The organism is Thauera sp. WB-2, from assembly GCF_027594845.1.
Lineage (GTDB): Bacteria > Pseudomonadota > Gammaproteobacteria > Burkholderiales > Rhodocyclaceae > Thauera > Thauera mechernichensis.
In genome coordinates this window covers 2,337,827-2,393,807 of record NZ_CP088935.1, presented here as the reverse complement: position 1 = coordinate 2,393,807, position 55,981 = coordinate 2,337,827, and the positions used below count along the sequence as shown (strand labels likewise).

General features: G+C 63.3%; 55 protein-coding genes (2 of these 55 cut by a window edge). 25 read left to right on the top strand and 30 right to left on the bottom strand.

Going from position 1 to position 55,981, the window contains the following annotated elements:
* Window positions 1–575 carry the 5' portion of a tetratricopeptide repeat protein gene (locus LQF09_RS10980; RefSeq protein ID WP_270067968.1) on the bottom strand. 157 nt of this gene lie to the left of the window's left edge, so the window shows 575 of its 732 coding nt (coding positions 1–575); the start codon lies at window positions 573–575; its stop codon lies beyond the left edge, outside the window.
* A gap of 72 nt (window positions 576–647) precedes the next feature.
* Between LQF09_RS10980 and tnpA the strand changes: the two genes are divergently transcribed.
* Entirely contained in the window at window positions 648–956 is a 309-nt protein-coding gene (gene tnpA, locus LQF09_RS10975) for an IS66 family insertion sequence element accessory protein TnpA (protein WP_333482882.1), read from the top strand.
* The gene (gene tnpB / locus LQF09_RS10970) at window positions 956–1,255 is read left to right on the top strand and encodes an IS66 family insertion sequence element accessory protein TnpB (protein ID WP_270067966.1); all 300 of its coding nucleotides are present in this window, start codon (window positions 956–958) and stop codon (window positions 1,253–1,255) included. Before tnpA ends, tnpB begins: the two co-directional genes overlap by 1 nt.
* Window positions 1,256–1,383: 128 nt before the next feature.
* Here tnpB and istB read toward each other — a convergent pair whose 3' ends face one another.
* Both istB and istA read right to left on the bottom strand, forming a co-directional pair.
* The gene (gene istB / locus LQF09_RS10965) at window positions 1,384–2,136 is read right to left on the bottom strand and encodes an IS21-like element helper ATPase IstB (protein WP_002943443.1); all 753 of its coding nucleotides are present in this window, start codon (window positions 2,134–2,136) and stop codon (window positions 1,384–1,386) included.
* Entirely contained in the window at window positions 2,133–3,674 is a 1,542-nt protein-coding gene (gene istA, locus LQF09_RS10960) for an IS21 family transposase (RefSeq protein ID WP_096452981.1), read from the bottom strand. The genes istB and istA overlap by 4 nt, the downstream gene beginning before the upstream one ends.
* 724 nt (window positions 3,675–4,398) lie before the next feature.
* Here istA and LQF09_RS10955 point away from each other — a divergent pair.
* Window positions 4,399–5,049 carry a hypothetical protein gene (locus LQF09_RS10955; protein ID WP_002943440.1) on the top strand — a complete coding sequence of 217 codons (651 nt, stop codon included), beginning with the start codon at window positions 4,399–4,401 and terminating at the stop codon, window positions 5,047–5,049.
* A 233-nt stretch (window positions 5,050–5,282) separates the two neighbouring features.
* Here the strand turns inward: LQF09_RS10955 and LQF09_RS10950 are convergent, their stop codons facing one another.
* The 5 genes from LQF09_RS10950 to phnC all read right to left on the bottom strand — a co-directional run bounded on the left by LQF09_RS10950 (window position 5,283) and on the right by phnC (window position 10,405).
* Entirely contained in the window at window positions 5,283–6,368 is a 1,086-nt protein-coding gene (locus LQF09_RS10950) for an IS5 family transposase (RefSeq protein WP_270067965.1), read from the bottom strand.
* Window positions 6,369–6,829: 461 nt separating this feature from the next.
* Complete coding sequence (locus LQF09_RS10945) at window positions 6,830–7,888, bottom strand: NAD(P)-dependent oxidoreductase (RefSeq protein ID WP_270067964.1); 1,059 nt, start codon at window positions 7,886–7,888, stop codon at window positions 6,830–6,832.
* A complete protein-coding gene (gene phnE / locus LQF09_RS10940) occupies window positions 7,885–8,691 on the bottom strand; it encodes a phosphonate ABC transporter, permease protein PhnE (RefSeq protein ID WP_333482865.1) in 807 nt (268 codons plus the stop codon). The genes LQF09_RS10945 and phnE overlap by 4 nt, the downstream gene beginning before the upstream one ends.
* Window positions 8,688–9,554 (bottom strand): phosphate/phosphite/phosphonate ABC transporter substrate-binding protein, encoded by an 867-nt coding sequence (phnD, locus tag LQF09_RS10935; protein WP_270067963.1) that lies wholly within the window; start codon window positions 9,552–9,554, stop codon window positions 8,688–8,690. The genes phnE and phnD overlap by 4 nt, the downstream gene beginning before the upstream one ends.
* Window positions 9,551–10,405 (bottom strand): phosphonate ABC transporter ATP-binding protein, encoded by an 855-nt coding sequence (gene phnC, locus LQF09_RS10930; RefSeq protein ID WP_270067962.1) that lies wholly within the window; start codon window positions 10,403–10,405, stop codon window positions 9,551–9,553. Before phnC ends, phnD begins: the two co-directional genes overlap by 4 nt.
* 176 nt (window positions 10,406–10,581) lie before the next feature.
* Here phnC and LQF09_RS10925 point away from each other — a divergent pair, with 176 nt between their 5' ends.
* Window positions 10,582–11,394, top strand: a complete 813-nt coding sequence (locus LQF09_RS10925) for a LysR substrate-binding domain-containing protein (RefSeq protein WP_270067961.1) — start codon at window positions 10,582–10,584, stop codon at window positions 11,392–11,394.
* 281 nt (window positions 11,395–11,675) lie between these two features.
* On the opposite strand, the gene LQF09_RS10920 is transcribed toward LQF09_RS10925, so the two are convergent.
* Window positions 11,676–11,894, bottom strand: a complete 219-nt coding sequence (locus LQF09_RS10920) for a hypothetical protein (protein WP_270067960.1) — start codon at window positions 11,892–11,894, stop codon at window positions 11,676–11,678.
* 125 nt (window positions 11,895–12,019) lie between these two features.
* Between LQF09_RS10920 and LQF09_RS10915 the strand changes: the two genes are divergently transcribed.
* Window positions 12,020–13,342: an ISL3-like element ISIde1 family transposase gene (locus LQF09_RS10915; protein ID WP_270067959.1), complete on the top strand. Its 1,323-nt coding sequence runs from the start codon at window positions 12,020–12,022 to the stop codon at window positions 13,340–13,342.
* Here LQF09_RS10915 and LQF09_RS10910 read toward each other — a convergent pair.
* Window positions 13,330–14,166: a sulfite exporter TauE/SafE family protein gene (locus tag LQF09_RS10910; RefSeq protein WP_270067958.1), complete on the bottom strand. Its 837-nt coding sequence runs from the start codon at window positions 14,164–14,166 to the stop codon at window positions 13,330–13,332. The two genes, LQF09_RS10915 and LQF09_RS10910, sit on opposite strands and share 13 nt — an antisense overlap.
* Before the next feature lie 839 nt (window positions 14,167–15,005).
* On the opposite strand from LQF09_RS10910, the gene tnpC reads away from it, so the two are divergent.
* A complete protein-coding gene (gene tnpC / locus LQF09_RS10905) occupies window positions 15,006–16,622 on the top strand; it encodes an IS66 family transposase (RefSeq protein ID WP_270067957.1) in 1,617 nt (538 codons plus the stop codon).
* A 23-nt stretch (window positions 16,623–16,645) separates the two neighbouring features.
* On the opposite strand, the gene LQF09_RS10900 is transcribed toward tnpC, so the two are convergent.
* The 9 genes from LQF09_RS10900 to amrB all read right to left on the bottom strand — a co-directional run bounded on the left by LQF09_RS10900 (window position 16,646) and on the right by amrB (window position 27,791).
* Window positions 16,646–17,272 (bottom strand): M48 family metalloprotease, encoded by a 627-nt coding sequence (locus LQF09_RS10900; protein ID WP_270067956.1) that lies wholly within the window; start codon window positions 17,270–17,272, stop codon window positions 16,646–16,648.
* A gap of 59 nt (window positions 17,273–17,331) precedes the next feature.
* A complete protein-coding gene (gene corA / locus LQF09_RS10895) occupies window positions 17,332–18,297 on the bottom strand; it encodes a magnesium/cobalt transporter CorA (RefSeq protein WP_002928935.1) in 966 nt (321 codons plus the stop codon).
* Between the two features lie 21 nt (window positions 18,298–18,318).
* A complete protein-coding gene (locus LQF09_RS10890) occupies window positions 18,319–20,088 on the bottom strand; it encodes a putative bifunctional diguanylate cyclase/phosphodiesterase (RefSeq protein WP_270067955.1) in 1,770 nt (589 codons plus the stop codon).
* A 152-nt stretch (window positions 20,089–20,240) separates the two neighbouring features.
* The gene (gene mfd, locus LQF09_RS10885) at window positions 20,241–23,693 is read right to left on the bottom strand and encodes a transcription-repair coupling factor (RefSeq protein WP_270067954.1); all 3,453 of its coding nucleotides are present in this window, start codon (window positions 23,691–23,693) and stop codon (window positions 20,241–20,243) included.
* Between the two features lie 110 nt (window positions 23,694–23,803).
* Window positions 23,804–24,526, bottom strand: a complete 723-nt coding sequence (locus LQF09_RS10880; RefSeq protein ID WP_270067953.1) for a putative metalloprotease CJM1_0395 family protein — start codon at window positions 24,524–24,526, stop codon at window positions 23,804–23,806.
* A 31-nt stretch (window positions 24,527–24,557) separates the two neighbouring features.
* Window positions 24,558–25,214, bottom strand: a complete 657-nt coding sequence (locus LQF09_RS10875; protein ID WP_270067952.1) for a dienelactone hydrolase family protein — start codon at window positions 25,212–25,214, stop codon at window positions 24,558–24,560.
* Window positions 25,215–25,295: 81 nt separating this feature from the next.
* A complete protein-coding gene (amrS, locus tag LQF09_RS10870) occupies window positions 25,296–26,417 on the bottom strand; it encodes an AmmeMemoRadiSam system radical SAM enzyme (RefSeq protein ID WP_270067951.1) in 1,122 nt (373 codons plus the stop codon).
* The gene (gene amrA, locus LQF09_RS10865) at window positions 26,414–26,980 is read right to left on the bottom strand and encodes an AmmeMemoRadiSam system protein A (RefSeq protein WP_270067950.1); all 567 of its coding nucleotides are present in this window, start codon (window positions 26,978–26,980) and stop codon (window positions 26,414–26,416) included. The genes amrS and amrA overlap by 4 nt, the downstream gene beginning before the upstream one ends.
* A complete protein-coding gene (amrB, locus tag LQF09_RS10860; protein WP_002928950.1) occupies window positions 26,967–27,791 on the bottom strand; it encodes an AmmeMemoRadiSam system protein B in 825 nt (274 codons plus the stop codon). The genes amrA and amrB overlap by 14 nt, the downstream gene beginning before the upstream one ends.
* 85 nt (window positions 27,792–27,876) lie before the next feature.
* Between amrB and ispD the strand changes: the two genes are divergently transcribed.
* The 3 genes from ispD to thpR are packed head-to-tail and all read left to right on the top strand — an operon-like array spanning window position 27,877 to window position 29,644.
* Window positions 27,877–28,596 (top strand): 2-C-methyl-D-erythritol 4-phosphate cytidylyltransferase, encoded by a 720-nt coding sequence (ispD, locus tag LQF09_RS10855; protein WP_002937502.1) that lies wholly within the window; start codon window positions 27,877–27,879, stop codon window positions 28,594–28,596.
* Window positions 28,593–29,084: a 2-C-methyl-D-erythritol 2,4-cyclodiphosphate synthase gene (gene ispF / locus LQF09_RS10850; protein ID WP_002928960.1), complete on the top strand. Its 492-nt coding sequence runs from the start codon at window positions 28,593–28,595 to the stop codon at window positions 29,082–29,084. The genes ispD and ispF overlap by 4 nt, the downstream gene beginning before the upstream one ends.
* Window positions 29,085–29,134: 50 nt before the next feature.
* Window positions 29,135–29,644, top strand: a complete 510-nt coding sequence (gene thpR / locus LQF09_RS10845) for an RNA 2',3'-cyclic phosphodiesterase (RefSeq protein ID WP_270069879.1) — start codon at window positions 29,135–29,137, stop codon at window positions 29,642–29,644.
* Between the two features lie 214 nt (window positions 29,645–29,858).
* Here thpR and LQF09_RS10840 read toward each other — a convergent pair whose 3' ends face one another.
* From LQF09_RS10840 to LQF09_RS10830, 3 genes are all read right to left on the bottom strand, one after another.
* Window positions 29,859–30,299, bottom strand: a complete 441-nt coding sequence (locus LQF09_RS10840; protein ID WP_002928963.1) for a host attachment protein — start codon at window positions 30,297–30,299, stop codon at window positions 29,859–29,861.
* 216 nt (window positions 30,300–30,515) lie between these two features.
* Window positions 30,516–30,980, bottom strand: a complete 465-nt coding sequence (locus LQF09_RS10835) for a flavodoxin family protein (RefSeq protein ID WP_002928964.1) — start codon at window positions 30,978–30,980, stop codon at window positions 30,516–30,518.
* On the bottom strand, window positions 30,973–31,755 hold the full coding sequence (locus LQF09_RS10830) for a zinc-dependent peptidase (RefSeq protein ID WP_270067949.1): 783 nt from the start codon (window positions 31,753–31,755) through the stop codon (window positions 30,973–30,975). Before LQF09_RS10830 ends, LQF09_RS10835 begins: the two co-directional genes overlap by 8 nt.
* 140 nt (window positions 31,756–31,895) lie before the next feature.
* Here LQF09_RS10830 and LQF09_RS10825 point away from each other — a divergent pair, with 140 nt between their 5' ends.
* Complete coding sequence (locus LQF09_RS10825) at window positions 31,896–34,100, top strand: RelA/SpoT family protein (protein WP_002928966.1); 2,205 nt, start codon at window positions 31,896–31,898, stop codon at window positions 34,098–34,100.
* Window positions 34,101–34,105: 5 nt separating this feature from the next.
* On the opposite strand, the gene ppk1 is transcribed toward LQF09_RS10825, so the two are convergent.
* On the bottom strand, window positions 34,106–36,190 hold the full coding sequence (gene ppk1, locus LQF09_RS10820) for a polyphosphate kinase 1 (protein ID WP_002937497.1): 2,085 nt from the start codon (window positions 36,188–36,190) through the stop codon (window positions 34,106–34,108).
* Window positions 36,191–36,378: 188 nt separating this feature from the next.
* Between ppk1 and ppx the strand changes: the two genes are divergently transcribed.
* The 8 genes from ppx to LQF09_RS10780 all read left to right on the top strand — a co-directional run bounded on the left by ppx (window position 36,379) and on the right by LQF09_RS10780 (window position 44,905).
* The gene (ppx, locus tag LQF09_RS10815) at window positions 36,379–37,881 is read left to right on the top strand and encodes an exopolyphosphatase (protein WP_270067948.1); all 1,503 of its coding nucleotides are present in this window, start codon (window positions 36,379–36,381) and stop codon (window positions 37,879–37,881) included.
* Between the two features lie 6 nt (window positions 37,882–37,887).
* The gene (locus LQF09_RS10810; protein ID WP_002928973.1) at window positions 37,888–39,018 is read left to right on the top strand and encodes an MlaE family ABC transporter permease; all 1,131 of its coding nucleotides are present in this window, start codon (window positions 37,888–37,890) and stop codon (window positions 39,016–39,018) included.
* Window positions 39,015–39,809 carry an ABC transporter ATP-binding protein gene (locus LQF09_RS10805; RefSeq protein ID WP_270067947.1) on the top strand — a complete coding sequence of 265 codons (795 nt, stop codon included), beginning with the start codon at window positions 39,015–39,017 and terminating at the stop codon, window positions 39,807–39,809. Before LQF09_RS10810 ends, LQF09_RS10805 begins: the two co-directional genes overlap by 4 nt.
* 1 nt (window position 39,810) lies before the next feature.
* Window positions 39,811–40,752, top strand: a complete 942-nt coding sequence (locus LQF09_RS10800) for an MlaD family protein (RefSeq protein WP_270067946.1) — start codon at window positions 39,811–39,813, stop codon at window positions 40,750–40,752.
* A gap of 164 nt (window positions 40,753–40,916) precedes the next feature.
* Entirely contained in the window at window positions 40,917–41,447 is a 531-nt protein-coding gene (locus LQF09_RS10795) for an ABC-type transport auxiliary lipoprotein family protein (RefSeq protein ID WP_270067945.1), read from the top strand.
* A 56-nt stretch (window positions 41,448–41,503) separates the two neighbouring features.
* Window positions 41,504–43,156 (top strand): acyl-CoA synthetase, encoded by a 1,653-nt coding sequence (locus LQF09_RS10790; protein ID WP_270067944.1) that lies wholly within the window; start codon window positions 41,504–41,506, stop codon window positions 43,154–43,156.
* A 147-nt stretch (window positions 43,157–43,303) separates the two neighbouring features.
* Window positions 43,304–44,104 (top strand): enoyl-CoA hydratase, encoded by an 801-nt coding sequence (locus tag LQF09_RS10785; RefSeq protein ID WP_002928989.1) that lies wholly within the window; start codon window positions 43,304–43,306, stop codon window positions 44,102–44,104.
* Window positions 44,105–44,134: 30 nt separating this feature from the next.
* Window positions 44,135–44,905 carry a TatD family hydrolase gene (locus tag LQF09_RS10780; protein ID WP_002928992.1) on the top strand — a complete coding sequence of 257 codons (771 nt, stop codon included), beginning with the start codon at window positions 44,135–44,137 and terminating at the stop codon, window positions 44,903–44,905.
* Between the two features lie 26 nt (window positions 44,906–44,931).
* Here LQF09_RS10780 and LQF09_RS10775 read toward each other — a convergent pair whose 3' ends face one another.
* Window positions 44,932–45,522, bottom strand: a complete 591-nt coding sequence (locus tag LQF09_RS10775) for a TetR/AcrR family transcriptional regulator (RefSeq protein ID WP_002928995.1) — start codon at window positions 45,520–45,522, stop codon at window positions 44,932–44,934.
* Window positions 45,523–45,695: 173 nt separating this feature from the next.
* Here LQF09_RS10775 and LQF09_RS10770 point away from each other — a divergent pair, with 173 nt between their 5' ends.
* Genes LQF09_RS10770 through LQF09_RS10755 form a run of 4 tightly spaced genes read left to right on the top strand, consistent with a single transcriptional unit; the run spans window position 45,696 to window position 49,913 of the window.
* A complete protein-coding gene (locus tag LQF09_RS10770) occupies window positions 45,696–46,445 on the top strand; it encodes an electron transfer flavoprotein subunit beta/FixA family protein (RefSeq protein WP_002928997.1) in 750 nt (249 codons plus the stop codon).
* Window positions 46,446–46,447: 2 nt separating this feature from the next.
* Window positions 46,448–47,377: an electron transfer flavoprotein subunit alpha/FixB family protein gene (locus tag LQF09_RS10765; protein ID WP_002937489.1), complete on the top strand. Its 930-nt coding sequence runs from the start codon at window positions 46,448–46,450 to the stop codon at window positions 47,375–47,377.
* A 27-nt stretch (window positions 47,378–47,404) separates the two neighbouring features.
* The gene (locus LQF09_RS10760) at window positions 47,405–48,070 is read left to right on the top strand and encodes an energy-coupling factor ABC transporter permease (protein WP_270067943.1); all 666 of its coding nucleotides are present in this window, start codon (window positions 47,405–47,407) and stop codon (window positions 48,068–48,070) included.
* Window positions 48,071–48,116: 46 nt separating this feature from the next.
* The gene (locus tag LQF09_RS10755) at window positions 48,117–49,913 is read left to right on the top strand and encodes an acyl-CoA dehydrogenase (RefSeq protein WP_270067942.1); all 1,797 of its coding nucleotides are present in this window, start codon (window positions 48,117–48,119) and stop codon (window positions 49,911–49,913) included.
* Window positions 49,914–50,050: 137 nt separating this feature from the next.
* On the opposite strand, the gene LQF09_RS10750 is transcribed toward LQF09_RS10755, so the two are convergent.
* Genes LQF09_RS10750 through ompR form a run of 6 tightly spaced genes read right to left on the bottom strand, consistent with a single transcriptional unit; the run spans window position 50,051 to window position 54,231 of the window.
* Window positions 50,051–50,833, bottom strand: coding sequence for a peptidylprolyl isomerase (locus LQF09_RS10750; protein WP_270067941.1), 783 nt, complete (start codon window positions 50,831–50,833; stop codon window positions 50,051–50,053).
* A gap of 10 nt (window positions 50,834–50,843) precedes the next feature.
* Window positions 50,844–51,131, bottom strand: a complete 288-nt coding sequence (locus tag LQF09_RS10745; protein ID WP_002929004.1) for a BolA family protein — start codon at window positions 51,129–51,131, stop codon at window positions 50,844–50,846.
* Entirely contained in the window at window positions 51,128–51,427 is a 300-nt protein-coding gene (locus LQF09_RS10740) for a YciI family protein (protein WP_002929005.1), read from the bottom strand. The genes LQF09_RS10745 and LQF09_RS10740 overlap by 4 nt, the downstream gene beginning before the upstream one ends.
* Complete coding sequence (locus LQF09_RS10735; RefSeq protein ID WP_002937484.1) at window positions 51,427–52,035, bottom strand: septation protein A; 609 nt, start codon at window positions 52,033–52,035, stop codon at window positions 51,427–51,429. The genes LQF09_RS10740 and LQF09_RS10735 overlap by 1 nt, the downstream gene beginning before the upstream one ends.
* The gene (locus LQF09_RS10730) at window positions 52,032–53,462 is read right to left on the bottom strand and encodes a sensor histidine kinase (protein ID WP_002929007.1); all 1,431 of its coding nucleotides are present in this window, start codon (window positions 53,460–53,462) and stop codon (window positions 52,032–52,034) included. Before LQF09_RS10730 ends, LQF09_RS10735 begins: the two co-directional genes overlap by 4 nt.
* A gap of 7 nt (window positions 53,463–53,469) precedes the next feature.
* Entirely contained in the window at window positions 53,470–54,231 is a 762-nt protein-coding gene (ompR, locus tag LQF09_RS10725) for an osmolarity response regulator transcription factor OmpR (RefSeq protein ID WP_002929010.1), read from the bottom strand.
* Between the two features lie 335 nt (window positions 54,232–54,566).
* Between ompR and LQF09_RS10720 the strand changes: the two genes are divergently transcribed.
* From LQF09_RS10720 to rimI, 3 genes are all read left to right on the top strand, one after another.
* On the top strand, window positions 54,567–54,836 hold the full coding sequence (locus LQF09_RS10720) for a hypothetical protein (protein WP_002929012.1): 270 nt from the start codon (window positions 54,567–54,569) through the stop codon (window positions 54,834–54,836).
* A gap of 66 nt (window positions 54,837–54,902) precedes the next feature.
* Window positions 54,903–55,595, top strand: coding sequence for a tRNA (adenosine(37)-N6)-threonylcarbamoyltransferase complex dimerization subunit type 1 TsaB (gene tsaB, locus LQF09_RS10715; RefSeq protein WP_002937479.1), 693 nt, complete (start codon window positions 54,903–54,905; stop codon window positions 55,593–55,595).
* Window positions 55,596–55,598: 3 nt separating this feature from the next.
* Window positions 55,599–55,981, top strand: partial view of a ribosomal protein S18-alanine N-acetyltransferase gene (rimI, locus tag LQF09_RS10710; protein WP_270067940.1) — the 5' portion only. It continues 64 nt past the right edge of the window; 383 of the gene's 447 nt are visible here — the first part of the coding sequence; the start codon lies at window positions 55,599–55,601; the stop codon falls past the right edge of the window.

The following is a 55,981-nucleotide window of genomic DNA, read 5'->3' as shown; positions in this document are numbered from 1 at the left end:
TCGCCGGGCAGCAGGCGGTCGAAACGGTCAAGGTGCTCGAAGGCGCTGCCTGGATCGCGTTGCTGGAGCGCGAGCACCCCGGAGAGTTTGTGCGCCTGGGCCTCTTGCGGGTAGATCTCGCGGGCGACGCTGGCGTAGGTGCCGGCTCTGCCCGTCTCGCCCTGCGCCTGCAGGCACTGAGCCATGCGCAGGTTGCTGGCGTAGTCGCGCGGGGTCTTGGCGATTGCCGATTCGAACTCGACTTGGGCCACCGTGTATTGCTTGGCTGCCATCGCGGTTTCGCCGTTCTTGCAGGCGTTGATGGTGGGGCGGATGCGGCGCAGGCTGGCGGTGCTGTCCATGAAGCGTTCGCGCCGGGCGTCCTGGCTGTTGCTGATGCGGTACTGGTTGTCGGCGGCGGCCTGTGCGGCCTGCATGCGCTCGTGGCTCATCGGGTGGGTTGAGAACATGGTACGCAGCAGCGAGGGTGCAGCCGTTTCCTCATCAACGAGCAACTGGTGCAGGCGGACCATTCCGGTGGCCGGGTAGCCGGCCTTGACGAGGTAGTCCTGGCCCAGCGCATCGTAACCGGTCACTGAGCGGCGTTCTTTTTCCGCTCGCGCCCACGCGGAACAATCCCTCCCATGTTCATGAGGGAGGAGCCGGCAGTGACTAGGGCGACAGCGACCAACAACAAGTGGCGGCGGCGTAGCCGTCAGGAATGGCAAGCAGTCATCGCGCGGTTTGCCGAGAGTGGCCTGGGTATCGAGCCGTTCTGCACCCGCGAGGGGCTCAGCGAGTCGAGCTTCCGGCGCTGGCGTAGCCTGCTGGGCGAGCCCAGTACGCAGTCCGCCGCGCCGGCGATGGAGCGGATCGGCTTCGTCGACGCCGGCACGCTCAAACTCGGCGGCACGGGTCGCCTCGAGCTCCGACTCGATCTGGGCGAGGGCGTGATCCTTCACCTGTCGCGCGGCTGATGTTCTTCCCCGAAGGCGCGGTCCGGGTCCATGTTTATGGCCAGCCGGTCGACATGCGCAAATCCTTCGATGGCCTGTACGCGCTCACCCGCCAGGCGCTCGGCTGCGATCCGCTGTCGGGCGAGCTGTTCGTGTTCATCAACCGGCGCGGCACGCAGATGAAGGTGCTGTACTGGGACCGCACTGGGTTCTGCGTATGGGCCAAGCGCCTCGAGCAGGGGCGCTTCGTGTCGAACTGGACGCATGTGAGCACGCGTCAGACGGACTGGACCGGGCTTGCGTATTCCGATCGTTCGTGACCGGTCAGTCCAGTTCGACGTGATCACCAGTTCCGATTCGTACTGATCAGTCGTCCCGGTGCTCGTGAGCACCAGGACGGCACCGTGACCGCTAAGCTGACGTCACGCTCATCGTTCCAGCGACATGATCACGCGGGGGGCATCTTCCGCTTTGCCTGAAGCTTGCGCATGGATTCACCCTTGAGCGTAATCCGGTGCGCCTGATGCACCACGCGGTCAAGGATTGCGTCTGCCAAGGTCGGATCGGGGAAGAACCCATGCCACTGGTCTGTTGGGAACTGGCTTGTGATCAGCAAGGATCCGGTACGCATCCGCCGATCCACCACATCCAGCAACACCTGCGCAGCTTGCGAAGAAATCTCGCTCAGACCGAAGTCGTCGATGATAAGCAAACTCGGTTTAATCAGACCGGCCTTGAGCTTAGGCAACGAACCGTCATGGCTGGCAACTGCGATCTCTTGATAAAGATCGCTCGCCCGGAAGAACGTAGCGGGTAAACGCTGTCGGCAAGCCTGAGAACCGAAGGCACATGCAAGCCATGTCTTTCCGACCCCCGTTGCGCCAAGGACGATCAAGTTAAGCTGCTGTCGAATCCATTCGCAACTGGCCAGCGAGGCGATGAACCCTTTGTCGATATCTCGCGAAGCTCGGTAATCGGCGTCTTCGAGCGATGCGGATTCAGGGAATCCTGCACTCCGCACGAGCCGCTTCAATTTCTTCGAGTCACGTTCAGAGGCTTCATGCTCGACGAGCAACCCGAATCGGTCATCGAAAGAGAGTTGGTGAAGCTTCGGCTGCTGCAACTGGACCGAATACGCTTCGGCCATCGACGTCAATCGCAATTCACGTAGGCGGGAGATGGTTTGATGGACGCCGCTCATGTGTTTTCTCCAAAGTAGCTCGCACCCCGCACATTGTCGTGGGCTGGCCTCGGCGCCGTGCCGCTGACAGAGTGGGCGCGTTTGTCGGGTGCCTGCTTGAGAATGGAATCGAGGCTGCGCAATGCCGTAATGTTGAGCGATAGCGCATATGCACACGCCTCTTCGAAGCGTTGGTCGCCGTGGATACGAGCCAGATCGCGCATCCGCCGGGCTGCTTTCAGACCATTGACGGCATCGGATCGGTTTTCCAGGTGATGGCGAATCATTGCCGCCGAGCCTTCCCCTACCGACTCGGCCCATAGCATGAGTGCCCTCGGTTCGCCCTCAAGCACGCGGACATGCGCTATCGGACGATGCTCAGGCAACGTCTGGACTGTGCCTTCGCATTGTGCCAATGCGTGCAAGGCAACGCGCTGGCCGCGATGCATGACCTCGAGCATCGATCCGGTGTAACGCAGATCGACACGCTGTCCGCGCAACTCCGACGGCACGGAGTAGAAGCTCCGCGCATGTTCGACATGGTAATCGTCGCCAGCCCGCACCCCATATCGCCAATCGCATAACTCGAAGGGAATGGGCGGCAGGCGCTTCAAAGTCGAACGCTCGGTTTTCTCAAATCGTTCGATGCGGGAGCCTGACATCTTCTTGAAGGGATGAGCGTTCAGCGTTACCACGAGCCTCCTGAGGGCGTCATTCAGTTCATCGAGGCTAAAGAATGTTCGGTCGCGAAGTGCGAACAACACCCAACGCTGTGCGATCTGCACACCGACCTCGGCCTTCGCCTTGTCTTTCGCCTTCCTGACACGAGCTGGTAGTGCAGCGGTGTTGTAGTGCTGCAGGCACTCCCGGTAGGCCGGGTTGATAACGACGCGATCCTTCTCACGCCGCCAGACAGCCGCCTTCAGGTTGTCCGGCACAACCCAGGCCGGCACGCCCCCCATTGCCGCAAAGCAATCGACATGGCATCTCACCCAATCAGGGGTTTTCTGCGAGGCGACTGCCTGCAGGTAGGTCAGGTTCGAGTAGCCAAGCACGGCAACGAAGATTTGCGCATAGATCGAGGGACCGCCGCTTCGATCCCTGATCTCGACTGTACGGCCGGCGAAATCGACGAACAACTTCTCACCCGGGCGATGGGCCTGACGCATCACGATATGTTGTCGCTTCGCCCACGCCCGGTAACCGGCAGTGAATTGCGAGTAGGCGATTCCCTCCGGGCACTGACTGCGCCACTCCCGCCACAGCTGCTCGAGTGTGGCGTCGGGGCGCTGCATCTCGGCGTGCACCCAATCCCAATCTGGCGCTCTCTTGCGTTGCGCGATGCTCTTGTTGCCAGTACCCAGAACCGCGTACCAGGCGTCGTCATCCAATGAATGAAGATCGGCACCAAAGGTGTCGCTTTTTCTGAGAATTCGGCGCATTTCGCGCACGGTGTTTGCGGAAACACCAACTGACCGTGCGATGGCTCGGTTGGACTGTGAGGTATCGTAGAAGTGCAAACGCGCGATCTCGCGCTGTAGGTGGATAGGCAGACGCAAGGGGGTAACTCCTCATGGGATGGCACCGGCGGTGCTGACCGGGCCAGACAAAATCACCCCGTCCGCGCAAGTTCGTCGCATGATTGACGAACGTGAACGCGCAGCTCATACTGATCGGACAAGATCCCACTTGTACCGGCAGCGATGCTGGCGCGACGCCCGAGGCAGCCCCCTCGGGCGTTCGCGTCTACGAGGTGGAGAATCGAGTTAACTGGGAGAGATTCGTCCTCCTGCGGATGCGCCCATTCGGGTCGCAGAAAGCCAATCCGCGACATCCAGCGTCAAGGCAAACCACCCTCGGCGATTGGGTACAGTGAAGAGCGGCACCATTACTTGACCACGTCGCCGTGCCTGTCTAAGTGATGCAACGCTTCGATGTCCTAGTGCCGCCGCGAGGGGCTCGCCGCCCAGCAGAGGACCGTGAAGGCGCAGGAGTGTCTCGCGCAATTCCTTGCGCAAGTGGGCCAGTGCTTCGGTCTGTTCAGGCAGCGAGTTCATCGAATACCTCAATGCGTTTGTCACGCAGTGTTCGTGACTGTCCACATTTTCTCCACCCGAACCGATAATTCGATTTTCTGTACTCCAGATAAGCCTTGTGCACACAATCATCAGACCAAAGGGGCGCGGTCGCCCGACCACCCAGCCTGTCGATCGCCTTCGGACACGACTTTGGTTTCGCGCGCTGCGGGACATATCTGGCCTGTCGTCCGCATACGCCATTGAGATGGCGCTCGACGGGGACCGCGTCCGCAAACGCGACACAGACGTCGCTCGCCCCAGGAAGTGGGACGCTTACGAGAAAGGGACACGGGTCCCCAATGACCGGCCCGGACCGCGCAACGCTGTCGAGCAGGCGCAAGCCCGATTCCCGGGCACGTCGCGCTGGTTCCGTAGCCCGTTGTGGCGCTACCTGAAGAAGGAGCCGCTCGATGCAATGCAGTTTGAGGAGGCGCTACGCACCCTCGAACCGCCGGTTACGGCATTACTGTTTGAGGCGGAGCCGCGCGAACACGAGCAAGTGCCCCGTCAGCGTCCCTTTGACGATGAAAGTGCTCGACAACTCATCGCGCTCGGTAGCTTCGATGCGCTAGTTGCAGCTGTGCTGATGGCAGGTCTGTCGGAAGTCATCGCCTCGCCCGATCTTCGAGAACGGGCGTTGCACGTTTACGTTGGGATTCAGGCGAAGCTGCGAGAAACGCCCCTCTTGGAAGGCATCTATCCTGAGCTGTTCTCGCTGATCGACTCGCGTTGCAAGCACTGGATCTACTTAGCGCCCAATCAGCGAATGGATGTCGTGATCTTCTGGCAGGGAGTCGAGGCGGAGGATGAACAGAGGATCTTTGGCGACGTCGGTGAGGATGGGATTGACTATTAAAACGGCTATCAGTCCTGACTAGCAGGGTGTTGAAAATTGAACCGTCACCTTCGGTTTCCAGCTTGGCTGGGAAAAATAGACTCTGAAGAACCCCGGCGTGGTTTGGCATGAAGCACTTTCCAGCCGTCTTTCGAGCCGATTCCGCTACCGCAATTCAGCAGCGCTCCCGTCGCTGCAAAGACGTTGTTTCCTATCCCATGCCGCACTTCGAATGGCGCGCGAGCGCCAACGAATTACGACGCCAACAAATTGCCCAATCGCGTCAGGTTGTACGCGGCGAAATTGAGCAGCGCATGCGCGCGAATCTTGTCCAGGCCGCGCGCCATCAAACGGCGCAGCGTGCCGATGTCCTTCACCCAGCCGAAGGCTTCCTCGATCATCTTCCGCCGACGCAGACTGACCGCGTAGCCTTCGGTGGCCTTGACGCACTCCGGCACTGCACTGCCCTTGATCTTGGCGGCCACATGCGGGGCGATGCCCAGTGCCGTCAGGGCGCCCACGAATTCGGCCGTGTCGTAACCCCGATCCGCAGCCACGGTGGGTTTGCGACCCCAGCTCGCCGGCTTGACGCTGCGCTTGACCATCACCAGCGCGGCCTCACGTTCGGCGGTACCGGTGGCTGGGGTCGTGTGCACATCGACGATCAGTCCGTGCCGGTTCTCGGCCAGTGCATGCGTGGTGTAGCTCAGAAACGCCATGCCGGCGCCCTTGCTCGCCAACAAGGACTCGGGGTCGGTGCGCGAAACGTGCGTTGCGTTCGAGCGTTTCTTGCCCCGAAAATCGACCTCGGGGTTGCGCCCCTGATCCGGTCCGGATGGCTCATCCGAGCCGTCGCGCGCGGCCATGCTCTTGTGCGACGCCCACGCCCGCAGCAGCGAGCCGTCGACGCTGAAATGCTCATCGGACACCAATTCGGCCCATTCGGCGATCGCGACCACGCCGCCGAAGAACTCGCGCATCACGCTCTCCTTGAGCAGGCGCTCGCGGTTGGCCGAGAACGTCGAGTGATCCCAGATCGCCTCGTCCAGCGTCAGCCCGACGAACCAGCGGTACATCATGTTGAAGTCGATATGTTCGACCAGCGCGCGTTCCGAGCGGATCGAAAACAAGCATTGCAGCAGCGAGGCCCGCAGCAATCGTTCCGGCGCAATCGAGGGACGTCCGCCTTCGGCATAGAGCGCATCGAAATGCGTAGACATCGAACGCAAAACCAGATCGGCGAGCACCTTCACGCGACGCAGCGGATGGTCTCGGGGAATTCGATCCTCGAGATTGACGTAGCCGAACAGGGGGCTCTGTTTATGGTCGGTGCCGCGCATTGGAACAATTGGAGTGGAAATGCAGATCGTATTGTAACGTCCGGGAAAGCCTTGCCAGTGCTCGGATCTGGCTAAATCAACAACCTGCTAGCTGTTCGCGCCACTAAAAGTTCAACGGCAGCTTGCCGATTTGGCGAATTCACACTTCCGACCCAAACCGGGCATCCAGACTTCCCGCAAGCCGCCGCTCAGGCAAGGCGGCCTTCCGCAAGTTTCGCTGCCTGGAAGCAGCCGTTCGTGATCTTACACACCCGGCTATGAGCTGCCGCACACTGCTTCCACGATGCCGCCATCTGAACGACCGCTGCACTTGGAGATGTGCCGGATGAAAGAAGAGGCAGGTTTCGTTATCGCGAGGAAAGTCGGCGCTGACGGCACGGTGGGAGCTCTCCACCCCCCACTTGGCTGAGTTTAGAACCAGCTATCAGGAACGCCGACTACTTCCATCTGGACGCCGCAGGCTATCGACGCAATCCGTACCCACCTCTAGACGTATTCCACAGCACCGGATCATCCCCGCATCCGCGATGAAACTCCGGGCAATTGATGGCATCGGCAGGTTCATGCCCTTCCAGCACAGCGATGATGTTGTCTGCGGCACGGTGTTCTATGGCAAGGCGGACATCGCGCACCGCAGACCCTAGGTGCGGCGTCAGCAGTGTATTGGCTTGAGCGCATAAACGGACAGGCACCACCGCCGGCCGCTGCGCCAGACCCCAATCCTCGCAGGCGAACACATCGGCGGCATAGCCGCCAAGGCTGCCTGTCTCAAGGGCGGCGGCAATTGCCTCTTCATCGACTACAGAGCCACGACCAACGTTGATGATGAATTGCCCTGGTTTGCAATGCGCCAGCGCACGCGCATCGACCATATGAAATGAACTCGTGGTCAGGGGGGCTGCGACGAATACAAAATCCGCCACGGTAAGCGCCTCCTCAAGCACCAGAGACTCCAGCCCGGGCAGTTTCTGCACCGGATCAATGCCGACCAGACGTGCGCAACCGAAACCGGCAAGGCGCGCTATGATCGCCTGCCCGACACACCCGAGGCCGACAATGGCCACTGTTGCCCCCGCCAAGCCGGTACCGTACAGGCGTGGGCGCCAGCCTTGAAACTCTCCGCGGCGCACCTGCGCGTCGCCCGACACCATGTTACGCGCCAATGAAATGGCGAGGCCGACTGCCAACTCTGCGGTGGGCTCGGTCAGCAGATCCGGCACGATGCTTACCCACACGCCGGCTCGGGTACAGGCGTCCACATCGTAATTGTCGTAACCTTTCAAGGCACAGGCAAGCACACGCAAGCGCGGCGCTTTGGCCAACAGCCCGGCATCTACGCTGTCGGTCATGAAACCCATGATCGCGTCGGCGTCCTTCGCGCGCATGACAAGTTGCTGTTGCGTCCAGGGCTCGGTATCGTGGTTCATCTCGACAATGCCGACGCGCTGCAGTCGTGCCTGGACCTCGGCATGAATCGGATTGGTGACGAGAATTTTCGGCGCGGTGGAAGGTGTATTCATTTGAGTTTGTTTCGAAGGTGGGCGCCGATGCCATCGACCACAACGACGCAGGCAAGAATGGTAAGCAGGATGGCGGCAACTTGGTCGTACTGGATTAGACGCAACGCAGCCATCAGTTCGAAGCCGATACCTCCGGCGCCGACGATTCCGAGCACAGCGGAGGCCCGAAAGTGATATTCCCAGCGATAGATGGTGATGTCAGCCAGTTGCGGCAGAACCTGTGGCAACACCGCATGGGTAATTACCTGAAATTGTCCGGCGCCAGCCGCCCGCGCCGCTTCCAAAGGCTTGGGGTCCACGTGCTCGATCGCCTCGGCATAGAACTTCGCCACCATGCCGGTCGAATGGAGCGCCAGCGCCAGTACACCGGGCAATGCACCGAACCCCACTGCGGCAACGAAGAGAATGCCTAGGATGATCTCCGGCACTGAACGCATCGCTGCCAGCAGAATGCGAGCGACCCGGCTGGCCAACCAGTTGGGTCCGGTGTTGGGCGCCGCCAGCACCGCGAGCGGCAGCGATAGCAGCACCGCGAGCACCGTACCGGCAATTGACATTGCCAGCGTATCAAGCAGCGGACGCAACCAGTGACGCCAGCGCTCGAAGTCTGGCGGCACCATTTCCGAGCCTAGTTGCGCGATCGCCGGGCCAGCCTCCATGAAACGGGTGGCATCGAAGAATCCGGTGATCGCTAGGGCAACGATGCAGACAAGCAAGATACCCGCCACCAGTTGCGCGTGACGCCAAGCCTCGCGTCGGGCGGCATCGAGAATGACGCCGTAACGGGCAGAGGCTTCGTTCATTTCGACAAATCCATCTTGAGGATGGTCGCCATTTCGCGCAACACGTCGTAGGCCTTGTCATCGGTAGGGGCAAATCCCTCAACACGGAAGGCCTTGAGTACTTCCTTGTCCTTGACGTCGATGAAGGCATCACGAATCGCCTGCTTAAGTTGAGGCGCGAGGTTGCCCTGCATGGTTATCGGGTAGTTGGGGATCGACTCAGTCAGGTCGATCGTGATCACTTTCGCCGGGTCGATGATCTTGCGCTCGATCAGCGAGCGATAGATCGGCTCGGACAAGGCGCCGGCAGGTATTTGCCCGGCTTGCACCGCACGCGCCACCGCATCATGCGTGCCGAGGTGCACCACCTTGTAGTCCTTGTCGCCTTCCAGCCCCTTCTTGAGCAAATGCGCGCGCGGCGCGAGATGGCTCGATGTGGACGCCTGATCACCGAAGCCGAACGGCTTGCCGCGGATGTCATCAATGCGCTTCACCGGTCCATCCGCTGTGGCGATCAGTATGGCCTTATAGTTCGGCGCGCCCTTCTCGACACCAACCGCGAAGGGCTCGATCTCCTTCGCCCGCGACTTGGCAAGCACGTAGGAGAACGGCCCGAAATATGCCACCTCAATGCGGCCGAAACGCATCGCCTCGATCATCGACGAATAGTCGGTGGTGACGATGATCTCGATTTCCTTTTTCAGCTTGGCTTCGAGATGGCGCTTCAGCGGCTGTGCATTCTGGATCAGGGTCGCCGCGTTCTCATCGGGCAGCAGTGCGACGCGCAGTTTGGCGGGGTCAAGACCCTGAGCATTGGCGTAAAGAGGCAGAGTGATAGCGGCGGCAAGAGCGGTCAGTGCGGCAAGCAGGGTGCGGCGTTTCATGAGGGAACTCCTTCTGGTTGGCAATTGGGAAAGGGCGGCAGGGCGGCGGAACGAACTTTTTTCCCGGGCGGCGCTGAAGGGGTGCCGTACAGGCGTGCGACGACATCGTCGCTGAGTTGTCCGGGGGTGCCATCGAAGATCACCACACCACCGGAAAGGCCGAGGATGCGGTCGGCGAAGCGGCGCGCGAATTCGACCTGGTGCAGGCTCACCACGGCGGTGAGGCCGTCGCTTTTACAGATGTCGTGCATAAGTTCCAGCAGTCGCACAGCGGTAGCCGGGTCAAGGCTTGCCACTGGTTCGTCGGCAAGCAGGGTGCGCGGCGCCTGCACCAGCGCACGTGCCATGCCGACGCGTTGCTGTTGCCCTCCGGAAAGCTGATCAGCTCGTTTGAGCGCCTGATCGATTAGGCCGACACGGTCAATCGCGGCAAGCGCCAGTTCCTTTTCCTGCCGCGACCAGGGCAGCAAGGTCCGCAGCGAAGCGTGATAGCCGAGACGACCCATCAGCACATTGGCCAGCACTGACATGCGACCGATCAGATGGTGCTGTTGGAACACCATGCCGGTTTGCTGGCGATGTCTGCGCAGGATACGACGGTCGGCGATATCTTCATCTCCCCCGACAATCACGCGGCCGGCGCTCGGCCGCACCAGACCGTTAAGGCAACGCAGCAAGGTCGACTTGCCCGCTCCCGATGAACCGAGCAGGACGGTGAATTCACCTTCGCCGAAAGTACAGGATGTGCGCTGCAATGCCCGGACACCGCCGGAGTAAGTAACTTCCAGCGCCTCGGCGCACAACGCCGGGAGTACGGTCGCTGCGGATACGGCTTGAAATGGATGGTTCATGCTGGACTCCTGTTCGTCACCGCAACAATGCAGAGACGCAGCCAGTGTGTCCGGGCGATGTGACGCAGTTGTTAACCGAACCGTCACTTCCGGCAATTATGATATAGGCCATGTCTATGTACCTTTCGTCTTCCGCTGAACTGCGCGCCTTCGACGCTACCGCGCGTAGCGGCAGCATGTCGGCCGCCGCACGCCTGCTCGGCATTCGCCAGCCCACCGTATCGGCCCACATCGCAAGCTTGGAGCAGAGCTTCGGCGTCGAACTGTTCCAGCGTCACGGCCGCCGCATCCTGCTTACCGGCTTGGGTCGGTTGCTGCACGAGATCACACTGCCCATCTATCGTGGTGAGGAACGGGCAGTCGCCCTGCTGCTGGCCGCTCGTCAGGGCTACCAGGGCTTGCTCCAGATTGGCTCGATCGGCCCCCACAACGTCATGCCCATGGTCAAGCACTTTCGCGAACGGAACCCCGCCGTGCGGGTGGTGGTCGCGATGGGAGATTCGCGTGAGGTCGTCCATCGCGTGCTCGATCAGAAAGACGACATCGGCGTATTACTGCATGCCGTCGACGACGAGCGGGTGCATTGCCTGCCCTTCCGCAAGCAGCCACTGGTGGTATTCGCTCCCATCACGCATCCTCTCGCGCGTTGTGAGAAACTCACCGTGAGCGATCTGAACGGCATCGAATTCGTGCTGCGCGAAAATGGCTCGCGCACACGTCAGGTTTTCGAATCCGGCCTTGTTGCCGCGGGAGTCAAGGTCCGCTGCTCGGTTGAAATGGGTAGCCGCGAAGCGGTGCGCGAGGCCGTGGCGCAAGGCCTCGGCCTGGGCGTCGTCGCCAGCACGGCCTTCGTACCCGATTCACGCGTGGTCGAACTCAAGGTCGAGGGATTGAAAATGCACACCCACGTGCATGTGATCTGTTTGCGCGAGCGCAAGGAGGCGACGCTGATCAGACGGTTTCTGGAGCTCGTCGGCGAACTCAGGTAGATAGACGACCGCTGCACTCAGTTAGAAGCCGTTGTCCTTTAAAAAACGCAAATGACAGCTCAGGGTCGGGTTGCGACCGACAACTCCCCGGATTCGTCGCCGGAAAGCCGACGTTGAAGGTTCGCTACCCGAAAGCCGCCACTGGCTGGTGAGTCGTTTCGACCCATAGCGGCACAATCGAGAACGCATGCGAGATGTCTGTTATCAGTTATGAAGCGGACGTTATGGCAAGTCTTAACATCACGGACACGGAAGTGGCTGACTTATAAAAAGAAAACTGTTCATTTCTCGGTTTCCCAGTCAGCGATGTGACCAGAGTCTTCGGGCAAGAGGAAAGGCTCTGAAATCAATTGGACTGCTGGACGTTTGGCCAACTCCGACATACCCCAGAAGAATAATGCCGCCATCAGTGTCGTTCCTGACATGGACCAGATGAACTTCTCGGCGGAAGGGTTTCTTAGGTTAAAATAAGCTAACTGCCCGATATTCAGAATGACCACGCCTCGTAACATATACTCGGTATTAATCTTCTTGGCTCTATGCCGTTTCCAGTGGAAATTGACTTCTCAACAAACATGACCCTCGGTGGTACAACCGCCCGACACTGACGCCGACCTCGCGCCCGATGAACACCCAGATCGAAGCTCTCTTCACCACCGCACTTGGCCTGCAGCCGCCCTGGTACGTCGCCAAGGTCGAGCTCAACACAGCCAAGCGGCGGATCGACTTCGAGGTCGAGCACACCGGCGCTCGTGCTACGTGTCCGGCGTGTGGGGCCGAGCCCCAGTTGATCCACGACCGGGTCCGGCGTAGCTGGCGTCACCTGGATTTCTTTCAGTTCGAAGCGTGGCTGCATGCCGCGATTCCGCGCGTTCAGTGCAACGGCTGCGGCAAGACCACGCAGCTGCCGGTGCCGTGGGCGCGTGAGGGGAGCGGCTTTACCCTGCTGTTCGAGGCGCTGAGTCTGTCGCTGTGCCGAGAGATGCCGGTGCGCCAGGCGGCCAACCAGTTGCGGGTTGCCCCGAAGCGCCTGTGGCGCCGCGTGCGCCATTACGTCGAGGTGGCCCGTGCCAAAGACGACATGTCGTGCGTGCGCTACGTCGGGATCGACGAGACCAGCGTCAAGCGTGGTCACGAGTACATCACCGTCGTGCATGACCTTGAAGCCAAGCGCTTGCTGTTTGCCACCCCGGGGCGCGATCACGCTACGTTGCAGGTCTTTGCCCAGGACATGCGTGCGCACGGCGGCGATCCGCTGACCATTGAGCACGCGTGTATCGACATGAGCGCGGCCTACGCCAAGGGAGTCGACCAGTCGCTGCCCAATGCCCGGATCAGCTACGACCGCTTTCATGTCGTGGCGCTGGCCAACGCGGCGATGGACGAGGTGCGTCGCGAAGAGATGCGTAGCTCGGCGGCAGCGGTGCGCGAAGCGGTCGGCGCACAGAGCAAGAAGACGCTGCGTCAGCTGCTGTGGGGGATGCGCAAGAACCCGGTGAGCTGGACCCGTGCCCAGTTCGAGGCGATGCACTGGCTGCAACGCTCGAATCTGAAGAGCGCGCGTGCGTGGCGCCTGAAGCAGGCACTGCGGCTGGTCTATCGCGATGCAGCCGCGAGCAACAGCGAGGAGATCGCGCAAGGTGCCATGAGCAAATGGCTGAGCTGGGCGCGCCGCAGCCGCCTGGAGCCCTTCAAGCGGCTGGCCCTCACCCTGAAGGAGCACCTCGGCGGCGTCGTGCGCGGCATGCTCGACGGACGCAGCAACGCCTACGTTGAAGCGATGAACGGCCTGCTCCAACAGACGAAGACCGCCGCCCGAGGCTTCCGCAACATCGAGAACTTCATCGCCATGGCCTACCTGCGAATGTCCAAGCTCAAGCATCTACCGCAGAACCCCCTGGTGCCGGCCGTCGCCCGCGACTACGGGCGCTACCGTCATGTTTGTTGAGAAGTCAATTTCCACTGGAAACGGCATAGAGCCATCTTCTTCAGTACATGTGCCCCTAGTGGCGCCATAATCAGCACTACAGGTACGGCACAAAGCCAAGTCTGGACTTGATACTGAGTCAGCGCGTTTTCGTACAGTCCCCGACACGCAAAGCCCAGAATGCTGAGCGCAGCCATCATGATGACGCTGAACTCAGTGGCTATTTTTTCCTTCATTGTGTAATGAGTCACTAGCACTGTATAGAGAAGAATATCCGCACCAGTACCGAAAAGGCTTGTACACATCCCCCCAAGAAACACCATGGGAGCCGTAATCAAGTAATCCTTCCAATCTTTTTGGAGATATACGGGTTGTGACCCGCGATGGTTACTGAAGAGATAGATAATGGTGAAACTGGCAATCAGGCTCAGAAAGACGGCTTGAATAATCTGAACTTTTATTTCTTGCAACACATTCATCCCTACCACGAAACCCAAGAAAGAGATTGGAATCAACCAAAGTAGCGGTTTGAAAACTTCAAGCCTGGTGTTACGCCGTGTGAGTATGAAGATGCTTGCGCTAGTCATGCCAACGCTCTGAATCATCATGCTGAAATCGCGCGCGAGGACGCGGTCGATATTGAGAAAGATACTAAGCACCGGGAAGGCTACAGCACCTCCACCCTCGGGAGTCGAGCCAGCAACAAATGCGCCCACGACCATCGTAGCGGGGTAGTACCAGTGTTCTAATAAGAATGGGATGTTGTTGAATAGATTGAAAAGAACAATCCAGGCAGCAAAAACAGTGAGGAGCCAGAAGCGGAAGATTCGGCTTTGGAGAAACATAGTGGAGTGGCGTCGCTTGGATGGACAAGAATTCTAGCAGCAGACTGTCCCTTCTTCGATGTAAGTGCGCGCCCGATGCGGAAGGCGCCAGGCGACCCTAAATAATCTTGGGTTGGCAATCAAGCTATGACTTGCTTGGAATGACAGAGGTATGTCTGTTTCGCGGCAAGTAGTTGTCGGTGTTTTCCTATCGGCAGAAGTTCCGCTTATGGCCGGGTCCTGAAATTCTCGCGATCAATTTGATCGCCGAAAACCTGCCATTCGATTCCACCCGGCACGAGAAATTTTAATGTAACCGCCACGGGCAGCTGATGGCCGATACGACCCTTCCAGCATCCCGCCGGAAAGCAGCCGCCCGTCGCGTCGAAGGCTTTCTTCGGGCAGCCGCCGGGACACGATCAGATTTCGATCTGCTCAGAGATCTCCAAGGCATCGTCGACCTCGATACCGAGGTACCGGACTGTCGATTCCAGCCTATGCCCGAGAAGAGTTCCCACGATTCCCCGGAGCAGTCGCCGAGCAAGTCACATCAAGGGGGGTGCGATGTGGTAACGCTGCTTCGGGCTACGCCCTTCGCAGCGTTACCACATCGCACATCAGGGATCAGACTATTTTGCCAAGAACTCAGCGAACCCAAGCGCACCCCTCAAAGCCGCTGATCATGACCATCAATCAGCGAGATCATGTCGTTGGACTGCTTGATCATGAAGAATGGAATCTGCAGGGCTCAAGCTGCTGCTCGAAGGCATCGAGCCGGTCCGCTACAAGCGCCGGTTCCGACTGTCCGCAAACGCCGTGCAACCCGCATGAATGCTGGGCTCTACGGTAAAATGTGCGCTATGTCCGCACCGCACTGCACCCCTGTTCCGACCCTTGCCGAGGCCGCCCAGTGGGCGCCCGAGCAGATCGTCGAACTGGCCCAGGCGAACATCGCCTTGCAGCGCGACATGGATGCGATGCGGCTTGAGTTTGCGGCGCTCAAGCATCAGCTCGAGTGGTTCCGCCGCCAGCTCTTCGGCCAGAAGAGCGAGAAACGCGTGGTTTCACCCGACCCGGCGCAGTTGCATCTGGGCGAGCTACCGATCCCCGACACGCAGCCCGATGTCCCCGGCAAGACCGTGGCGGGACACACCCGCCGTGCGTCGCGCACCGACTACGCACAGGACAAGGACGAATCGGCGCTGTTCTTCGACGAGACGCGCGTCCCGGTCGAGACCATCACGCTCGCCAACCCCGAGACCGAGGGGCTTGCCGCCGACCAGTTCGAGGTGATCGGCGAGAAGGTCAGCCATCGCCTGGCGCAGCGCCCGGGCAGCTACGTGATCCTCAAGTACGTGCGCCCGGTCATCAAGCGCCGCGACACGCAGACGATCCACTGCCCAGCGGCGCCCGTCGGGGTGATCGAGGGCAGCCGCGCCGACGTGAGTTTCCTGGTCGGGCTGCTGCTCGACAAGTTCGCCTGGCACCTGCCGCTGTACCGCCAGCATCAGCGCCTGGCTGACGCTGGCATCACGGTCAGCCGCGCCTGGCTCACGCAACTGGCTGCGCAGGCGGCCGCGCTGCTCACGCCGATCTACGAGGCGCAGCTCGCGTCGATCCGTGCCAGTCGCGTCAAGGCCATGGACGAAACCCCGATCAAGGCCGGCCGTGCCGGCCCGGGCAAGATGAAGGCCTGCTACTTCTGGCCGGTGTATGGCGAACTGCACGAGATCTGCTTCCCGTTCTTCGACAGCCGCGCCCACAGCAACGTCGAGAAGGTGCTCGGGCTCAAGCCCACCGAAGGGGGTGTGCTGCTCTCGGACGGCTACGGCGCCTACGAGACCTACGCGAGCAAGACCGGGCTCACGCACGCGCAGTGCTGGACGCACTGCCGGCGCGAATTCATCCACGCAGAAGCGGCCGAGCCAGCGCTGGCGGCCAAGGCGCTCGAGTTCATCGGCGCGCTCTACGCGGTCGAAGCGAAGATCCGCGACGACAAGCTCAAGGGCGAGGCCAAGCGCGAGTACCGGCTCGATCACGCCCGCCCGATCGTGGCGGCCTTCTTCACCTGGGTACAGGAGCGCCTGGACGCGCAGGGGCTGCTGCCGAGCAGCCCGCTGACCAAGGCGCTGATCTACGCGCACAAGCGACGGGCGGCACTGGAAGTGTTCCTGGCCGACCCGGATGTGCCGATCGATACCAACCACCTCGAACGGGCGCTAAGGCCGATTCCGCTGGGTCGCAAAAACTGGATGTTCAGCTGGACCGAGCTCGGCGCCCAGCACGTTGGCGTCGTCCAGAGCCTGATTGCGACCTGTCGGCTGCATGAGCTCGATCCCTACGACTATTTCGTCGACGTACTGCAGCGCGTCGCCCAGCACCCGGCCGCCGACGTCGCGCAGCTCACGCCCAGACTGTGGAAGCAGCACTTCGGGAAAGCGCCGTTGCGCTCGGATATCTCAAGCCGCGCTGCGTAGCAACGACGCCGCTGGGTGAGCGCTTACAGCGCATCGGCTTCGCGTTCGTGTTCGCGCGAGTAGCTGGCGAGCAGGGCGCTGGCGCCGATCTGTCCGCCAATAGCCATCACCCCGCCCCAGTTGGAGTCCTGCGCCGCGACGTTGAGCCCGGCGAGCGCAGCTTGCGCGATCAGGCTCTGGCCCTGGCGTTGGGCGGCATGGCGGGCGTTGACGTGGCCAAGTTCGTGGCCCAGAAGTGCGGCGAGCTGGGCCTCGTCGTCGAGCTCGGCAAGGATGCCACGGGTGATGCCCATGGCGCCGCCGGGGAAAGTGTAGGCGTTGACGTAGTTGGCGTTGAGTACCCGATAGGAATAGGGCATCAGCGGACGGTGGGTCAACCCTCCCATGCGTTTGCCGAGTTCGGCCACGTAGCGGTTGACCGTTTCGTCCTGGATGGCGCCGAGGTCCTGGGAGAACTGGTGCGGCGCGACCTGGGCGTCGGCCAGTTTTTCCTGGGCCTCACTCATGCCGACCAGGATGGTCTTGCCGGTGACCGGCGATGCTGCGCAACCAGACAGCGCGGCCGTGCCGGCACCAAGCAGCCAGAGCGCCTGGCGTCGGGTGATGCGGTTGCGTTCAAGACTGCGAGCGAGGGCGTCGAAGCGGCTCATGACGTTTCGTCTGTCGAGGGGGGCGGGATTGGGTGGTCTGGCGCAGGTCCGGTCGCCGTCTATAGCCAGCCCGCCTTGCGGAAGCGCCACCACAGGAAGCTTGCGGCGCTGGCGATGACGCCCAGGCCGAAGAGGTAGCCGTACTCCCAAGTCAGTTCGGGCATGTGATTGAAGTTCATGCCCCAGATGCCGGCAAAGGCGGTGGCGACGGCAAAGATGCCCGCCCATGCGGCGAGGCGCTTGCTGATCTCGGTCTGGTCGATGGTAACCATGGAGAGGTTCACCTGGATGGCGGTGCCGATGGTGTCGCGGATGCCGTCGAGCGAGGCGTTGATGCGGGCGAGATGGTCATAGACGTCGCGGAAATAGTGTCGGCTCTTGGCGCAGACCTCGGGGACGCGGCCGCTGTGCAGTTTGCCGGCAGCTTCCATCAACGGCAGAACGGCATGGCGAAGCAGCGTCACCTTGCGCTTCAGGCGGTACAGGCGGCGGATGTTGGAGCGCGCCGCGCCGCGGGTGAAGATGCGTTCTTCCAGCGCCTCGACCTCGGTCTCGAGTTTTTCGATGAGCGGGAAGTAGCCATCCACCACGGCGTCCATGAGCGCGTAGAGCACATAGCCCGGGCCCTTGGCGAGCATCTTCGGCTCGCGCTCGCAGCGTGCGCGTACGCCGAGGAAGTCTCGTTCGTGGTTGTTGCGCACCGACAGGATGTAGTTCGCGCCGACGAAGACGTGCACTTCGCCCACCTGGAGCTTGCCTTCGCGCTCTTCGACGAGGTGCATGACAGCGAAGAGCTCATCCTCGTACTCCTCAACCTTGGGGCGTTGGTGGCGGTGGTTGGCATCCTCGATGGCGAGCTCGTGCAGGTCGAACTCGTCCTTCATCACCGCCAGTTCGTTGGCTGAGGGGTCCTTGAGTGCGACCCAGACGAAGGTGTCGGGTTGCTGCAAGGTGTCGCGGATGGCCTCGACCGGAATATCGGCGAGCTTGCGGCCGTGCTGGTAGGCGGTGCAGTTGATGAGCATCGTGTTGAGGCTGGGCGCAGTTCAGGCTGTGGCGATGCACTCAGCTTGCGAGGCGTCGATCGCCTTGGGGCCGGTGTCGGGAAGGAAGTGACCAGGGTGGTTGATATCCTGCAGGATCAGCATTTCCGCCTGGGTCGCGGTGACCGGGCGCGAATACATGAAGCCTTGTACGTGGCTCGCGCCAAGCGCGCGCAGTAAGGCCTCCTGCTCGATGCGCTCGACCCCTTCGCAGATGACCTCGAGTTTGAGCTGTTTGGCAAGGCTCAGGATGGTCTCGACAAAACTACGGTCAGTCGGCCGGGTGTCGATGTGCTCGATGAAGGAGCGGTCGATCTTCAGCGCATCGATCGGCAAGCGGTGCAGATAGGACAGGGACGAATAGCCGGTGCCGAAATCGTCGAGCAAGAGCTTCAAGCGGGAGCGTTTTAACGCTACGAAAAGCTCGATCGCCCGCTCGGCATCGTCCATCATCGCGCTCTCGGTGATCTCCAGCTTCAGATGGCGCGGGGCGAGACCGCTCTGACGCAGGCTCTGGCGGATGTCCTTGAGCAGGTTTGGATAGGCGATCTGGCGGGCGGCGAGGTTTACGCTGACGGTCAGTGCCGGTCGGCGAGGGTGGGTGTTTTGCCAGCGCTTCAGGTCGGTACAAGCCCGCTCCAGGATCCAGCGTCCGATCGGAACGATGAGGCCGCTTTCCTCGGCCAGCGGGATGAAGCGGGCGGGCGATATGAGGCCGCGTTCGGGGTGATTCCAGCGTGCCAGGGCCTCGAAGCCGACCAGCCGCCGGTCCCTGATCCGTACGAAAGGCTGGTAGTAAACCTCGATCTGGTTGCGTTCCAGGGCCCGCCGCAGATCGAGTTCGAGATCGAGCCGGTTGAACGCTTCCTCGTGCAGTTTGCGATCGAAGATGACATGAGCGCCGCCACCTTGAGTCTTTGCGCGCTTGAGGGCCATGCCCGCATCGCGCAGCATGGCATCGGCTTCGTCGTAGTCCGGTGTCGAGAGCGTCATGCCTGCCGACAGGCTCATAACGACCTCCTGCTCATGGAGCTCGAAGGGCAGGGTGCAATGTGCTTGCAGGCGCTTGATGACACGGATCGGCGAGGTTTCGTCACGGATATCCTCGAGCAGGATGCCGAACTCGTCGCCGCCGAGGCGCGCCACCATGTCGGTCGGTCGCGTCGAGCGGCGCAGCAAGTTGGCAAGCTCGACCAGCAGCAGATCGCCGATGCGGTTGCCGAGGCTATGGTTGATGACGCTGAAGCGGTCGATGCCACAATGGATGACGGCAAATCGCAGCTCCGGATTGCGCCGTGCGCGCTGAATGGCGTGACCGATGCGGTCGACGAAGAGCCCGCGATTGGGCAGCCCGGTGAGGCCGTCGATCAAGACTTCCGGAAGTCCGCCCGCGTCAGTGCGCAGACGTACACCTGTTTCATGCGCGGAGACATAGTAGAGGTGATGCTCGCGGTCCAGATTGACGTTCCAGGCCAGCCCCACGTAGTGGCCGTCCGCGTGGCGGCATCGGCATGAGAACCTCAGGGTGGTCTTGTCTTGGCCGAGTTGTGCGAGGCGGTCGCGCACGCTGTTGCGATCGTCGTCGTGTATGAATGCGGCAAAGGGGCGCCAGCGCAGCGCTGCTTGGCCGACACCGAGGACATCTTGCCAGGCCTCGCTCATCATCTGGACGTTCCAGTCTTCATCCAGGACCATCAGCAAGGTGCCGGGCAGCCTGAAGAAGGCGCTCTCTGTCGGGAAGGCTTGAGGTGGCTTGCGGTAAACCTTGATCATCGGGCGTGCCCAGGTTCGTAATGAGGCTGTAACGGCGGGATGTTAAGCGCTTCCTGTGGTGTCGGGCTAGTTGATGAGAGCGGGAAGAGGCGCAGCGATGACCGACACGCGCCGAGATGGCACTCGCCGCCGAGACGTCCGTGTCGGCCTCGCTACCCCGCCTTCACCGCATCGAGCAGGTCCTTTACGGCCTTCACCCTGTCCTTGAGATTGGGCAGGCTCACGCGGCGCACAAGCTTCTCGGGCCCGGCCATCTTGGTGCTGCGGTCCTTCTGGATCAGGAAGATGACCTTGACCGGGTCGATGGGGGCGTCCTTGGCGAACTGCACGCTGATCTGCGCGTCCGAGGCGTCGAGCTTGTTCACCCCGTAGTCTTTAACAAGCATGCGCAGGCGGTGGGTTTCGACGAGCGCTGCAGTTTGCGGCGGTACCTCGCCGAAACGGTCGATGAGTTCTTCCTGCAGCGCGCGCAGGTCTTCCTCCATCTCGCAGTTGGCCAGCCGCTTGTACAGCGTCAGGCGCTCCTGCACGTCGGGGCAGTAGTCAGTGGGCAGCAATGCGGGGGTGTGCAGGTTGATCTCGGACACGACCTCGAGCGGCTGCGACAGGTCGGGCTCCTTGCCGGCCTGGAGGTCCTTGACCGCGCGCTTGAGCATCTCGGTGTACAGGCTGAAGCCAACCTGCTGGATCTCGCCCGACTGATTCTCGCCCAGCACCTCGCCGGCGCCGCGGATCTCCAGGTCGTGCATGGCCAGGTAGAAGCCGGAGCCGAGATCCTCCATCATCGCAATCGCTTCGAGCCGCTTCTGTGCCTGCGCGGTGGGCTTTGCGCCGGGCATGGTCAGCAGGTAGGCGTAGGCCTGGTGGTGGCTGCGGCCGACACGGCCGCGCAACTGGTGCAGCTGCGCCAGTCCGAAGCGGTCGGCACGGTTGATGATGATGGTGTTGGCGGTGGGGATGTTGATACCGGTCTCGATGATGGTGGTGCACAGCAGCAGGTTGGCGCGCTGCTGGGTGAAGTCGCGCATCACGCGCTCGAGCTCGCGCTCGGGCAACTGGCCATGGCCGACGACGATGCGGGCCTCGGGCAGCAGCTCTTCGAGGTCGTTGCGCATGTTGTCGATGGTGTCGACCTCGTTGTGAAGGAAGTACACCTGGCCGCCGCGCTTGAACTCGCGCAGCACCGCCTCGCGGATCACGCCGCGGCTGGAAGGCTGGACGAAGGTCTTGATCGCCAGGCGCTTCTGCGGTGCGGTGGCGATCACCGAGAACTCGCGCAGGCCTTCCATCGCCAGGCCGAGCGTTCGCGGGATCGGCGTGGCGGTCAGCGTCAGGATGTCGACTTCGGAGCGTAGCTGTTTGAGCGACTCCTTCTGGCGCACACCGAAGCGGTGCTCCTCGTCGATGATCACCAGCCCCAGGCGTTTGAACACCACATCCTTCTGCAGCAGGCGATGCGTGCCGATGATGATGTCGACCTTGCCCTCCGACAGTTGCTGCAGGGCCTCGGCCTGCTCCTTGGCTGACTTGAAGCGCGACAGCTCGGCGATCCTGATCGGCCAGTCGGCGAAGCGGTCGGCGAAGGTCTGGTAATGCTGCTCGGCGAGCAGGGTGGTCGGACACAGCACCACCACCTGCTTGCCATCGGCCACGGCGATGAAGGCGGCACGCAGCGCGACCTCGGTTTTGCCAAAGCCGACGTCGCCGCACACCAGGCGGTCCATCGGCCGGCCGGACTTCATGTCGCCGACCACAGCGTCGATCGCGGCCTGCTGGTCGGGCGTGGTCTCGAAGCCGAAGCCTTCGGCAAAGGCTTCCAGGTCGTGCTGCTTGAAGTCGAAGCGGTGACCGGGACGTGCGGCGCGCTGGGCGTACAGGGCCAGCAGCTCGGCGGCAGTATCGCGCACCTGCATCGCCGCCTTCTTCTTGGCCTTCTCCCACTGGCCCGAGCCGAGGCGGTGAAGGTCGACTGCCTCGGGGTCGGCACCAGCGTAACGGGTGATGACATGCAGCTGCGACACCGGCACGTAGAGCTTGTCGCCACCGTTGTACTCCAGGTGCAGAAACTCGGTGTCGCCCTCACCCAGGTTCATGTGGATGAGCCCAAGGTAGCGGCCGATGCCGTGGGATACATGCACCACCGGGTCGCCGATCTTGAGTTCGGACAGGTCGCGCAGCCAACCTTCCATGGTCGCGGCCTTGCGCGCATCACGACGGACTCGGCTGCGCGCGGTGGCGGCATAGAGTTCGGTCTCGGTGAGCACCGCCAGCTTCGCCGCGGGCAGCACGAAGCCGCGCGCGAGCGGCGCAACGCCCAGCGCGAGGCGGGCATCGGTATCGAGGAAGGCGCCAAAGTCAGCGCTGGCCTCCGGCTTGACGCCGTACTCGCCGAAAAATTCGGCCATGGTCTCGCGTCGGCCAGGCGAGTCCGACAGCAGCAGCACGCGGCCGTCGAAGTTGTCGAGGAAGGCCTTGAGCTTGTGCAACGGGTCGGTGGCCTTGCGCTCGACAGCGACCTCGGGCGGCGGCAGGGCCAGTGCGCCGGCGGTGTCGGCGCAGGCTTCGACACCCATCGAGAGCTTCGGAAGGTTCTTCAGTGCGATGAAGAAGGCTTCGTCGCTCAGGAACAGTTGGTCGGGTGGCAGCACCGGACGAGTGCGGTCGCCCTTCAGAAGGTCGTAGCGCGAGCGCGTGTCTTTCCAGAACTCCGCGATCGCCGCCGGCACGTCGCGGTGCAGCAGCACCGGTGTGTCGGCAGGCAGGTAGTCGAGTAGGGTCGCGGTGTCGTCGAAAAACAGCGGCAGGTAGTACTCGATACCGGCAGGCGCAATGCCGTTGGAGACGTCCTTGTAGATCGACGCACGCGTCGGGTCGCCCTCGAAGGTCTCGCGGAAGCGGCTGCGAAAGCGCGTGCGGCCCTTGTCGTCGAGAGGAAACTCGCGCGCCGGCAGCAAGCGGATCTCCTTGGTCGGATACACCGTGCGCTGGGTGTCCGGGTCGAAGGTCTTGATGCTCTCGACCTCGTCGTCGAAGAGGTCGATGCGAAAGGGCAGCGGCGAGCCCATCGGGAACAGGTCGACCAGCCCGCCACGCACCGAGAACTCGCCCGGGCTCACCACCTGAGTGACATGCGCATAGCCGGCGAGCGCCATCTGTGCCTTGAACTGCTCGACATCGAGCTTCTCGCCCTGCTTGAGGAAGAAGGTGTAGGCGGCCAGGTAGGCCGGTGGCGCCATGCGATACAGCGCGGTCGAGGCTGGCACCAGCACGAGGTCGGTCTCGCCGCGGCTGATCGCGTACAGCGTCGAAAGGCGCTCGGAGATGAGATCCTGGTGCGGCGAGAAGTTGTCGTAGGGCAGGGTTTCCCAGTCGGGCAGCAGGTGCGCGCGCAGGCCAGGGGCGACCCAGGCGATCTCGTCCTGAAGGCGCTGGGCGTCGAGCGGGTTGGCGGTGATCACCACCAGCATGCGGCCGCGGCCGGCGAGCTGGGCGATGGCAAGCGCGTCGGCCGAGCCGGCCAGTGCGCCGGTCTCCAGCCGCGTGCCGGGCTTGGGAAGCACGAGCGTGGAAAGCGGGCGGAGCAGGGCGTCGAGGGATGTGGGCATGATGTTGTTGTTCGGTTGCTGCTTGAGGCGATTGGGGCGAGGCGGTGCCAGGAAACGCCAGCCATTGGCGCAGGCCGGCATTATCCCCGCAAAAATGCCTGTTGTTGTATTCAGGCCATCAGATCCAGTCCGGGCGGTCGTGCGGCCAGCGCCGACCCTGCCATGGTCTCGTAGGCCGAACGCGCCTGGCGCACGAGATAGGCGGACGGCGAGTCGGCCGCTGTTGCGGCGGCTGCGGCGGCTGCGGCGGCAGGCCTGCCGCCATCGACACCGTCGCCAGCCTCTTCAGGGGGGATTGCTTCGCGCTCGAAGACCTGGCGGGCAAGCTCCATACGAGCCTCCATGGCCATGCGGGTGGCCTGTGCCGCGACCTGTCGATCTTGTGGCGAGGGGTCGGCTGGGGCGAGTGCGGCGGCACGGATCTGCTCGGCCTTGGCAAGCGTCTCCTCGGGTGTCCGTCCGGGCGAGGTATCGATGCTGACCTCGCCGCCGACTGCATAACGCTGTCCGTCGGGGCCTGTCTGGTAGGTGTAGCTTGCGCCTCGTGTGACCAGGCCGGCGCCTGCGGCGACGTGGGCCATCTCGTGTGCCCTGACCTCGCGGTCGCGCTGCTGGAGTTGCTGGAGTAGGCGCTGTTCCTGATCGGTAAGCGCAGATTCATCACGTGCGTAAGCGCCGCCACCGCCCTCGAGCTCGGTCTGCGGGTCGTCTGGCGTCACCTCGGCTGCGGTCGAGCCCGCGGCTTGGCTTCGATCCTGGCGGGTGGTGGTGGGCGCCGGGTAAATGGCCTGAGTGGATGCCCAGGCGGCAACGCCGGCAGCGGGAATGGCCATGCTGCAGGAATGCCTTGATTGAAAACGCCTTCTATTCTAGTGCAGCACTTTCCGTGGTGCCCAGATGTTGCTCCAGCCAGGCGCAGGCCGCCCGTGCCTGCAGACGTTCGTCTTCGCGCTCGTCGGCACCATCCGGTAGAGCCAGCCAGTGGCGGGGGCCTTTGAGCAAGGCATAGGCTTTCTCGAGGATGGCGCTGTCCGGACTGCGTGGGGTGACGATGAAGCGTACCGGGCAGCGCAGTGCGCGCAGAGGCTCGGCGCCAGCGAGATCGGGGCGGCCGTTGAGGAAGACCAGGGCGGTGAAGCGGTCTGGGTCGCGTACCACGGCACGCACGGCGGCGGCGCAGCCGGTGTCCTGTGCGACCAGGCCGAGCCTGAGTGCCCCGATCGGCGGCTGATGGGCGATCCATTCCACTGTGCTCTGGATGCGCTCGCTCAGGCGGGGAATGTTGTAGGCGGCGTCCGGGTCGCGGTGGACTTCCTGGCGGGTGAGCAGGTCAAGCGTGACGGTGGCGAAGCCATGGCGATGCAGCTCGCCTTCGAGAGCGGACTCTGGCCCGTCGAGCGCAGGGTGTCCGGTGGAGTGCAGACGCAGCACCAGCCCGCGCACGTTGGGTGCGTGACAGAGCAGTCCTTCGAGCCAGGCGCCCTGTGCGGGAATACTGATGAGTGTCTTGCGTAGCTTCACGTCGATGCCATTGTGCAGGGTTCGGGCTGTGCTCGCGGTGGCGGGCTCGGCTAGGTGCTAGCGCGAGCACTGGCTCGGTGTTCAGGTCCGTTGAGGTCGATGCAGCGCCACTGGGATGCGACGTGCGCCGAAGGGCTTGCCGATGGCCGCTCCCACTGCGCCATATCGGCCGGCAAGCGCAGTGCCACAGCGGGGGCAGCATCCCGCGGTATCGAGCCGATAACTGCGGATCTCGTACCAGTCGCGCACGATCAGCGCTTCACCGCAGCCGGCACAGTAGCTGGTGTCGCCGTCGCTGTCATGGACGTTGCCGGTATAGACATGCTGCAGGCCGGTATCGCGTGCGATCCGGCGTGCCCTGCGCAGGGTGTCGAGTGGTGTTGCGGGCACGTCGGCCATCTTGAAGTCCGGGTGGAACGCGCTGAAGTGCAGCGGTACGTCAGCGCCCAGAGTGCTGCACACCCAGTGCGACAGCTTACGAATCTCGTCGTCGGTGTCGTTGCAACCGGGGATGAGCAGCGTGGTCAGCTCAAGCCATACCGTGGTCTCGCGCTTGAGCCAGGTAAGGGTGTCGAGAACCGGCTGAAGATGAGCACCACAGAGCTTGACGTAAAAGTCGTCGCTGAAGCCCTTGAGGTCGACATTGGCGGCATCCATGTGCGAGAAGAAATCATGCCGGGCACACTCGGAGATGTAGCCTGCCGTGACCGCGACCGTCTTCAGCCCGCGGGCGTGGCAGGCTTCGGCAACGTCGATGGCATACTCGGCGAATATGACCGGGTCGTTGTAGGTGAATGCAACGCTGTGGCAGCCCCAGCGCTGTGCGGTGGCGGCGATCTCGTCCGCCGAGGCAGCGTCCATCAGGGTGTCGAGGTCGCGTGACTTGCTGATGTCCCAGTTCTGACAGAACTTGCAAGCAAGGTTGCAGCCCGCGGTGCCAAAGGACAGCACGCTGCTGCCTGGGAAGAAATGGTTGAGCGGCTTCTTCTCGATCGGGTCGATGCAAAAGCCGGAACTTCTGCCGTAAGTGGTGAGCAACATCTCGTCGCCCGCACGCATGCGCACGAAACAGGCGCCGCGCTGATCGGGGTGCAGCTTGCAGAGGCGCGGGCAGAGGTCACACTGGTAGCGGCCGTCGTCGAGACGGTGCCAGTAGCGCGCCGGGTAGTGCGCACCGATGCTTGCACCCGCATTCGCGTTCATGTGTGCGCTCCCGTAGCTTCGCTCCACTTCTGCACGCGGTAGCGCGCAGCCATCAGGCCCGGCACTGGCCGGTCGGTAGGCAGGCCGGCCTTGTGCTTGAGTGCGGCGAGGAAGGCCTCAGGGGTGGGCAGCTGCGTCCAGACCTGGGGCAGGAAGGTGGCCGACCTGCAGCCGGAGAACAGGATCAGCCCGTCCTCGTGCGGACGCAACTGCGCGAGCAGCGCGGTTTCATCGGCGAAGTCGATGAACTCGGGTTCGCTCAGCACCGACACTTCAATGCATACGGTGTCGAGTTCGTCACCAGTAAGCGGCTGAAAGCGCGGGTCCTGCGTTGCGGCTGCGATGGCGTTGGCGATGACGTCCTCGCCGAGCGGACGGGAGCGCCTGAGGCTGCCGATGCAGCCTCGCAGGTCGCCATTCTCGGTGAGCGTCACGAAGCTGGCGCCGCGTTCGTGCAGGCGTTCGTCTTCGGGCAGGGAGGGGCGCGGGCCGCGACCGAGATTGTGGGCGATCGCCGTGCGGGCGAGGCGGAGGAGAATGGGACCGAATTCAGTGTCGTGCATGGCTTGGGGGGTCCGCTTCGCAGAAGGCAACGCTGGCGTAGCCCACGACGCTGGCACGATCGCCGGCCGTGTCACCGGAGTTGCGCAGGTCGAGCAGGCGGGCATGAAGATGATGGTTCTGTGCCGCGAGCAGCAGGCCGTTGATGGGTGTGGCGCCGCAGGCCTGCTCGTGGTCGAGGCCGGGACGCAGCGCCAGGATCTCCTCGATCGCGGCACGGTCGGACCATTGAGCCTCGTGGTAGCTCAGGTAGTGAGACAGGTCGGAGCTGACCAGGAGCAGCGTCTCCGGTCCACCCCATAGATCCTCGAGCAGATTCGCCACGGCTTGCGGGCGCGCATCGCCGACCAGGATAGGCACGATCTCGAAGCGTTCGAGCAGACTTTGCAGGAAAGGCAGCTGCACTTCCAGGCAATGCTCCAGCGCATGGGGGCGATCATCGACGACGATGTCGTCGCGCGCTTGCAGGCGCAACCAGTCGGCCCGCGCAAGAGGGACCTCGCCGAGCGGGGTGGCGAATGCCTGCGCTGCGGGCAGCGCAAAGCCGCGCACCGCAACTCGGTGAGTAGGGCCGAGCATGACGACGCGGCGGATACGGTCGCGCATCGGGGTGAGCTGGGCGTAAGCGGTCGCGGCAATCGGGCCGGAGTAGATGTAGCCGGCGTGCGGCACGATGATGGCCTTGGGCCAGCGCGCGTGCTCCATTGCTACGGCGGTGGACATCAACTCGGCGAGCTGCGTCCGCAGCACGCGTTCATCGCGTGGGTAAAACTGCCCGGCCACCGCGGCCGGGCGGATCGAAGCGAGTGCCATGGACGTGAGCCCCGGGGATGCCTGCGGCACAGGCGAACAATTAAATTATAGGCCTTCGCCACAGCCGCTGCAGGGCGCAGCTAGAATGCGCGCCATGCAGAAATCCCGCTCCCGCCATTATGCGATCGTGCCTGCGGCCGGCACGGGTTCGCGCATGGGCGCCGCCCAGCCCAAGCAGTATCTGCCTCTGCTCGGGCGGCCACTCATCCACCACGCGTTGTCCGTACTGTGCGCTGCACCCGAGATCGACGCCGTGTTCGTCGTGCTGTCGGTCGATGACCGCGAATGGGCGCGCCACGATTGGTCCGGCCTCGGCCCCAAGCTCAAGCCGCTGTTCTGTGGCGGTGCGACACGCGCCGACAGCGTGCTGGGCGGCCTGCGCGCGATCGCGCATGAAGCGGAGCAAAGCGACTGGGTGCTGGTGCATGATGCGGCGCGCCCGTGCCTTGCACCTTGGCATGTTGACAAGCTGACTCGCGAGCTTGCGCACGACGAGGTCGGTGGCCTGCTTGCCGTACCGGTGGCCGACACGCTAAAGCGCGCTGATCAGCATCGCCATGTCGTCGAGACCGTGGCGCGCGATAGCCTGTGGCAGGCGCAGACGCCGCAGATGTTCCGTTACGTGATGCTCAGACGGGCGCTGGAGGGAGCGCGTAACGTCACCGACGAGGCGAGCGCGATCGAGGCCGCGGGCCTGCGCCCCCGGTTGGTGCAGGGCGATGCGACCAACCTCAAGGTGACCTATCCGCTCGATCTTCATCTGGCTGAGTGGATTCTTCAGAACAGGGAGGGTGTGCAGCAATGAGTTTTCCGTTCCGTATCGGCCAGGGCTTCGATGTCCATGCCCTCGTTCCTGGGCGCGCATTGATTGTCGGTGGAGTGGATATCCCCTTTGATCGTGGCCTGCTCGGGCACTCGGATGCCGACGTGTTGCTGCATGCGCTGACTGATGCGCTGCTCGGCGCGGCAGGCCTCGGCGACATCGGCCGCCTGTTCCCGGACACGGACCCGGCCCACGCCGGGGCTGACAGCCGGGTGCTTCTGCGCGAAGCCTTTGCGCGTGTTCGCAGCGCAGGTTGGGAGGTCGTGAATGTGGATGCCACGTTGATCTGCAAGGCGCCGCGAATCCTGCCCCATGCGCCGGAGATGGTTGCGAATATTGCCGCAGACCTCGAGATCGACCCAGCGGCAATCAACATCAAGGGCAAAACGACCGAGAAACTGGGCTTTACCGGTCGCGGCGAAGGTATTGCGGCCCAGGTCGTAGCCATGCTGGCGCGCGTCCAGCCCTGACTGCGATGTGCGGGGGTAAAGCGCCGCCGGACGATCACGAACACTTGCGCGTGTTCTTCGCGTTATGGCCCGACGCTGCGACGGCTAACCGTCTTCATGCGCTGGCGCGCGCCTTTCAGCTGCTCTGCGGTGGGCGTGTGATGCGTCGTGACACGCTCCACCTCACGCTCGCCTTTCTGGGGGAGGTCCCGACTGTTGCGCTCGAGTCTGTGCTGCGGCTCGGACGGCAGATCAGGGGTGAAGCCTTCGCCCTGACTGTGGATGTGGCCGGAAGCTGGCATGGCAACCGCGTCGTGTGGGCTGCGCCATCGACCCCACCGGGTGCCTTGCAGGCGCTGGCGGCGCAACTTTGCACCGGTGTCCGTAATGCCGGCCTGGCGCTCGATGAGCGGACCTTCAATCCTCATGTGACCTTGCTTCGCAAGGCACATGACGCGCCACCATCAGGCCCTGTGGCGCCCGTGCACTGGCAGGTGGCGAGTTTCGCCTTGATGGCTTCCGAGCGCACGGCACAGGGCGCTTCGTATCGGACTTTGGCGCGCTGGCGGCTGCACCAATGAGAACGGGACGCAGAGCGTCCCGTTCTCATTGAAGGTGGCATATCAGCCCTTCCAGTGTCCCATTAGGGAGACACATCTTTCGCTTGGGTTCCTGCTTTCGATACGGAAACTACGATTTTCTCACCAGGATCAAATGCGTCCTCCTTTGTCTGCAGGCCTTCGGCCCTCGACGAGTGACAGATCGGGTACGGCGAAAGCGTGAAAACACCCTCCTTCAGAGAAAGATCGCGGAACCAAGACGTTCGCTGAGTTCGTTCTGCGTGGTCTTGGTGTAGTCCTTTTCAAAACGGTCGGTGACCATTTGCGCCGTGGGTGCATCGATGACGCTGTTGAGCATGCCCATGAAGGCCGGCGGAGCGACCAGGATCGCCCGCTTGAAGGCGTTCTTGGCCCTTCCCTGGTACAACTCCTGAGCGATCTCCTGTGCAAAGACCTTGGCTTCGTGCTGCTTGGGCAGCGTCTGGGGTTGCATCGAACCGCCTCCCGAACCGTTCGCGGCCATGGCGCCCGAGCGGTCGGTGACGAGTTCGGCATTCTTCTGACGGCTTTCCGGGTGGATCAGTTCCTTCACCAGTGTCAGGCCCTTGTTGGGCCCCAGGTTGGCATAGAGTTTGGCGAGACTGGCGTTGGCAACAAGAATCCAGGTTATGGCCATGAGACACCCTCCGTTGCTACTAAAAAGGGCGTTGCCTCGAGCACCGGGCCGGGCCCGAAGGGCATACGCGCTTTCAGCTTAGGACACGAAATCGGGGTCTGCCAAATGGAGTTGTTACCGTTTGATGAACGCGGCTTTCACTTCGCGAAAACGTCACCCTTGCCCGCTGGAATGGCGAACGTCATATCCGTGGCGGTGCGCCGTCAGGCGGCCGTTTCAGAACACGCCCATCGACAGGCCTGCGGCCATGGCTTCGCCGAGTTCCTCGGCGTCGGTGAGTGCCTGTGGTGTGATCGACTTGCGTACGATCAGCGCTTCGGCGACTTGCTTCCAGCCGTAGCCGTTGGCGATGCGCCCTATTTCGCGCACCGCGCCGGTGCCATCGTTGCCTGCGCTGACGAAGACGGCGTAAGGCAGACCGGTGAGCTTGCCTTCGCACGGGTAGTAGGTACGGTCGAAGAAATCCTTGAGTGCGCCGGACATGTAGCCGAAGTTCTCCGGGGTACCAAGCAACAGACCGTCGCAGCGGAGCAGATCTTCGGTGCCGGCGTCGAAGGCCCGCAACAGCATGGTATCGACCTCGGCGACCTGGCCTGCCCCGCGCAGCACGGCTTGCGCAAGCTGGCCGGTATTGCCGCTCTGGGTGTGATAGACGATCAGCAGGTGCTTGCGTTCAGTCATGCTGGCTTTGCCCAGCCGCGCGCTCGCCGGCCGCAGGGTCGAGCTGGTACAACTGCCTGAGCTGCTCATAGACCGCTGGGAAGCGCGTCTGCAACACACAAGGGGTTTCGAAGAAAGCCTCGGAAACCACGGCGAAGAACTCCCCCGGGCTGTCGGCACCATAGGGGTCGACGGCGCAAGGGCGACCAAGATCGACGTCTGCGCAGAAGTCTTCATAGGCCTTCGAGAAGGCGTCCGCCCAGACTGCGCGCGACATCCCGGGCCGCAGCTGGGGCAGGCCGTCAACGCCGCCGTTCTCCATGTCCAGCTTGTGGGCGAACTCGTGGATCACCACATTGATGCCGGCAGGCTGTTCGCCATGCTCGAACCAGGCGATCAGCACCGGCCCTCCTTCCCAGGCCTCGCCCAGGACCTCGTCGTCGTATTCGTGCAGGACGCCGGCATCGTCGAACTCACTGCGTGGGATGAGGATGTCGCCTGGATAAATGACGACACCCACCCAGTTGGCGTAGGCCTGAAGCCCGGTGTTGAGGATCGGCAGGCAGGCCTGCAGTGCGATCGCGAGCAAGGTATCGTCGTCCAGCTGCAGGCCATGGGCGCCGTGGAACTCCTTCGTCGCCAGAAAGTCGAGCGCGAGCGAGCGCAGGCGCTCGCGCTCTGCAGCGGGCAGGAAGGCGAGGAAGGGAAGGCGGGCCTCGACACGCGCCCACTGTGCGGGCTGGATGGCACGCTGTTTGTGTCGGAGTCCGAACAGGCTGCGGATGCGGTCGAGCATCGAAGTGTGTCTGCCGAGTGGGTCGGGCGCTTGTCGTGGTGCGCCGATGATGGCACAGCCGCGGCGCCGATTGAAAGGAAGGGGGCAGAGCGCTGCCGCTTCTGCATCTGCAGCCGGCCGATGTGGGATAATCCGACGCCATGGTTTCCGTCACTCACGCCATCGCCCCGGGCGACACCGCGGCTCCCCTCGACATGCTCGCCACCGGCCTGGATGAGGCTGGCCGCGGCCAGATCCAGTCTGCGCTCGACTGGATTGCCGACCTTTACGAAGACAAGGTGCTGGGCACCGGAGAATCCACCTGGACGCATGCGATCGGTGCGGCGCTGATCACCGCGTCGCTGCGCATGGATCTCGAGACGCGACTGGCTGCGCTGCTGTTTGCGGTGTGGGAGGAGCTCGAGGACCCGGTCGAGGAGGTCGGCGCCCGCTTCGGCAGTGAGGTTTCCGCCCTCGTCCGTGGGCTGCATCGCCTCAACGGCCTGCGCGTACTCACACGCATGACGGCAACCGCGTCAGCGCCCGAGATCCGCGCCCAGACCGAAGTGCTGCGCAAGATGCTGCTGGCCATGGTGGAGGACATCCGCGTGGTGATGGTGCGGCTCGCGTCGCGCACGCAGACGCTGCGCTACTACACCGAGCTGCCTGGCGAGGCGCGTGTGGACGTTGCCCGCGAGAGCCTCGACATTTACGCACCGCTCGCCAATCGCCTGGGCGTCTGGCAGATCAAGTGGGAACTCGAGGACCTTTCGTTCCGCTTCATCGAGCCCGACACCTACAAGCGCATCGCGAAGATGCTGGACGAACGCCGGGTCGAGCGCGAGCAGTTCATCCAGGACGCCATCGAGCGGCTCAAGCGCGAATTGTCTGCCGTTGGCATCGAGGCCGAGATTACCGGTCGAGCCAAGCACATCTACAGCATTTACAACAAGATGCGCAAGAAGCGGCTCGATTTCTCGCAGGTGTTCGACATCAGGGCGCTACGGGTGCTCGTGAATGACGTGCGCGACTGCTACACCGTGCTCGGTTTCGTCCACCAGATATGGCAACCGATTGCGCAGGAGTTCGACGACTACATCACCAAGCCCAAGGGCAACAATTATCAGTCGCTGCATACGGCGGTACTGGCCGGTGACGGGCGCGCGCTCGAGGTGCAGATTCGCACCCACGATATGCACAAGCACGCCGAACTGGGCGTTGCAGCCCATTGGCGATACAAGGAAGGGGCGCGCGACGGCGGCGACTACGACGAGAAGATTGCGCTGTTGCGGAACCTGTTGTCCTGGCGCGACGAGGTCACTGATTCCGCGCAATGGATGGAGCAGTTCAAACGCGCTTCGCTCGACGATACGCTGTATGTACTGACCCCCCAGGGCAAGGTGGTGGACCTGCCGCGTGGAGCGACCCCGATCGACTTCGCCTATCGACTGCATACCGACCTTGGCCACCGCTGCCGGGGTGCCAAGGTGGATGGCCACCTGGTGCCGCTCAACACGGCGCTCGAGAGCGGTCAGACCGTGGAAATCGTGTCGGCGCGCGAGGGCGGGCCGTCACGCGACTGGCTCGACGCCCGCCAGGCCTATGTGGCCACCTCGCGCGCGCGCTCCAAGATCAAGCAGTACTTCGCTCAGCTCGATGAAGAAGACTTGCTGGCGCGCGGCCGCAGTTTCGTGACCAAGGAGATGCAGCGCGATGGCCACGCCCAGGCCAACATCGACGGGCTGGCCGAGCGCATGGGCTTCAAGAACGCAGAGGCGCTCTTCCTGGCGGCAGGTCGGGGCGAGGTCGGACCGCGTGCAGTGCAGACCGCGCTGCGCGAGGGCACGGCACCTGTGGCTGCGCCCAGCGAGGAAGAAGCGTTCGTCGTCAGCCGCAGTCGCTCGGGCGACAACCAGGACAAGATCCTGATCGTCGGGGTCGGCAAGCTCATGACTTCGCTGTCACGCTGCTGCAAACCGGCCCCGCCCGATGCGATCGAGGGTTTCGTCACCCGCGGCCGGGGCATTTCGATCCATCGTGTCGATTGTCACGATTTCCAGCAACTTGCGGCCAAGCACCCCGAGCGCGTCATCGCCGCCGACTGGGGCGAGCGTGCAAACGATAGCCGTACGGCGCTCTATCAGGTGGATATCGTCGTCCAGGCAATCGACCGCCAGGGCTTGCTGCGCGACATCTCCGAAGTGCTGTCACGCGAGAAGCTCAACGTGATTGCCGTCAATACCCTGACCAAGAAGGGTACGGCCTACATGCGCTTCACGATGGAGGTGGGCGGCGTAAAGCAGATGCAGCGCGCGACCACCCTGATCCGTGAGGTGTCCGGGGTGATCGACGCGCAACGCAAGTAGGCCGCTCAGCTGCTGGCTGCGAGCTCATTGAGCAGGATGAGCTGGGCCGCACGGCGTACGCTGCGCGGATGCTTGCGCCGGTAGCTGCCGCTGGGCTGCATTTCCCAGGCCTGGCAATTGTCGCCGAGGTAGGGGCGCAGGCCTTCCTTCATCACGCGGCGCTTCAGGCGCGGGTCCAGCACCGGGAAGGCGATCTCGATGCGACGGAAGAAGTTGCGGTCCATCCAGTCGGCGCTGGACAGGTACACCAGGTCTTCGCCGTCGGCGTGGAAGTGGAAGATGCGGTGGTGCTCCAGGAAACGCCCGACGACCGAGCGCACGCGTATGTTCTCCGACAAGCCGGGCACGCCGGGGCGCAGCGCGCAGGGGCCACGGATGATCAGGTCCACCTCGACACCGGCTTGCGACGCTTCGTAGAGCGCCTCGATCGTTTCCGGCTCGAGCAGTGCGTTCATCTTGGTGATGATGCGTCCGCGCCGGCCGGCGCGGGCGATCTCGGCTTCTCGGCGAATCGCCGCCACCACGTTGGGTTGGAGCGAAAACGGTGCTTGCCAGAGGTGGCGCAGTTCCGTGGCGCGCCCAAGTCCGGTCAGCTGGGTAAAGACCGCTGCGACGTCCTCGCCGATCTCCTTGTTGCAGGTCATGAGGCCGAAGTCGGTATAGAAGCGGGTGGTGCGCGGATGGTAGTTGCCTGTGCCCAGATGTACGTAGTGGCGCAGACCGTCTTCCTCGCGTCGCACGACCATCAGCAGCTTGGCATGGGTCTTGTAGCCGAAGACGCCATACACCACATGGGCGCCGACTTCTTCGAGGCGGTTGGCCAAAGTGATGTTAGCCTCTTCGTCGAAGCGCGCCATGAGTTCGAGCACGACGGTGACTTCCTTGCCCTTTTGCGCCGCGCGCGCCAGGTGCTCCATGAGCACCGAATCCGTCCCGGTCCGGTACACCGTCATCTTGATCGCCAGCACCTGGGGGTCGTCAGCCGCAGCGCGCAGCATTTCAATGACCGGGGCGAAGCTCTGGAAAGGGTGATGGAGCAGGATGTCGCCGTTGCGGATCGCCGTGAAGATCTGGCGGCGCTTGTCGAGACCTCTCGGAAGGCCGGGCACGAAGGCCTGGTACTTGAGGTCAGCGCGCTCGACCCAGTCGGGCACCTGCATCAGGCGGACGAGGTTGACGATGCCGGGCGCGCGATAAAGATCGCTGGGCGTGAGATGAAAATGCTGCAGCAGGAAGCTGGCCATTTCATCCGAGCAGTTGTCGGCCACCTCAAGGCGCACCGCGTCGCCGAAATGACGCTGCTGGAGTTCGCCCTTGAGCGATGCGCGCAGATCCTTCACCTCTTCCTCATCCACGAACAGGTCGGAATTGCGGGTGACGCGGAACTGGTAGCAGCCGAGCACCTGCATGCCTGCAAACAACCTTGCAACGTGGGCATGCAGCACCGAGGACAGGAATACGAAGGTGTACTCCTGCGTTGAAATTTCTCGCGGCAGCCTGATCACGCGCGGCAGCGCACGCGGCGCCTGCACGATGGCGGCACCCGAGTCGCGGCCGAAGGCGTCGCGACCTTCGAGCTCGACCGCGAAGTTCAGGCTCTTGTTGAGCACACGCGGGAACGGGTGGGCAGGATCGAGACCGACCGGGGTCAGGACCGGCATCACCTCGCGCACGAAGTAGTCCTCGATCCAGTCACGCTGGGCCTCGGTCCATAGGCTGCGGCGCAGGAAAACTACGCCTTCGTTCTCGAGTGCGGGCAGGATGTCGTCGTTGAGCAGTTCGTACTGCTCGGAGATGATCTCGTGCACCTCGTCGCTGACGCGTGCGAGCAGGTCGGACGGCGTGATGCCGTCCTCGCCCGACTGTCGGCTGCCGATACGGATCTGTTCCTTGATGCCGGAGACGCGGATCTCGAAGAACTCATCGAGATTGCTCGACACGATGCACAGGAACCGCAGGCGTTCGAGCAGGGGAACGGTCGGGTCGGCCGCCTGCGCCAGGACGCGGCGCTGGAATTGCAGCAGGGACAGTTCGCGGTTGAGGAAATGATCGGCCGGGTACTGCATGGAGGTGCGATTGAACTGGGGCATGGGGCGTCCTGAACGAGATGCGGCATTCATGATTATGTGACACTTTCGTTGCGAGAACATGACAGCGCGCAGCCCTTGTGCGGCATGGTTTGCGCCATGTGTTGGGGCGAAACGAATGGCCCCTGATGCAACGCGGCGCGGTGCTAGAATCCGCACTTCCGGCGCCGGTGGCGTCAGTTTCCTAAAGCATGATGCAAGATCTCATCGCGGCAATCGACCTGGGTTCCAACAGTTTCCGGCTGCAGGTGGGCCGCATCGTCAATGACCAGATCTATCCGCTGGACGGCCTCAAGGAGGCCGTGCGCCTGGCCGCCGGCCTTTCTCCCGACAAGAAGCTTGATCTCGCTTCTCAGCAGCGTGGCGTCGCGGCGCTGCAACGCTTCCACGAGCGCCTGCGTGATTTTCCGCCTACCCGGGTGCGTGCGGTTGCCACCAACACCTTGCGCGTGGCGAAGAACGCGACCGATTTCCTCATCCGTGCCGAAGCGGCACTCGGCTTTCCGATCGAGGTGATCGCGGGCCGCGAGGAAGCGCGCCTGATCTATGTCGGGGTTGCGCATACCTTGCCCGACCCGCACAAGCAGCAGCTGGTCGTAGATATCGGTGGAGGTTCCACCGAGTTCATCATCGGCAAGAGCTTCGAGCCGGCCTTGCTCGAGTCGCGCTATATGGGCTGTGTCGGCTATAGCCTGCGTTTTTTCCCTGATGGCCAGATCGACAAGCGTGCGTTCCGCGAGGCCGAACTGGCAGCGCGGCGCGAATTGCAGACCATCTCCCAGACCTATCGCGACACCGGCTGGGAGGAGGCCGTGGGCTCAAGCGGTACCGCAAAGGCGCTGGTTGAGATCCTGGAGCAGAACGGCTTCTCTTCGGGGGGGATTACTCGCGACGGCCTCGAGCAGCTCAAGGCCGTGCTCTTGCGCGCAGGTCGCCTCGATGCGATCGACCTCGCAGGCCTCAAGGGCGACCGCCTGCCAGTGATCCTGGGCGGATTTGCCATCATGAGCGCTGTGTTCAAGGAGTTCGAGCTCGAGCACATGCTGTTCTCCGAGGGGGCCCTGCGTCTCGGCGTGCTGTATGACCTGCTTGGCCGTTACCACCACCATGACCTGCGCGACGCGACGATCAGCGCCTTCGTGCGTCGTTACGGCGTCGATCTGCGCCAGGCCCAGCAGGTGGCAGATACCGCCTGCCACCTGCTGGGCCAGCTCGAGCCGGCAATGACGGACCCAGAGCACCCGGACCGACGTTTCCTGCGCTGGGCCGCGCTGGTGCACGAAATCGGGATCTCGGTCGCGCACTCGAGCTATCACAAGCACAGCGCCTACATCGTGGCCAACGCCGACATGCCTGGTTTTTCGCGCATGGACCAGGTACGCCTGGCGCGCCTGGTGCTGGCGCACCGAGGCAAGCTCGAACGGGTGGCTTCAATCGATGCAGGCAGTTCGGACTGGATGCTGATCGCCTGCCTGCGCCTGGCCGTTGTCATCCATCGCGCACGCGACGCCCGTGGTCTGCCGCCGATCACCATGAAGCGGGAGGGCAGGGGGTTCTCGGTGACGGCAGCGCCGGGGTGGCTGCAGAAGCTGCCATTGACCGCGGCCGCGCTCAACGAGGAGCAGCGCCAATGGATGGGGCTTGGGCGCGGGCTTTACGTGCGCGCACTGAGCGTACGCGGCGCCACCGCATAAGCGCTCATGAGTCCCGGTGGCCAGGCAGAAGCGCGACAAGGCGGCAGCCTGGTGCTGACGCCCGCCTCGGCCCGGTTGAGCGGTGACTGGACCTTGCGTGCGCTGGGGCCGCAGTTGCCAGGACTGCGCCGGCAGTTGCGCATGGCGTCCGCCGATGCGGCCTGGAGTCTCGAAGCGGTCGAACGGCTGGACAGCTTTGGGGCGACCCTGCTTTGGCAGGCCTGGGGGCGGCGCTGGCCGACGCAACTCAGCCTGCGCCCGGCGCATCGTCAAACGCTGGAGCGCGTCGCACGCAGCGCGGAACGGCCGCTGCCGCAACTGTCGGCTTTCACGCCAATCGATGCGGTGGTGGCGCTCGGCGGTGCACTGATCGCGTTCCTGGCGCATGTGCGGGACTTCGTTGCTCTGCTCGGACAGATCTTCCTCGACCTGCTGCACGTCTTGCGCCACCCGCGCGACTGGCCTTGGCTCGAGATCTCCGCAAACGTGCACAAGGTCGGCGTCAAGGCCATGCCGGTGACTGCGCTGGTGGGCTTCCTGATCGGCGTTGTGTTGTCCTATCTGTCTTCACTCCAGCTCAAGGTGTTCGGCGCGGACGTGTTCATCGTCAATATCCTGGGCCTTGGGATCATTCGAGAACTGGGGCCGGTGCTGGTTTCGGTGCTCGTGGCGGGCCGCTCGGGGTCGGCGATGACCGCACAGTTGGGGGTGATGCGGGTGACCGAGGAGATCGATGCGCTTGCCGCCATGGGGGTGTCGTGCTCGCTGCGCCTGGTGTTGCCCAAGGTGATCGCGCTCGGCCTTGTGATGCCGCTGCTGGTACTGTGGACCTCGACCATTGCGCTGTTGGGGGGCTGGGTGTCGGCCTGGGTGGAGCTCGACCTGAGCTTGCGTTACTTCGTAGACGCGCTACCTGATGCCGTGCCGGTCGCGAATGTCTATATAGGCCTCTCCAAGGGCGCGGTGTTCGGTGTCTTGATCGCCCTTGTCGCCTGCCACTTCGGGCTGCGTGTAAAGCCCAATACCGAGAGCCTGTCGGCGAACACCACGGCTTCGGTTGTGACGGCGATCACGGCGGTAATCCTGGTTGACGCGCTGTTCGCAATCGCCACCAAGTCGATCGGGATCCCGGGATGAACCCGCCAGCAAGCTCGCCCGCCACAGTCGTCTCCCTGCGTGGAATTGCAACCCGCTTCGGTCGCAACGTTGTGCACGAAGAGCTGGATCTCGACGTGGCCCGAGGCGAGATCGTCGCCCTGGTGGGAGGCTCTGGCAGTGGCAAGACGACCTTGCTGCGCCACATCATAGGCCTGACCCGGCCCGCAGCCGGTACGGTGCAACTGTTCGGCGAACTGCTGCAAGCAGGCGACCGGAGCGCGCGGCTTGCGCGCCAGCGTCGGTTCGGGGTTCTGTTCCAACAGGGCGCATTGTTTTCGGCCTTCACGGTCGGCGAAAACATTGCCTTTCCGATGCGCGAGCTGGGCATCATGAGTGCTGCAGAGATCGACGATCTCGTCGCGCTCAAGCTCGCCATGGTGGAGATGGAGCCCGAGCATTCCGTGCTGATGCCGGCTGAGCTCTCCGGTGGCATGGTCAAGCGCGCCGCGCTCGCGCGTGCGTTGGCGCTCGAGCCTGAGCTGCTGCTGCTCGACGAGCCGACTGCAGGGCTCGATCCTGAGCGCAGCGCCTCATTCGTGCGCCTGATCCGGGCGCTGCATGGCGATCTGGGGCTGACCGTGGTGCTGATCACACACGATCTCGATACCCTGGCAGCGATGGCGAGCAAGGTTGCGGTACTTGCCGATCGGCGCATACTGAGCTATGCCCCGCTGGAGGAGACGCTGCGCGTGGATCACCCCTTCATCGAGCGCTTTTTCCGCGGTGCGCAAGGACAGCGGGCCTTGGCGCGCGCGACTGGAGCAAATTGACATGGAGAATCGTGCGCATGCACTGGCTGCCGGGCTGTTCGCGCTGATCCTCGGGGCAGGTATCGCATTGGCACTATGGTGGTTCTCCCAGGAGCGCGAACCGGTGCGCGAACTGGTGCTGGTTGCGCAAGGCGACATCAACGGCCTGGGGGCGCAGTCCAGGGTGCGCTTTCGCGGCTTGGCGGTAGGGGCGGTCAGCAGTGTTCATATAGACCCCGATGACTCGCGCAACGTGCTGGTGCACGTGCGCGTTACACGCGATCTGCCGCTGACGCGGGGAGCACGGGCAAGCTTGGGCACGCTCGGTGTTACCGGATTGGCGTATGTCCAGCTCGATGACCGCGGCGGTGAGCCACTGCCTTTGGTGGAGGCTTCCGGCTTGCCGCCACGCATCGAATTGCAGCCAGGGCTACTTGACGTGCTCGCCGAGCGCGCGCTCGAGATGGTCGGGCAGTTTCAACGGGTGAGCGAGCGCATGGCGGTCCTTCTTGATGATGACACGCTTGGTCGAGTGCGCGCCGCACTGTCCAGCATCGAGAGCGCTGCCTCTGGCTTCGACCGCAGCCTGGCCGAGATGCCGCAGACGCTGCAGAGTGTCCGCAGCGCCTTCACCCCGGCCAACCTGGCTGCGCTGTCCGGCCTGCTGGCAAGCCTTGAACGGACCAGTGCGGAAGTCGCACCTACGCTCGGCGAACTCCGCCAGCTTCTGCGTCGGCTGGATACCATGGCGGTACGCGTCGATCAGGCGGCGGTCGCGGCCAGCGACGGCTTGCTCGAAGGGACGCTGCCCCAACTCAACGAGCTGCTGCGCGACTTGAGTGCAACCTCGCGGCGGATCAGCAGATTGGTCGAGGAGGTCGACAGTACGCCGCAGGTGCTGCTGACGGGACGTCCCGCCACCGAGCCGGGGCCCGGAGAAGCGGGCTTTTCCAGCGGGCGTTGATTGGGAACAAGAACATGCGAGGGCCGGGCCTTGACGATGGGGATCTTGACTTGAGGTATGCAGCATTGTTTTCGTACATGGTGCCTGATGGTCGCTGTTGGCTTGCCGGCCTACTGCTGCTGGCGCTTGCCGGGTGTGGAGGATTCTCTTTGCAGCCGAGGCCGATGGCGCTCTACGAGCTTGGCCTCGGCGCGTCTGCCGCGGTCAGACCTGCGCTCGTGCCTGCGCGGATCGAGGTGGCGAGTCCCCCATGGCTCGAGACGACAGCAATGCAGTACCGCCTGGCCTGGAACGATCCGGGGCGTCGGCGTGCCTATGCCGAGAGCCGCTGGGTGTCGCCACCGGCAGCCATGCTGGGTCTGAACCTGCAGCGCGCGCTGCAGCCCGCGGCAGCACCAGGGCGTTGTCGCCTGCATGTCGATGTAGACGAGTTCATCCAGGAATTCGCGACCGCGGAGCGCAGCCATGCGCGCATAGTCCTGCGTGCTGCGCTCTATCCATCTCGCAGCGAGACAGCGGTCGCGATGCGCGAGTTCAGCGGGAGCGCCGATGCGTCGCGGGCAGATGCCAGCGCCGGCGCCGAGGCCTTACGCGTCGCCACCGACAGGGTGGTGGCCGAGATTGTCGCCTGGCTCGCGGCGCTTGACCGCGGCGAGGATGGAGCGTTGAATGCGGCAGGCCGCTGCAGCGCTTGAGTAACGGCAACCCGCGCCTGGCTGAGCAGGGCGGGGAACCACCATAAGGAGACGAGATGAGCGAGACGAGACTGTCGCCCTACGCACAAGGGCTTGAGAAGACCGTGGCGAACTACGTGCCGCTGACGCCGCTAACCTTCATCGAGCGCAGTGCCTACATTTATCCCGAGCGTGTCGCGGTCATCCACGGCGCGCGCCGCTACACCTGGCGCGAGAGCTATGTGCGCTGCCGCCGCCTGGCGTCGGCCCTGAAGCAATTGGGCATCGGTAAGGGCGACACCGTTGCTGCGATCCTCAACAACACCCCCGAGATGTTCGAATGCCATTTTGGCGTGCCGGCTTGTGGGGCGGTGCTCAATACGATCAACACCCGCCTGGACGCAGAGGCGGTCGCGTTCATCCTCAATCACGCTGAAGCGAGGGTGCTGATCACCGACCGCGAGTATTCGCGCATGGTGAAGAAGGCGGTGGAACTGGCCGGGCGGGCAGACCTGGTGGTGATCGATGTGGACGATCCGGAGTACACAGGGCCGGGCGAATGCCTCGGGCGCATGAACTATGAGGCACTGATTGCAGGCGGTAGCGCCGATTTCGTGTTCGAGCAGCCTGCAGACGAGTGGGACGCCATTTCGCTCAACTACACCTCGGGCACGACCGGCAACCCGAAGGGGGTGGTGTATCACCACCGCGGGGCCTACCTGAATGCGATGTCCAACATCGTGTCCTGGGGCATGCCGCCGCATGCGGTCTATCTGTGGACCCTGCCCATGTTCCACTGCAACGGCTGGTGCTTTGCATGGACGATGGCGGCCAACGCGGGCGTCAACGTGTGCCTGCGCCGAGTCGATCCGCGACTCATCTTCGACGCCATCCGCGAGCACGGTGTCACGCATTACTGCGGTGCGCCGATCGTGCACTCGATGCTTGCCAATGCGCCCGAGGAATGGCGCAAGGGCATCAACCACAAGGTGTCCGGCCTGGTGGCGGCAGCACCGCCGCCAGCTGCGGTGATCGAGGGGATGGCGAAGATCGGCTTCGACATCACCCATGTGTATGGGCTGACGGAAACCTACGGGCCTGCCGCAGTGTGCGCCAAGCACGATGAGTGGCGCGAACTGCCGCTGGCCGAGCAGGTGTCGCTCAATGGCCGGCAGGGCGTGCGCTACCACGCCCAGGAAGGAATCACGGTCATGGACCCAGCCACCATGGAGCCCGTGCCCTGGGATGGTGAAACGATGGGCGAGATCATGTTCCGCGGCAACCTGGTCATGAAGGGCTATCTCAAGAACCCCGATGCGACGGCGGAGTCGTTCCGCGGCGGCTGGTACCACACCGGCGATCTGGCGGTGATGCAGCCTGATGGCTACGTCAAGATCAAGGATCGCTCCAAGGACATCATCATCTCCGGTGGTGAGAACATCTCGTCGATCGAGGTCGAGGATGCGTTGTACAAGCACCCTGCGGTCATGGCTGCTGCGGTGGTGGCGCTGCCCGACGACAAATGGGGGGAAGTGCCGTGCGCCTTCGTGGAGCTTCGCGAAGGGGCGGAGGTGGCCGCCGACACGCTCGTTGCCCACTGCCGTGAACACCTCGCTGGCTTCAAGGTACCCAAGCGCATCATCTTCGGCGAGCTGCCCAAGACATCCACGGGCAAGATCCAGAAATTCGTGCTGCGCGACCAGGCGCGCTCGACGGCGTCCTTCGGGTAGCACAGGGGCGGGCACGGATGCAGAGCGCATCCATGCCCGCTCGCGTTTGACGATGGCCTTGGGACACAGTGCGCGGTAGTATTGGTGTACGTTGACGTTAACGTAAATAACGATGACTGTTCCCCATTCTGATTACGGAGGCGAGACATGAGCGCAGTACCCGTTCCCGATGACCAGCCGATGCTGTTGCGTGAAGACCGCAACGGCGTGACCACCCTCACGCTGAACCGGCCTGCGCAGTTCAACTCACTGTCGTTCGCGATGCTCGAGACCCTGATCGCGGCTGTGGATGAGATCGCGCGTGACGAGAGCGTTCGTGTTGTCGTTCTGGCGGGCGAGGGCAAGGCGTTCTGCGCCGGGCACGATCTCAAGGAGATGCGTGCCAATCACGCGCTCGAGTTCCAGCAACGCCTGTTTCGCCTGTGCGGCAAGTTCATGATGAAGCTGACCGAAATGCCGCAGCCCGTGATTGCCCGTGTCCATGGCATCGCTACCGCGGCAGGTTGCCAACTGGTGTCGATGTGCGACCTCGCGGTCGCGGCTGACGTGGCGCGCTTTGCCGTGAGTGGTATCAATGTGGGGCTGTTCTGCGCTACGCCGGGTGTCGGCCTGTCGCGCAACATGGGGCGCAAGGAGGCCTTCGAGATGCTGGTGACCGGGGACTTCATCGACGCTCGGGAGGCTCAGCGCCGCGGCCTGGTGAACCGTGTCGTCCCGATCGAGCAACTCGATGATGAGATTGCTGCCCTTGCTGCGTCGATCGTTGCCAAGTCGCCGGTTGCCATCCGCATGGGCAAGCAGCTGTTCTACAAGCAACTCGAAATGGGAATCGACGCCGCCTACCAGGTTGCGGCCGAGACGATGGCGTGCAACGCGATGTGCGAAGACGCTGCCGAGGGCATCGACGCCTTCATCGCCAAGCGCAAGCCAGCGTTCAAGGGGCGCTGACGCGAGCGGCCGCGCCGGGAACTGCCGCACATGCTCATCGACACCCATGTCCATCTCGACGCAGCGGAGTTCGACGGCGACCGCGAGGCGCTGATCTCACAGGCACGCGCCGCAGGGGTCGCAGGTTTCGTGGTGCCGGCCGTTGCCGCGGCTAACTTCGCCGCGGTCCGCGCGCTTGCAGGTGCGCGGACCGACACCTGCTGTGCGCTGGGTATTCACCCGCTTTACGTCATGCAGGCGCAGATGGCGGACCTTGATGTGCTGGACGACGAGTTGCAGCGCGGTGGGGTGGTCGCAGTCGGCGAGATCGGGCTGGACAACCATGTCACCGACGTCGATCCGGTCCGCCAGCACGAGTTCTTCGTCGCTCAGCTCAGACTGGCGCGTCGGCATGCCTTGCCAGTGATCCTTCATGTGCGTCGAGCGATCGACCCCATCCTTGCCCAGTTGCGCCGCTTCGAATTGCGTGGCGGTATTGCCCACGCCTTCAATGGTAGCCGTCAGCAGGCCGAGCAGTTCATTGCACTCGGCTTCAAACTGGGATTCGGGGGGGCAATGACCTTCGATGGTTCCACCCGTATCCGCGACCTGGCGCGTTGCCTGCCGCTCGATGTCATCGTGCTCGAGACCGATGCCCCGGATATCCCTCCGGCGTGGGGGCAGGGCAGCCGCAATCTGCCGTGCAACCTCAAACGCTATGCAGAAGTGCTTGCAGGATTACGCGGTATTGGGGTCGATGAGGTGGTGGCGGTTACGGGTCGCAACGCAAGCGCAGCGCTGGGCGGGTGGCAGCCTGGATGAGTCGCAGGCACGATTGCCCCGCGGGCTCAGGCACGCGGACTCGACGACCGGGCGATGAGATCTGCAATGTCGCGCTTCAGGCGTGGGATGTCGCTGTCGAACTTGTCGTAGATCATCAGCGAAACGCCAAATACGTACGCATAGAGCAGCATGCATCGGCTCGAAGCTTCTTCGAGTGGTACACCACAGGCGAGAAAGAGCTCGCGCGCACAGCGCAGGCGGACATCATCGACTTCGGCGACGATTGCGCTTGCCTCCGCGTCGCGACGCGCCCAGTCGCGCACTGCAAGCTCGATCATCATGCCGCGCCGGCTTCGATTCGCGCTGTACACGTCGATGACGTGGTAGATCTGCTCAAGCTCGCGCCCCGGCTGGGCTCGCGTCTGTTTGATGATGTCGCGGATGCGCCCTTCCTTCCAGTGCTGCAGAACACCGAGGAGCAGGTCGCGGCGATCGGTGAAGTGCCAGTAGAAGCTGCCCTTGGTGACCTTGAGGCGCTTGGCCAGGACTTCCACCCGCAGGCCGGCAATGCCTTCTTCGGCCAGGACTTCGATTGCGCCGACAATCCAGGCGTCGCGATCGAGCTGGGTGCGGGGTTTCTTTGCTATGGTTTCCATACGGCGTAGTATTGACGATTCTGCCTCCATACGCTACCGTATGCGCCATACCAATCCGTATGGCTTCTGTGCCGCAGTGCAGCAGTGCCTTCCGGTGAGGGCGGTGACATAATTCATGAGTCCCTGTACGCGGTGCAGGGACTCAATCAGTAATAACAGAGGAGCGCGGCAGAGTGAAGATTCTGGTACCCGTCAAACGCGTTGTCGATTACAACGTCAAGGTTCGCGTCAAGGCCGACGGCAGTGGTGTGGACATCGCCAACGTCAAGATGAGCATGAACCCCTTCGACGAGATCGCAGTGGAAGAAGCTGTGCGCCTGAAAGAGGCCGGTGTGGCCACCGAAGTCGTTGCGGTAAGTTGCGGCATCGGTGCTTGCCAGGAAACCTTGCGCGCGGCGATGGCTATCGGTGCCGATCGCGGCGTCCTGGTAGAGACAGACGTCGAGCTGCAGCCCCTGGCCGTTGCCAAGCTGCTCAAGGCGGTGTGCGACAAAGAGCAGCCTAACCTGGTGATCTGCGGCAAGCAGGCCATCGATGATGACGCCAACCAGACCGGCCAGATGCTTTCTGCGCTGATGGGCTGGCCGCAGGCAACGTTTGCGTCGAAGGTGGCGCTTGCCGACGGCAAGGCGGCGGTGACGCGCGAGATCGACGGCGGCCTCGAGACGCTGTCCGTCTCGCTGCCGGCGGTGGTGACCACCGATCTGCGCCTGAACGAGCCGCGCTACGCCACGCTGCCCAACATCATGAAGGCCAAGAAAAAGCCGCTCGACACCGTCAAGCCTGCCGATCTGGGCGTCGATGTTGCTCCGCGCCTGACCACCCTCAAGGTCTCCGAGCCGCCCAAGCGCAGTGCAGGTGAACGCGTGGCTGATGTTGCGCAGCTGGTCGACAAACTCAAGAACGTTGCGAAGGTGATCTGAACATGGCCATTCTCGTCATTGCTGAACACGACAATCAGTCCATCAAGGCCGCCACGCTCAACACCGTCACCGCAGCAGGCAAGCTCGGCGGCGACGTACACGTGCTTGTTGCAGGCGCCGGTTGCAGCGCCGCGGCAGAGGCGGCGGCCAAGGTCGCCGGCGTGGCCAAGGTGCTGGTGTGCGACGCGCCCCACTACGAGGCCCAGACCGCCGAGAACGTTGCCGAGTTGGTGAAGGGTCTGGCGCAGGGCTACAGTCACGTGCTTGCGCCCGCCACCTCGGCTGGCAAGAACATGCTGCCGCGCGTGGCCGCGCTGCTCGACGTCGCACAGATCAGCGATATCGTCGCTGTTGAGGCGCCCGACACCTTCGTCCGCCCGATCTACGCCGGCAATGCGCTGGCGACCGTCAAGAGTGCGGATGCCATCAAGTTGATTACCGTGCGCACCACAGCCTTCGATGCCGCAGGCGACGGCAATGCCGCGCCGGTCGAGGCGGTTGCCGCAGGCGCTGATCTGGGCACGACCGCGCTGGTTGGCCGCGAGATCACGAAGAGCGCGCGTCCCGAGCTCGGGGCGGCCAAGATCATCGTTTCCGGTGGTCGTGGTCTTGGCAGCGGTGACAACTACCACCAGTTGCTCGAACCGCTCGCCGACAAGCTCGGTGCGGCGCTGGGTGCATCGCGCGCGGCGGTCGACGCGGGCTATGTGCCGAACGACTACCAGGTCGGTCAGACTGGCAAGATCGTTGCGCCGCAGCTCTATATCGCCATCGGTATCTCGGGGGCGATCCAGCACCTGGCAGGCATGAAGGATTCCAAGGTGATCGTGGCGATCAACAAGGACCCCGAAGCGCCGATCTTCCAGGTTGCAGACTACGGTCTCGTGGGCGACCTGTTCCAGGTCGTGCCCGAGCTGACCGGCGCGGTCTGATCGGTCAGTACCGGCGCGGTCGCCAGCGTGAACCTTCCTGCATCGCTGTATTCCACGGCGTGGCATGGAGTGATGCTGGCGATCACGCTGGCGGCTTTATACGGTATCGCGCGCCGCGCTCCCTGGGCGCGGCTGCGTGACGGCAGTCAGGTCAATCTCTTGCTGGGTTTCGCCGTCGGCGTGATGCTGATGTGGAGCCTGAAGGCCGGGGTGCAACCCGGCTTGAACCTGCACATGCTGGGAGCGATGGCTGCAACGCTGGCGCTCGGTCCGTGGCTTGCCCTGGTGGCGCTCGCGCTGGCATTGACCGGTGTGACCTTGAATGGCGCCGTGGATTGGGTGGCATGGCCGCTCAACTTCGTGCTGATGGCCGTGGTGCCGGTAGGCCTCGCCTACGCGATTCAGCGTGCGATCGAGCGCTGGTTGCCGGCGCACTTCTTCGTGTTCGTATTCCTCACCAGCTTCGCGGGTGCCGCGCTGACGGTGATCTTGCAGGGAACGGTGAGCTCGCTCTCGTTGGTGCTTGCTGGCGCATACAGTGCCGGTTTCCTCCTTGGCGAGTATTTGCCGTTCTTCCTGCTGCTCGGTTTTTCTGAGGCCTGGATCAGCGGGGCAGTCATCACGCTGATGGTGGTCTATCGACCCGACTGGGTGGCGGCATTCGACGATCGCCGTTACCTGATCGGCAAGTAACAAATCCGTATCGGCTTAATACACCTTCCCTGGAGCGACGACCCTGATGAGCAACTACAACGCCCCTCTCCGTGACATGCAGTTCGTCATGAACGAACTCGCCGACCTCGATGCCATGATCCAACTGCCGGGCAACGAGGAAGTGTCTGCCGACCTCGTGGACGCAATTCTCGAGGAGGCCGACAAGTTTGCGTCCGGCGTGCTGGCCCCGCTGAACTGGACTGGTGACCAGGAGGGTGCCAAATGGAGCGACGGTGAAGTCGCGACCGCACCAGGCTGGAAGGACGCCTACAAGCAATTCACCGAATCTGGGTGGACTGCACTTCCTTGCGACCCCGAATACGGTGGTCAGGGCCTGCCCAAGCTGCTGGCGACTGGCGTGATGGAGATGTGGAAGTCGGCCAACATGGCCTTCTCGCTGTGCCCGATGCTGACCAGTGGTGCAATCGAGGCGCTCATGCTGCGCGGCACGGATGAGCAGAAGAGCATGTATCTGCCGAAGATGGTCTCCGGCGAATGGACCGGCACCATGAACCTGACGGAGCCGCAGGCCGGTTCCGACCTGGCCGCCGTGCGTACCAAGGCCGAGCCGCAGGGTGATGGCACCTACAAGATCTTCGGTCAGAAGATCTTCATCACTTATGGCGAGCACGACCTCACCGACAACATCATTCATCTCGTGCTGGCCCGCCTGCCGGATGCACCCGAAGGCGTGAAGGGCATCTCGCTGTTCGTGGTGCCGAAGTTCCTCGTCAATGCCGATGGCAGCCTGGGCGCACGCAACGACGTGCACTGCGTGTCGATCGAACACAAGCTCGGCATCCACGCAAGCCCGACCGCCGTGCTCGCCTTCGGCGACAAGGGCGGCGCGATCGGCACTCTGGTCGGCGAGCCGAACCGCGGCCTCGAGTACATGTTCATCATGATGAACGAAGCCCGCTTTGCAGTCGGCATGGAAGGCCTGGCCCTGTCCGAGCGCGCCTACCAGCATGCGCTGCAGTACGCCAAGGATCGCGTGCAGGGTACGGACGCCGGCGTGCGGGGCGGCCCCAAGGTCAACATCCTGCATCATGCCGATGTGCGCCGCTTGCTCATGAACATGAAGAGCAAGACCGAAGCCATGCGTGCGCTGGCCTACGTCGTCGGCGCTGCCTTCGACAAGGCGCACAACCATGCTGACGAAGCCGTGCGCGTACAGAACCAGGCTTTTGTCGACCTGATGATCCCTGTGGTCAAGGGTTGGTGCACGGAGAACGCGATCGACGTCACGTCCGATGGCGTGCAGGTGCACGGCGGCATGGGCTTCATCGAGGAGACGGGTGCAGCGCAGCACTTCCGTGACGCTCGCATCACGACCATCTACGAGGGCACGACTGCGATCCAGGCCAATGACCTGATCGGCCGCAAGATCGCCCGCGAGAACGGCGTGACCATTGCCGGCGTGGTGGCTCAGATGCGTGCAGTCGAGGCCGAACTCGCCGCCGTCGACGGCGAGGCCTTTGCTGCCATCCGCAAGGCACTGGGTGCCGGCATCGCTGCTGTGGAGGAGGCGGTTGCCTACATCCTCGCGACCTACGCTAAGGACATCAAGGCGGCCTCGGTTGGCTCGGTGCCTTTCCTGAAGCTGCTTGGCATCGTCGCCGGTGGCTGGCAGATGGCGCGCGCGGCACTGGTGTCCCGGCGCAAGCTGGAAGCTGGCGAGGGCGAGGCGAGTTTCTACAAGACCAAGATCGTCACCGCACGCTTCTATGCCGATCACGTCCTGGCGCAGGCACCTGGCCTCGCCTACACGGTGGTCAATGGTGCAGCCGGTGCTCTGGAACTCGCCGAAGAGAACTTCTGAGCCCCGACCCGGAGGCCGCTGCCTACTGAGGCGGCGGCAAGCGGAGCAAAAAGGCCCGACCGGCGCATGCCGGGTCGGGCCTTTTGGTGTAGGCGCGCCTGACTTGGCAGACGCAGTGCAGGCGCGCCGTCAGTGCGTCACTCCACCTTCGCCTTCTCGCGCAGCTCGAGCACATGGCGTTCGACCATCTGCTGCTGCAGGCGCTGTTGAAGCTGGGGCTTCACCTCTTCGAACGGAGGGGCCTGGACAGCGCGCACGTCATCGAGCTGGATGACGTGATAGCCAAAATCGCTCTTGACCGGCGTACGGGTGTACTTGCCCTTCTCGAGGCCCACCATTGCATCGGCAAAGGGCTTCACGAACATGCCGGGGTTGCTCCAGCCGAGTTCGCCGCCACGCTCACGAGAGCCCGGATCACGGGACTCCTTGACGACTTCTGCAAACGGCGTACCGTTCTGCAGGCGGGCGATGATCGCCTTGGCCTCAATCTCGGTCTCCACGAGGACATGGCGCGGGAGGTATTCCTTGTCGCCCATGCGCCCCTTGATGGCATCGTATTCCTTCTGCAGTTCGGCGTCGCTCACGGCGTTGGTGCGTACGTACTCCTGCAGGTAGGCGCGGATCAGGATGGCTTGGCGCGCCATGTCCATCTGAGCCTGCACATCAGCCTTCTTGTCCAGCCCCTTCTTGGCGGCTTCCTGCGCCAGCACTTCGCGGCGCACGAGTTCCTCGCGGATCGCGCCCTGCAGTTGTTCGCTCTCGGGAACGCCCTGGGCACGCTGCTCGGCCATCATGGCTTCTGCACGCGCAGCCGGAATGGCAACGCCATTGACCTTGGCGAGCGAGTCGGCAGCGAATGCGGGGAGGGCGAGGAAGCCGGCCAGCAGCGTGACGGCGAGGCGGCTCGGGAACTGTTTCATGGAGATTCCTTCAGTTTTCATGTGTGGTGGCCTCTGTGGCCGAAAGCGCGCGAATGGCAAGCGCATGGATGTCCTTCTTCATCATGTCGCCAAGCGCGGTGTAGATCATACGCTGTCGCTGCACTCTGCTGCAGCCTTCGAAAGCATCGGAAACGATGTAAAGCCGATAGTGCCCACCGCCTTCTCGGGCGCCGGCGTGGCCGGCATGCAGGGCACTCTCGTCCTCGATCTCGAGTACCCGGGTCTGGAAGCCCTGGGCCAGGATTGCGCGCATGCGCTCGACGGTCTGCGCGCTCACGGCAAGGTCTTGCGGAAAGGACGCACGGTCACCTGCGCGAACACGCCGGCCCGGGTATAGGGGTCTTCGCGTGCCCACGCTTCAGCGCTGGCGAGCGAGTCGAACTCGGCCACAATCAAGCTGCCCAGGAAGCCCGCAGGCCCCGGGTCGGGTGAGTCGATTGCGGGCATCGGACCCGCCAGCAACAGCCGCCCTTCGTTGCGCAGCAGCTCCAGGCGAGCGACGTGTTCGGGACGGACGGCAAGTCTCGTATCGAGCGTGCCCGGTGCGTCCTCGCCGATCAATGCGTAGTACATCAGTTGGTTTCCTCTTCCATGTGGCGTGACAGATAGAAGCCTTGAGCCAGAACGAATGCGAGCATCAGGCCAAGGCCGCCGAACATCTTGAAGTTGACCCATGCTTCTTCGCTGAAGTTGTAGGCGACATAGAGGTTGAGCAGACCCATGGCAACGAAGAAGCACGCCCATGCGGCGTTGAGCCGTCCCCACACCTGATCGGGCAGTTGGATCTGCGCTTCAAGCATTTTGCGGATGAGGTTGCGCTTGAGGATCAGGGCGGATCCAAGCAACACGAAGCCGAACAACCAATAAAGTGCCGTCGGCTTCCACTTGATGAAGGTGGGGTTGTGAAAGAACAGTGTGGCACCGCCGAACACGACAATGATGCCAAGGCTAACCCACAGCATGTTGTCGACCTTGCGATGACGGAGCCATACAAGCGCGATCTGCAAGCCTGTGGCGACGATGGCGACGAACGTGGCGATGAGGATGGGCGCCTGCGACGGCGCGATGTCACCCCCGAGCCAGCCGGAGGCCAATGCATGGGCGGCATCCGGGTTTGCACCGCCGAGCTTGTAGGCGGCAAAGAACAGGATGACGGGGAGGAGATCGAAGAGGATTTTCATGGTTCGTGGCCGGGGCCCAAGTCTGATTGATTGATTCTATCGCGGCCGCCGTCACTTGCGACGGCGGGCAGGCAGAGGATGGCCCTCAGGCCACCGCCTGTGCGTGGCAGCAGCTCGAGTCGTCCGTGGTGTGATGCCACGATGCGTTCAACGATCGCCAGGCCAAGGCCTGCTCCCTTCGTGTTCGAGCGCGCCTTTTCGAGACGGGTGAAGGGCTGGCGCATGCGCTCGACTTCTGTCTCCGGGATGCCGGGGCCACGATCTGCAACTTCGATGCACGCCTCATCGTCACTCACGCTGACGACAATATCGAGCGGGCACTCGTCACCCGCGTAACGGAGAGCATTGTCTATCAGGTTGGCCAGCGCCCGTCGTAGCGACAGTGCACGAACTGCTACGACCAGATGATCCGGAGTGCTGAGGCGTATGTCGACACCACGCAGGCGGTAAGGGTCGGACACCTCGCGGCAAAGTGTGACGAGGTCGAGCAGCGCAAAAGCCTCCTGCGGTGTCCCGCGCCCGAAGTCAAGGAACTGCCCGATGATGCGGTCCATCTCCTCGATGTCGGTCACCATCGCAGCGACGTCGTCGTCAGGTGCGCCGGACATTTCGATGCCGAGTCGAAGTCTGGCCAATGGCGTGCGCAGGTCATGCGACACACCAGCGAGAATCAGGGCACGATCGGCATCCATGCGCGCAAGGTCGCTCGTCATCTGGTTGAAGGCACGGGCGACCACGGCGATCTCTTGCGGGCCGGATTCTTCCTGCGGCGGCGGCGTGACCCCACTGCCCACCTGCCGTGCCGCACGTGCGAGCTGGCGAAGTGGGGCGCTTACCCGAGACACGATCAGGAAGGCGCCAAGCAAGGCCGCAAGCAGGGCGCCACCGCCCCAGCCCAGCCAGCCAAAGCTGTCCGGATTCTCGATGCGCTCCGGGGGCAGCATGACCCAGTATTCATCGTTGGCGTCTTCGGGGTCGAGGCGGAAACTCACCCAGAAACCGTTCAGCGTCTTCCAGCGCGTGGCGAAGCGTGTGTGCTCACCCAGCTGACGCCTGACATCGTTCACCAGCAAGCGATGAGGTCGGGTGTCGGGCAAGGGCTCAAGCTCATCGCTTTGCTCGGCCGGATAGATACGGATGCCCTCGAGCGCAGCCATGTCGATGAGCAGGTCCACCCTGCGGTCGATATCGGCGTTGATCAGCGCGGTACGCGTCAAGTTCACAACGGATACGACCATCTGTGCTACGTCACGAGCGCGCGCAGGCTCCTGTACGTAGCGAAAGATCTGCGACCATGCGCCCAGCGCCACGATGAGCAGCAGCGCGACGAGCAGAAAGGTCTGCCACAACAGGGTATGCGGCAACAGGCGGGCAGCCAGGGGTGTCCTGGCCGCCCGCTCCAGTGTGCGCAGTGGCGCCTCGGTCATCCAGGGCTCAGGTGGCCGCGTCCGGCTTGGCGTCTTCCTCGCCGCCACCCTTCTGCCCGTCGGGTACGAACACATAGCCGAAGCCCCACACGGTCTGAAGGTAGCGCGGCTTGGCGGGGTCGTCCTCAACCAGCTTGCGCAGGCGAGACACCTGGACATCGATGGCGCGATCGAACACGCCGTACTCGCGCCCGCGCGCGAGTTCCATGAGCTTGTCACGCGACAGCGGCTGACGCGGATGTGTCAGCAGCACCTTGAGCAGGGAGAACTCCCCCGTGGTGAGCTGGATCTCCTCATCATCCCGGGTCAACGAGCGCGTGCCGAGATTCACCTTCACGCGGCCGAAGGCGACGACCTCGTCCTCAGCGGTCGGGGCGCCGGGCAGCGTTTGCGGCTGCCTGCGCATGACGGCCTGGATGCGCGCCACGAGCTCGCGTGGATTGAAGGGCTTGGCGATGTAGTCGTCTGCTCCCATCTCAAGACCGACGATACGGTCTACGTCGTCGCCCTTGGCTGTCAGCATGATGATGGGGATCGTGTTCTCAGCGCCGCGAAGCCGTCGACAGATGGCGAGACCATCTTCGCCCGGCAGCATCAAGTCGAGCACTACCAGATCGTAGTGCTCACGATGCAGCGCCCGATCCATCATCGGTGCGTCACCCACGGCCTTGACGGCGAATCCCTGCTCCTGCAGGTAGCGGGACAGGAGTTCGCGCAGACGTGCGTCGTCATCGACGACGAGAATGCGATAGCGTGTCTTCTGGTTCATGTGAGGAATGCTAGCCTGAGTCTCGAGCGCTTGCCAGTAGGCTCGTCGGCGGGCACTGAATTTGCCGGGTAACCCTTCGTAAGCGCCTAGGGCAGAGGCAATATCACCTTACAAAACGCCCGTGGCTTTGACCTGGCGCACTACACATCGATGGTCATTTGCCGTAAGGTCCGTAGCCTGAAGCCTCATATTCGGTGGGCCGCGTTGACGGACTCGCCGTCCAGACAGACCAGATGAATCAGACTCCCAGATCAGCCTCTTCCGCAGTGAGCGTCCTACGCTCGCAGCCGAGGACGTCGCACAGGCTGCACGCGATTTCGGGCGTGGTGGCCTGCATGCTTGCCACGCTCCTGCCGTCCGCCGAGGCAATGGCGCAGGGCGTGAGCGAGGCTGTCACGGGCGAGGCGCATGCCGTGAAGCCTGTCGTCCAGCGTGCCACGAAGGACTGGCGGCAGACTCTCGAGGATTCCGGCAAGGACAGTAACACCACGCCGCAGCGCCGCAGCATCAGTGCGGAGGAGCGCGGGCATCTGCGCCGACACGTCAGCGATGCGGCGCGCGGGGCCTACCAGGACGACAAGGTCTCCGGGCGGGGCAAACGCTGAGCCTTGCCCGCGAGGGCTTTACGACGCCTGTCGGGGGGCGCCCCGAGCCGGTAGAATGGCGCCACCATGAACGTCCTATCGATCGAGACCGCCACCGAGCATGGCAGCGTCGCCTTGCTTGCGGGTGGAGCGTTGCTCAGCCGCCGTATTCACGGTGCCGCAAATCATTCCGAAGCGGTGTTGCGAGACGTACGCGCAGTGTTGGCCGAGGCGGGCCTTGCAGCAACACAACTGGATGCGGTTGCGTTTGGCGCAGGCCCTGGTGCGTTTACCGGCTTGCGCCTGGGTTGCGGTGTCGCACAGGGCATTGCACTGGGCGCCGACCTGGGGGTTGCTGCCGTGTGCAGTCTGCAGGCTCTGGCTTTGCAGGTGCCTGCACCCCGCGTGCTGGTGGCTACCGATGCGCGCATGGGCGAGATGTATCACGCCACTTACGAGCTTGACGGGGACGGCCTGCCCGTCGCCCTCAACGGTCCATGCTGTGACGCACCTGGCGCATTCGAACTGCCGCCGGGCGACTGGTTTGCTGCAGGGTCTGCTTTTGCGGCATGGCCCGAGGAACTCGAGGCGCGTACGCTTGGCCGACTCACCGGGTGCAGGCCCGACCTTGTGCCGCGTGCGGACGAAGTCGCTCGCCTGGGCGCTGCGATGGCGTTGAGGAAGGAGTTGGTCGCCGCTGAGTACGCGCTGCCGCTTTATGTGCGCGATAAGGTCGCCTTCACGACGGCCGAACGACTCGCTCGGGGTGGACGGGCCTGATTCATGAACGCCTGCGTGATCACGCCGATGACGGCGACCGACCTCGACTGGGTATGCGCTGAGGAAGCTTGCCTTCATGCACACCCCTGGACGCGCCGTAACTTCGAGGATGCGCTGGCCGCCGGCAACGATGCCTGGGTGATGCACGCTGGTGGCGAAGCGTTAGCGTACGCGGTTGTTCTGCGCGTCCTCGATGAGGCGCACCTGCTCGACATCGGCGTGAGTCTTCGGGCGCAGGGCAGGGGGTATGGACGACAGTTGCTGGACTGGATTGCGGATTTCGCCCGTGATCAGGGCGCAGTCGCGTTCTTTCTCGAGGTGCGCGTTTCGAACGCGACTGCCCTGGCACTTTATGAGCGCTCGGGTTTCAGTGAGATTGGCCGTCG

Bases quoted from the DNA above. Each gene is read 5' to 3' on its own strand.
- LQF09_RS10925 (WP_270067961.1), top strand. From the start codon at position 10,582: ATGTCGGCCGCCGCACGCCTGCTCGGCATTCGCCAGCCCACCGTATCG.
- amrB (WP_002928950.1), bottom strand. From the start codon at position 27,791: ATGGCACTCGCTTCGATCCGCCCGGCCGCGGTGGCCGGGCAGTTTTAC.
- ispD (WP_002937502.1), top strand. From the start codon at position 27,877: ATGCGCGCCATGCAGAAATCCCGCTCCCGCCATTATGCGATCGTGCCT.
- ompR (WP_002929010.1), bottom strand. From the start codon at position 54,231: ATGAACCAGAAGACACGCTATCGCATTCTCGTCGTCGATGACGACGCA.
- amrA (WP_270067950.1), bottom strand. From the start codon at position 26,980: ATGCACGACACTGAATTCGGTCCCATTCTCCTCCGCCTCGCCCGCACG.
- LQF09_RS10720 (WP_002929012.1), top strand. From the start codon at position 54,567: ATGCTTGCCACGCTCCTGCCGTCCGCCGAGGCAATGGCGCAGGGCGTG.
- LQF09_RS10835 (WP_002928964.1), bottom strand. From the start codon at position 30,980: ATGACTGAACGCAAGCACCTGCTGATCGTCTATCACACCCAGAGCGGC.
- LQF09_RS10910 (WP_270067958.1), bottom strand. From the start codon at position 14,166: ATGTTTCTCCAAAGCCGAATCTTCCGCTTCTGGCTCCTCACTGTTTTT.
- LQF09_RS10840 (WP_002928963.1), bottom strand. From the start codon at position 30,299: ATGGCCATAACCTGGATTCTTGTTGCCAACGCCAGTCTCGCCAAACTC.
- ispF (WP_002928960.1), top strand. From the start codon at position 28,593: ATGAGTTTTCCGTTCCGTATCGGCCAGGGCTTCGATGTCCATGCCCTC.
- phnC (WP_270067962.1), bottom strand. From the start codon at position 10,405: ATGAACCATCCATTTCAAGCCGTATCCGCAGCGACCGTACTCCCGGCG.
- LQF09_RS10785 (WP_002928989.1), top strand. From the start codon at position 43,304: ATGAGCGCAGTACCCGTTCCCGATGACCAGCCGATGCTGTTGCGTGAA.
- LQF09_RS10825 (WP_002928966.1), top strand. From the start codon at position 31,896: ATGGTTTCCGTCACTCACGCCATCGCCCCGGGCGACACCGCGGCTCCC.
- amrS (WP_270067951.1), bottom strand. From the start codon at position 26,417: ATGAACGCGAATGCGGGTGCAAGCATCGGTGCGCACTACCCGGCGCGC.
- tsaB (WP_002937479.1), top strand. From the start codon at position 54,903: ATGAACGTCCTATCGATCGAGACCGCCACCGAGCATGGCAGCGTCGCC.
- LQF09_RS10890 (WP_270067955.1), bottom strand. From the start codon at position 20,088: ATGATCAAGGTTTACCGCAAGCCACCTCAAGCCTTCCCGACAGAGAGC.
- LQF09_RS10955 (WP_002943440.1), top strand. From the start codon at position 4,399: ATGGCGCTCGACGGGGACCGCGTCCGCAAACGCGACACAGACGTCGCT.
- LQF09_RS10945 (WP_270067964.1), bottom strand. From the start codon at position 7,888: ATGAATACACCTTCCACCGCGCCGAAAATTCTCGTCACCAATCCGATT.
- LQF09_RS10915 (WP_270067959.1), top strand. From the start codon at position 12,020: ATGAACACCCAGATCGAAGCTCTCTTCACCACCGCACTTGGCCTGCAG.
- LQF09_RS10810 (WP_002928973.1), top strand. From the start codon at position 37,888: ATGAGTCCCGGTGGCCAGGCAGAAGCGCGACAAGGCGGCAGCCTGGTG.
- LQF09_RS10805 (WP_270067947.1), top strand. From the start codon at position 39,015: ATGAACCCGCCAGCAAGCTCGCCCGCCACAGTCGTCTCCCTGCGTGGA.
- LQF09_RS10730 (WP_002929007.1), bottom strand. From the start codon at position 53,462: ATGACCGAGGCGCCACTGCGCACACTGGAGCGGGCGGCCAGGACACCC.
- LQF09_RS10765 (WP_002937489.1), top strand. From the start codon at position 46,448: ATGGCCATTCTCGTCATTGCTGAACACGACAATCAGTCCATCAAGGCC.
- LQF09_RS10795 (WP_270067945.1), top strand. From the start codon at position 40,917: ATGGCGCTCTACGAGCTTGGCCTCGGCGCGTCTGCCGCGGTCAGACCT.
- LQF09_RS10900 (WP_270067956.1), bottom strand. From the start codon at position 17,272: ATGAGCCGCTTCGACGCCCTCGCTCGCAGTCTTGAACGCAACCGCATC.
- mfd (WP_270067954.1), bottom strand. From the start codon at position 23,693: ATGCCCACATCCCTCGACGCCCTGCTCCGCCCGCTTTCCACGCTCGTG.
- tnpC (WP_270067957.1), top strand. From the start codon at position 15,006: ATGTCCGCACCGCACTGCACCCCTGTTCCGACCCTTGCCGAGGCCGCC.
- LQF09_RS10790 (WP_270067944.1), top strand. From the start codon at position 41,504: ATGAGCGAGACGAGACTGTCGCCCTACGCACAAGGGCTTGAGAAGACC.
- LQF09_RS10800 (WP_270067946.1), top strand. From the start codon at position 39,811: ATGGAGAATCGTGCGCATGCACTGGCTGCCGGGCTGTTCGCGCTGATC.
- ppk1 (WP_002937497.1), bottom strand. From the start codon at position 36,190: ATGCCCCAGTTCAATCGCACCTCCATGCAGTACCCGGCCGATCATTTC.
- phnE (WP_333482865.1), bottom strand. From the start codon at position 8,691: ATGAACGAAGCCTCTGCCCGTTACGGCGTCATTCTCGATGCCGCCCGA.
- corA (WP_002928935.1), bottom strand. From the start codon at position 18,297: ATGCTCATCAACTGCACCGCCTACCAGCACGGCCGCAAGCTCGCCGAT.
- tnpB (WP_270067966.1), top strand. From the start codon at position 956: ATGTTCTTCCCCGAAGGCGCGGTCCGGGTCCATGTTTATGGCCAGCCG.
- LQF09_RS10750 (WP_270067941.1), bottom strand. From the start codon at position 50,833: ATGAAACAGTTCCCGAGCCGCCTCGCCGTCACGCTGCTGGCCGGCTTC.
- istB (WP_002943443.1), bottom strand. From the start codon at position 2,136: ATGAGCGGCGTCCATCAAACCATCTCCCGCCTACGTGAATTGCGATTG.
- LQF09_RS10735 (WP_002937484.1), bottom strand. From the start codon at position 52,035: ATGAAAATCCTCTTCGATCTCCTCCCCGTCATCCTGTTCTTTGCCGCC.
- ppx (WP_270067948.1), top strand. From the start codon at position 36,379: ATGATGCAAGATCTCATCGCGGCAATCGACCTGGGTTCCAACAGTTTC.
- LQF09_RS10830 (WP_270067949.1), bottom strand. From the start codon at position 31,755: ATGCTCGACCGCATCCGCAGCCTGTTCGGACTCCGACACAAACAGCGT.
- LQF09_RS10880 (WP_270067953.1), bottom strand. From the start codon at position 24,526: ATGGCCATTCCCGCTGCCGGCGTTGCCGCCTGGGCATCCACTCAGGCC.
- LQF09_RS10740 (WP_002929005.1), bottom strand. From the start codon at position 51,427: ATGTACTACGCATTGATCGGCGAGGACGCACCGGGCACGCTCGATACG.
- LQF09_RS10775 (WP_002928995.1), bottom strand. From the start codon at position 45,522: ATGGAAACCATAGCAAAGAAACCCCGCACCCAGCTCGATCGCGACGCC.
- LQF09_RS10755 (WP_270067942.1), top strand. From the start codon at position 48,117: ATGAGCAACTACAACGCCCCTCTCCGTGACATGCAGTTCGTCATGAAC.
- LQF09_RS10950 (WP_270067965.1), bottom strand. From the start codon at position 6,368: ATGCGCGGCACCGACCATAAACAGAGCCCCCTGTTCGGCTACGTCAAT.
- LQF09_RS10780 (WP_002928992.1), top strand. From the start codon at position 44,135: ATGCTCATCGACACCCATGTCCATCTCGACGCAGCGGAGTTCGACGGC.
- phnD (WP_270067963.1), bottom strand. From the start codon at position 9,554: ATGAAACGCCGCACCCTGCTTGCCGCACTGACCGCTCTTGCCGCCGCT.